47 protein-coding genes and 1 riboswitch (1 of these 48 only partly in view) are annotated in these 57,671 nt (G+C 74.0%); of the genes, 34 read left to right on the top strand and 13 right to left on the bottom strand.

What is annotated here, in order from left to right; genetic code table 11:
- Positions 1 to 9: 9 nt before the first annotated feature.
- Positions 10 to 642 carry a hypothetical protein gene (locus RND61_RS17205; RefSeq protein WP_315878850.1) on the top strand — a complete coding sequence of 211 codons (633 nt, stop codon included), beginning with the start codon at positions 10 to 12 and terminating at the stop codon, positions 640 to 642.
- A gap of 73 nt (positions 643 to 715) precedes the next feature.
- Here the strand turns inward: RND61_RS17205 and RND61_RS17200 are convergent, their stop codons facing one another.
- A complete protein-coding gene (locus RND61_RS17200; protein ID WP_315878849.1) occupies positions 716 to 1,345 on the bottom strand; it encodes a hypothetical protein in 630 nt (209 codons plus the stop codon).
- 783 nt (positions 1,346 to 2,128) lie between these two features.
- Between RND61_RS17200 and RND61_RS17195 the strand changes: the two genes are divergently transcribed.
- The 8 genes from RND61_RS17195 to RND61_RS17160 all read left to right on the top strand — a co-directional run bounded on the left by RND61_RS17195 (position 2,129) and on the right by RND61_RS17160 (position 15,644).
- Positions 2,129 to 4,288 carry a RecQ family ATP-dependent DNA helicase gene (locus RND61_RS17195; protein WP_315878869.1) on the top strand — a complete coding sequence of 720 codons (2,160 nt, stop codon included), beginning with the start codon at positions 2,129 to 2,131 and terminating at the stop codon, positions 4,286 to 4,288.
- Positions 4,289 to 4,892: 604 nt separating this feature from the next.
- A complete protein-coding gene (locus RND61_RS17190; protein ID WP_315878848.1) occupies positions 4,893 to 6,335 on the top strand; it encodes a DUF4192 domain-containing protein in 1,443 nt (480 codons plus the stop codon).
- Positions 6,336 to 6,450: 115 nt separating this feature from the next.
- The gene (locus RND61_RS17185; RefSeq protein WP_315878847.1) at positions 6,451 to 8,517 is read left to right on the top strand and encodes a glycogen debranching N-terminal domain-containing protein; all 2,067 of its coding nucleotides are present in this window, start codon (positions 6,451 to 6,453) and stop codon (positions 8,515 to 8,517) included.
- A gap of 133 nt (positions 8,518 to 8,650) precedes the next feature.
- The gene (locus RND61_RS17180) at positions 8,651 to 9,418 is read left to right on the top strand and encodes an NUDIX hydrolase (RefSeq protein WP_315878846.1); all 768 of its coding nucleotides are present in this window, start codon (positions 8,651 to 8,653) and stop codon (positions 9,416 to 9,418) included.
- Between the two features lie 134 nt (positions 9,419 to 9,552).
- Positions 9,553 to 11,505 (top strand): ATP-binding cassette domain-containing protein, encoded by a 1,953-nt coding sequence (locus RND61_RS17175; RefSeq protein WP_315878845.1) that lies wholly within the window; start codon positions 9,553 to 9,555, stop codon positions 11,503 to 11,505.
- 170 nt (positions 11,506 to 11,675) lie between these two features.
- On the top strand, positions 11,676 to 12,563 hold the full coding sequence (locus RND61_RS17170; protein ID WP_315878844.1) for a FadR/GntR family transcriptional regulator: 888 nt from the start codon (positions 11,676 to 11,678) through the stop codon (positions 12,561 to 12,563).
- A 546-nt stretch (positions 12,564 to 13,109) separates the two neighbouring features.
- Complete coding sequence (locus RND61_RS17165) at positions 13,110 to 14,663, top strand: RNA polymerase sigma factor (RefSeq protein WP_315878843.1); 1,554 nt, start codon at positions 13,110 to 13,112, stop codon at positions 14,661 to 14,663.
- Positions 14,664 to 14,813: 150 nt separating this feature from the next.
- The gene (locus RND61_RS17160; protein WP_315878842.1) at positions 14,814 to 15,644 is read left to right on the top strand and encodes a S1 family serine peptidase; all 831 of its coding nucleotides are present in this window, start codon (positions 14,814 to 14,816) and stop codon (positions 15,642 to 15,644) included.
- 245 nt (positions 15,645 to 15,889) lie between these two features.
- On the opposite strand, the gene RND61_RS17155 is transcribed toward RND61_RS17160, so the two are convergent.
- Entirely contained in the window at positions 15,890 to 16,120 is a 231-nt protein-coding gene (locus RND61_RS17155) for a DUF7455 domain-containing protein (protein ID WP_023586158.1), read from the bottom strand.
- 437 nt (positions 16,121 to 16,557) lie between these two features.
- Between RND61_RS17155 and RND61_RS17150 the strand changes: the two genes are divergently transcribed.
- Positions 16,558 to 18,675, top strand: coding sequence for a DNA gyrase/topoisomerase IV subunit B (locus tag RND61_RS17150; protein ID WP_315878841.1), 2,118 nt, complete (start codon positions 16,558 to 16,560; stop codon positions 18,673 to 18,675).
- 357 nt (positions 18,676 to 19,032) lie between these two features.
- On the opposite strand, the gene RND61_RS17145 is transcribed toward RND61_RS17150, so the two are convergent.
- Complete coding sequence (locus RND61_RS17145) at positions 19,033 to 20,649, bottom strand: sensor histidine kinase (RefSeq protein WP_315878868.1); 1,617 nt, start codon at positions 20,647 to 20,649, stop codon at positions 19,033 to 19,035.
- A 167-nt stretch (positions 20,650 to 20,816) separates the two neighbouring features.
- Here RND61_RS17145 and RND61_RS17140 point away from each other — a divergent pair, with 167 nt between their 5' ends.
- Positions 20,817 to 22,001 (top strand): CobW family GTP-binding protein, encoded by a 1,185-nt coding sequence (locus RND61_RS17140; RefSeq protein ID WP_315878840.1) that lies wholly within the window; start codon positions 20,817 to 20,819, stop codon positions 21,999 to 22,001.
- A 65-nt stretch (positions 22,002 to 22,066) separates the two neighbouring features.
- On the opposite strand, the gene RND61_RS17135 is transcribed toward RND61_RS17140, so the two are convergent.
- On the bottom strand, positions 22,067 to 24,520 hold the full coding sequence (locus RND61_RS17135) for a DNA gyrase/topoisomerase IV subunit A (protein ID WP_315878839.1): 2,454 nt from the start codon (positions 24,518 to 24,520) through the stop codon (positions 22,067 to 22,069).
- A gap of 187 nt (positions 24,521 to 24,707) precedes the next feature.
- On the opposite strand from RND61_RS17135, the gene RND61_RS17130 reads away from it, so the two are divergent.
- The 4 genes from RND61_RS17130 to RND61_RS17115 all read left to right on the top strand — a co-directional run bounded on the left by RND61_RS17130 (position 24,708) and on the right by RND61_RS17115 (position 29,501).
- Entirely contained in the window at positions 24,708 to 26,057 is a 1,350-nt protein-coding gene (locus tag RND61_RS17130) for a M16 family metallopeptidase (RefSeq protein WP_315878867.1), read from the top strand.
- A 26-nt stretch (positions 26,058 to 26,083) separates the two neighbouring features.
- On the top strand, positions 26,084 to 27,451 hold the full coding sequence (locus RND61_RS17125; protein ID WP_315878866.1) for a M16 family metallopeptidase: 1,368 nt from the start codon (positions 26,084 to 26,086) through the stop codon (positions 27,449 to 27,451).
- A 200-nt stretch (positions 27,452 to 27,651) separates the two neighbouring features.
- Positions 27,652 to 27,814, top strand: a riboswitch (cyclic di-AMP (ydaO/yuaA leader).
- A 13-nt stretch (positions 27,815 to 27,827) separates the two neighbouring features.
- On the top strand, positions 27,828 to 28,598 hold the full coding sequence (locus RND61_RS17120; protein ID WP_315878838.1) for a M23 family metallopeptidase: 771 nt from the start codon (positions 27,828 to 27,830) through the stop codon (positions 28,596 to 28,598).
- A 225-nt stretch (positions 28,599 to 28,823) separates the two neighbouring features.
- Complete coding sequence (locus RND61_RS17115; protein WP_315878837.1) at positions 28,824 to 29,501, top strand: GntR family transcriptional regulator; 678 nt, start codon at positions 28,824 to 28,826, stop codon at positions 29,499 to 29,501.
- A gap of 188 nt (positions 29,502 to 29,689) precedes the next feature.
- Here the strand turns inward: RND61_RS17115 and RND61_RS17110 are convergent, their stop codons facing one another.
- Positions 29,690 to 29,971 carry an HPr family phosphocarrier protein gene (locus tag RND61_RS17110; protein ID WP_315878836.1) on the bottom strand — a complete coding sequence of 94 codons (282 nt, stop codon included), beginning with the start codon at positions 29,969 to 29,971 and terminating at the stop codon, positions 29,690 to 29,692.
- 85 nt (positions 29,972 to 30,056) lie between these two features.
- Between RND61_RS17110 and RND61_RS17105 the strand changes: the two genes are divergently transcribed.
- From RND61_RS17105 to RND61_RS17090, 4 genes are all read left to right on the top strand, one after another.
- Complete coding sequence (locus RND61_RS17105; protein WP_315878835.1) at positions 30,057 to 33,014, top strand: bifunctional acetate--CoA ligase family protein/GNAT family N-acetyltransferase; 2,958 nt, start codon at positions 30,057 to 30,059, stop codon at positions 33,012 to 33,014.
- Between the two features lie 67 nt (positions 33,015 to 33,081).
- A complete protein-coding gene (locus RND61_RS17100; protein WP_315878834.1) occupies positions 33,082 to 33,666 on the top strand; it encodes a DUF5998 family protein in 585 nt (194 codons plus the stop codon).
- A complete protein-coding gene (locus RND61_RS17095) occupies positions 33,666 to 34,871 on the top strand; it encodes an alkaline phosphatase family protein (protein ID WP_315878833.1) in 1,206 nt (401 codons plus the stop codon). Before RND61_RS17100 ends, RND61_RS17095 begins: the two co-directional genes overlap by 1 nt.
- 74 nt (positions 34,872 to 34,945) lie before the next feature.
- A complete protein-coding gene (locus RND61_RS17090; protein ID WP_315878832.1) occupies positions 34,946 to 35,635 on the top strand; it encodes a thymidine kinase in 690 nt (229 codons plus the stop codon).
- Here RND61_RS17090 and RND61_RS17085 read toward each other — a convergent pair.
- Entirely contained in the window at positions 35,607 to 36,380 is a 774-nt protein-coding gene (locus RND61_RS17085; protein ID WP_315878831.1) for a VOC family protein, read from the bottom strand. The two genes, RND61_RS17090 and RND61_RS17085, sit on opposite strands and share 29 nt — an antisense overlap.
- Positions 36,381 to 36,616: 236 nt before the next feature.
- On the opposite strand from RND61_RS17085, the gene RND61_RS17080 reads away from it, so the two are divergent.
- Complete coding sequence (locus RND61_RS17080; protein ID WP_315878830.1) at positions 36,617 to 37,480, top strand: sulfurtransferase; 864 nt, start codon at positions 36,617 to 36,619, stop codon at positions 37,478 to 37,480.
- A gap of 85 nt (positions 37,481 to 37,565) precedes the next feature.
- On the opposite strand, the gene sepH is transcribed toward RND61_RS17080, so the two are convergent.
- The 3 genes from sepH to RND61_RS17065 form a co-directional block, all read right to left on the bottom strand.
- Positions 37,566 to 38,612, bottom strand: a complete 1,047-nt coding sequence (sepH, locus tag RND61_RS17075) for a septation protein SepH (protein WP_315878829.1) — start codon at positions 38,610 to 38,612, stop codon at positions 37,566 to 37,568.
- A gap of 425 nt (positions 38,613 to 39,037) precedes the next feature.
- Positions 39,038 to 40,372, bottom strand: coding sequence for a D-arabinono-1,4-lactone oxidase (locus tag RND61_RS17070; RefSeq protein WP_315878865.1), 1,335 nt, complete (start codon positions 40,370 to 40,372; stop codon positions 39,038 to 39,040).
- Positions 40,317 to 41,612, bottom strand: a complete 1,296-nt coding sequence (locus RND61_RS17065; protein WP_315878828.1) for an MFS transporter — start codon at positions 41,610 to 41,612, stop codon at positions 40,317 to 40,319. Before RND61_RS17065 ends, RND61_RS17070 begins: the two co-directional genes overlap by 56 nt.
- Before the next feature lie 162 nt (positions 41,613 to 41,774).
- On the opposite strand from RND61_RS17065, the gene RND61_RS17060 reads away from it, so the two are divergent.
- Together RND61_RS17060 and RND61_RS17055 are read left to right on the top strand one after the other, a co-directional pair.
- Entirely contained in the window at positions 41,775 to 42,902 is a 1,128-nt protein-coding gene (locus RND61_RS17060; RefSeq protein ID WP_315878864.1) for a ferrochelatase, read from the top strand.
- A gap of 9 nt (positions 42,903 to 42,911) precedes the next feature.
- Positions 42,912 to 43,739, top strand: coding sequence for an inositol monophosphatase family protein (locus RND61_RS17055; RefSeq protein ID WP_315878827.1), 828 nt, complete (start codon positions 42,912 to 42,914; stop codon positions 43,737 to 43,739).
- 143 nt (positions 43,740 to 43,882) lie between these two features.
- Here the strand turns inward: RND61_RS17055 and RND61_RS17050 are convergent, their stop codons facing one another.
- Complete coding sequence (locus RND61_RS17050) at positions 43,883 to 44,056, bottom strand: hypothetical protein (RefSeq protein ID WP_315878826.1); 174 nt, start codon at positions 44,054 to 44,056, stop codon at positions 43,883 to 43,885.
- Positions 44,057 to 44,391: 335 nt separating this feature from the next.
- On the opposite strand from RND61_RS17050, the gene RND61_RS17045 reads away from it, so the two are divergent.
- The 4 genes from RND61_RS17045 to RND61_RS17030 all read left to right on the top strand — a co-directional run bounded on the left by RND61_RS17045 (position 44,392) and on the right by RND61_RS17030 (position 47,903).
- The gene (locus RND61_RS17045) at positions 44,392 to 45,045 is read left to right on the top strand and encodes a response regulator transcription factor (RefSeq protein WP_315878825.1); all 654 of its coding nucleotides are present in this window, start codon (positions 44,392 to 44,394) and stop codon (positions 45,043 to 45,045) included.
- A gap of 3 nt (positions 45,046 to 45,048) precedes the next feature.
- Positions 45,049 to 46,287, top strand: a complete 1,239-nt coding sequence (locus tag RND61_RS17040) for a sensor histidine kinase (protein WP_315878824.1) — start codon at positions 45,049 to 45,051, stop codon at positions 46,285 to 46,287.
- Positions 46,288 to 46,681: 394 nt separating this feature from the next.
- Positions 46,682 to 46,978, top strand: coding sequence for a DUF4193 domain-containing protein (locus RND61_RS17035; protein WP_010471668.1), 297 nt, complete (start codon positions 46,682 to 46,684; stop codon positions 46,976 to 46,978).
- Between the two features lie 13 nt (positions 46,979 to 46,991).
- Positions 46,992 to 47,903, top strand: a complete 912-nt coding sequence (locus RND61_RS17030; RefSeq protein WP_315878823.1) for a hypothetical protein — start codon at positions 46,992 to 46,994, stop codon at positions 47,901 to 47,903.
- Here the strand turns inward: RND61_RS17030 and RND61_RS17025 are convergent.
- Complete coding sequence (locus RND61_RS17025; RefSeq protein ID WP_315878822.1) at positions 47,900 to 48,415, bottom strand: DUF3093 domain-containing protein; 516 nt, start codon at positions 48,413 to 48,415, stop codon at positions 47,900 to 47,902. The genes RND61_RS17030 and RND61_RS17025 overlap by 4 nt on opposite strands.
- A 58-nt stretch (positions 48,416 to 48,473) precedes the next feature.
- On the opposite strand from RND61_RS17025, the gene RND61_RS17020 reads away from it, so the two are divergent.
- The 7 genes from RND61_RS17020 to RND61_RS16990 all read left to right on the top strand — a co-directional run bounded on the left by RND61_RS17020 (position 48,474) and on the right by RND61_RS16990 (position 55,001).
- On the top strand, positions 48,474 to 49,049 hold the full coding sequence (locus RND61_RS17020) for a PaaI family thioesterase (protein WP_315878821.1): 576 nt from the start codon (positions 48,474 to 48,476) through the stop codon (positions 49,047 to 49,049).
- The gene (gene dut / locus RND61_RS17015) at positions 49,049 to 49,561 is read left to right on the top strand and encodes a dUTP diphosphatase (RefSeq protein ID WP_315878820.1); all 513 of its coding nucleotides are present in this window, start codon (positions 49,049 to 49,051) and stop codon (positions 49,559 to 49,561) included. Before RND61_RS17020 ends, dut begins: the two co-directional genes overlap by 1 nt.
- Before the next feature lies 1 nt (position 49,562).
- The gene (locus RND61_RS17010) at positions 49,563 to 50,333 is read left to right on the top strand and encodes a DUF3710 domain-containing protein (protein ID WP_315878819.1); all 771 of its coding nucleotides are present in this window, start codon (positions 49,563 to 49,565) and stop codon (positions 50,331 to 50,333) included.
- 145 nt (positions 50,334 to 50,478) lie between these two features.
- Positions 50,479 to 53,049, top strand: coding sequence for an ATP-binding protein (locus RND61_RS17005; RefSeq protein ID WP_315878818.1), 2,571 nt, complete (start codon positions 50,479 to 50,481; stop codon positions 53,047 to 53,049).
- Positions 53,046 to 53,732 carry a response regulator gene (locus RND61_RS17000; RefSeq protein WP_315878817.1) on the top strand — a complete coding sequence of 229 codons (687 nt, stop codon included), beginning with the start codon at positions 53,046 to 53,048 and terminating at the stop codon, positions 53,730 to 53,732. The genes RND61_RS17005 and RND61_RS17000 overlap by 4 nt, the downstream gene beginning before the upstream one ends.
- Positions 53,733 to 53,801: 69 nt before the next feature.
- Positions 53,802 to 54,200 (top strand): OB-fold nucleic acid binding domain-containing protein, encoded by a 399-nt coding sequence (locus RND61_RS16995; RefSeq protein WP_315878816.1) that lies wholly within the window; start codon positions 53,802 to 53,804, stop codon positions 54,198 to 54,200.
- Positions 54,201 to 54,203: 3 nt separating this feature from the next.
- On the top strand, positions 54,204 to 55,001 hold the full coding sequence (locus RND61_RS16990) for a DUF3159 domain-containing protein (RefSeq protein WP_315878815.1): 798 nt from the start codon (positions 54,204 to 54,206) through the stop codon (positions 54,999 to 55,001).
- Positions 55,002 to 55,117: 116 nt separating this feature from the next.
- Here the strand turns inward: RND61_RS16990 and RND61_RS16985 are convergent, their stop codons facing one another.
- Both RND61_RS16985 and RND61_RS16980 read right to left on the bottom strand, forming a co-directional pair.
- A complete protein-coding gene (locus RND61_RS16985) occupies positions 55,118 to 55,795 on the bottom strand; it encodes a potassium channel family protein (protein WP_315878814.1) in 678 nt (225 codons plus the stop codon).
- Positions 55,795 to 56,463: a potassium channel family protein gene (locus tag RND61_RS16980; RefSeq protein WP_315878813.1), complete on the bottom strand. Its 669-nt coding sequence runs from the start codon at positions 56,461 to 56,463 to the stop codon at positions 55,795 to 55,797. Before RND61_RS16980 ends, RND61_RS16985 begins: the two co-directional genes overlap by 1 nt.
- A gap of 209 nt (positions 56,464 to 56,672) precedes the next feature.
- Between RND61_RS16980 and RND61_RS16975 the strand changes: the two genes are divergently transcribed.
- Positions 56,673 to 57,671, top strand: the 5' portion of a protein-coding gene (locus RND61_RS16975) for an APC family permease (protein WP_315878812.1). 1,059 nt of this gene lie beyond the right edge of the window; 999 of the gene's 2,058 nt are visible here — the first part of the coding sequence; its start codon is at positions 56,673 to 56,675; its stop codon lies off the right edge, out of view.

Here is a 57,671-nt window from a genome sequence, read left to right as displayed (position 1 = left end):
CATCCGATTATGCCTCTCACCCCCGAGGAGCCTCAGATTCACGAGAGTGCCCAGGGTCCCCGCGCCACGCCGGCCGCAGGCCGCCCCGCGCCGACCCCCAGACCCGTACCCGGCCCGCGTACCGCGGCCTCACCCCGCCCCGGTCGTCCGGGTGCCGGACCGGTCAGGCCCACGCCGCCGGTGCCGCGCCCGCACACCGCGGGCGGACAGCCGGCCCGCCGGCCGGAGAATCGTTCCGGGGGGTCCCGGAACGAACCTCAGGTCCAGCTGATCCCGGCTCCGCCGGCCGGTGCCCTCGACGCCGCCGAGGAGGCGGTCGACCTCCTGCTGGAGAACGGCCGCGCCCCCGGCGACATCCTGGTGCTCACCACCGGTGAGAAGCACCCGTGGGCGGCGCACGAGCTGTCGTTCGGCGAGGCCTCCTACTGGGCCCAGCACGACGCCGGTGACGACGTGTTCTTCGCCGACGCCTCCGCCGTGGACCGCGCTTCGGCCCGGCCCGTGGTGGTCGTCGCGGTCAACGGCGGCGACGACGCCGCCACCGCCCGGGCCCTGCCCGCCGCGATGAACCGCGCCGGTGCGCTGCTCATCGTCTGCGGCGATCCGAAGCGGATCAACACCGTGCTCGGCACCGCCCTCTGACGGAGGCTCACTCCACGGCCGGACGGCACCGCCGTCCGGCCCGGTGAGCCCCCGTCCGGGTCGGTGTGGGAGGCTAGCGTGCCGCCGTCCGGCGCAGGGCCTCGGCGGCACCGCTCGCCCTGCGCGGCGCGGACGGCCCCTCGTCCGCGCCGGCGTCCGACAGGTCGGTCGGCGGCGACGCCGCGTGCGGGCTCCGGCCTCCGCGGCCCTCGCCCAGCACCTGCCAGCCGTCGCCGGTCAGGGTGATGTACGCGCCGCAGCGGAGCCCGTGGAGCGTGCAGGCGTCCCGCAGGCCCCACATCCACGCCCCGTCCTCCTCCGTCCAGCGCGCGTCGCCCTCCCGGCAGTAGAGCAGGACGGCCGTACGCACCGGGGTGCGGCGCCGCAGATCGTGCGGGATCACCCGGCGCAGGTGCGCGAGCAGCGCGTTGCGGAAGTCCCACCCGTCCGCCGGCAGCGGCCCCGGCGTGAACGAAGCGCTGGCGATGAGCCGTTCCTCGTGGTCGAGGACGGCGACCACGGCGCTCCCCGGCCGCGGCCGGTGACGGGCGTGCAGTCCCGTGACGACGTCACGGGGGTTGCGCAGCAAGGGAATCCCGGCCGCCGCCCACTCGGCGGGCTCGAGCATACGGGCGAGACGGCTGGCGGAACCGGCCGGCGAGGTCAGCGAACTGGCTGCGGACGGAGCGAATCCGAAGGTCACGGTCCTCCCTTCGCATACGCGCCCACAGAGCGGGCAGGGGTCGGGTGAGGGCCCGCCGCGGCACGGCCCTCCCGGACCGCGAACGGACCGTGCAGGGGCGGATCCCAATTCTCGCTGGCCGCACGGGTGGGCGGCAACGAGCAATTGCGGCGCCTGCCGGGTATGGGATGTTATGACCCACAATTCCCGGCCGTGACGCTCCTTCCCACCGTCACGGGTCGGCCCGTGACCGCGAGGACCAGCGGAAACACCTCCGCCGTTCCCGCCGGGCGGGGCGACCGCGCCGGCCACGGACGGTGTCCGGCCGCTGCCGGAGGAACCGTCGACCGGAGCAGCCGCGGGGCCCCCGGCGGCAGCCGACCGGCGGGTCCGGGCGGAACCACCGACGCCCCGCGCGCACCAGGGGCACGCCGCGCGCCGCCGACCCGGGAGGTCCCACCCCCCAGCCCCCCAGACCCTCCGTCCGTTCCGCCCCTCCGCATCGAGGGCCCCGCCCGCCGCCCCGGCCCGGACGTGCCGCCGCCCGACCGGAGGCTCCGGCGCGGGCGGCCCCCGGCCGTGGACGCCCCGGTCGCCCGGCCGCTCGGGCCGCACGACGGGAAAGGCGTACGCACTCCCCGCAGAAACAGACCCTGACCTGCGCGGACGTCATGATCGCGAGTGATCGCGGCCGGGCACTCCGCCCTGGTCGCGATCGGCGTGAGGCCAGGGCGCCCTTCCGCGATCCGACCGTCACACCGGGTGAAGTGGCCGTTCGTCCTCGCCATCGGGTTGCATGGGGGCATGGACAACCTGGAGCTCCGCACCGAAGCCGACGCCATCCTCGCCGAGCTCGTCGGTGATCCGGGGGGTTCGGCGCGGTTGCGGGAGGACCAGTGGCAGGCGGTGGCGGCCCTGGTGGAGGAGCGCCGGCGCGCGCTGGTGGTGCAGCGCACCGGGTGGGGCAAGTCGGCGGTGTACTTCGTCGCCACCGCCCTGCTGCGCCGGCGCGGCTCCGGCCCGACGGTGATCGTCTCGCCGCTGCTGGCGCTGATGCGCAACCAGGTCGAGTCGGCGGCGCGGGCCGGTATCCGGGCGCGCACCATCAACTCGGCCAACCCGGAGGAGTGGGACACGATCCACGAGGAGGTCGAGCGCGGCGAGACCGACGTCCTCCTCGTCAGTCCGGAGCGCCTCAACTCCGTGGACTTCCGCGAGCAGATGCTGCCCAAGCTCGCGGCCACGACCGGCCTGCTGGTGGTCGACGAGGCGCACTGCATCTCCGACTGGGGCCACGACTTCCGCCCCGACTACCGCCGGCTGCGGGCGATGCTCGCCGAGCTGGCGCCCGGCGTGCCGGTGCTGGCCACCACCGCGACCGCCAACGCGCGGGTCACCGCCGACGTGGCCGAGCAGTTGGGCACCGGCGCCGGCGAGGCCCTGGTGCTGCGCGGCCCGCTGGAGAGGGAGAGCCTGCGGCTGGGCGTGGTGCGGCTGCCGGACGCCGCGCACCGCCTGGCCTGGCTCGCCGAGCACCTGGACGAGCTGCCGGGCTCCGGGATCGTCTACGCCCTCACGGTCGCCGCCGCCGAGGAGGGCACCGCCTTCCTGCGGCAGCGCGGCTTCGCGGTGGCCTCCTACACGGGACGCACGGAGAACGCCGACCGGCTGCAGGCCGAGGCCGACCTGCTGGAGAACCGGGTCAAGGCGCTGGTGGCGACCTCGGCGCTCGGGATGGGCTTCGACAAGCCGGACCTGGGCTTCGTGGTGCACCTCGGCTCGCCGTCCTCGCCGATCGCCTACTACCAGCAGGTGGGACGTGCGGGGCGCGGGGTGGCCCACGCCGACGTGCTGCTGCTGCCGGGCAAGGAGGACGAGGCCATCTGGCGTTACTTCGCCGACACCGCCTTCCCTCCCGAGGCGCAGGTCCGCCAGACCCTCGCCGCCCTCGCCGACGCGGGACGGCCGCTGTCCGTACCGGCCCTGGAAGCGGCGGTCGACCTCCGGCGCACCCGCCTGGAGACCATGCTCAAGGTGCTCGACGTGGACGGCGCGGTCAAGCGGGTGAAGGGCGGCTGGATCTCCACCGGCGAACCGTGGGTCTACGACTCCGAGCGGTACGCCCGGGTCGCTCGGCAGCGGGCCGCCGAGCAGCAGGCCATGCGCGACTACGTGAGCACGGACCGGTGCCGGATGGAGTTCCTGCGCCGGCAGCTGGACGACGAGGAGGCGGCCCCGTGCGGCCGCTGCGACAACTGCGCGGGCGCCTGGGCCGACCCCTCCGTCTCGGCGGAGACGTTGACGGGCGCGGTGAAGGAGCTGGACCGCCCGGGGGTGGAGGTCGAGCCGCGCCGCATGTGGCCGACGGGGATGCCCGCGCTGGGCGTCGACCTCAAGGGGCGCATCCCGGCCAAGGAGCAGTGCTCCACCGGGCGCGCCCTGGGACGGCTCTCGGACATCGGCTGGGGCAACCGGCTGCGCCCGCTGCTGGCCGAGAACGCGCCCGACGGGCCGGTCCCCGACGACGTCCTGCGGGCCGCGGTGGCGGTCCTCGCCGACTGGGCCCGCTCCCCGGGCGGCTGGGCGCCGAACGTCCCGGACGCCTCCGCCCGGCCGGTCGGAGTCGTCGCCGTACCGTCCCTGACCCGCCCGCAGCTGGTCGGTACCCTCGCCCGGGGCATCGCGGAGGTCGGCCGCCTCCCCTACCTGGGCGCCCTGGCGTACACCGGGCCGGACGGCGCGCACGCGGCACGCCGCAGCAACTCCGCCCAGCGCCTCAGGGCGCTGTCCGGCGCCTTCGCCGTCCCCGAGGACCTGGCCGCCGCCCTGGCCCGCACTCCCGGCCCCGTCCTGCTCGTCGACGACCACACCGACTCCGGCTGGACCCTCGCGGTCGCCGCCCGCCTCCTCCGCCGGGCGGGCAGCGACCAGGTCCTCCCGCTGGTCCTCGCCACGACGGGCTGAACCCCTCCGCCCCCGCGTGCGACCGCTCGCCGTCCCGGCGGCGGCCTCGTGCGGCCCTCCCGCGGGCCCCGCCGCGGGGCGTTCCGTGCTCGGCTCAGCAGGGGCGCGGAACGGGCCGGACGGGCGCGCGCCGTCGCGCTCGGGGACGGCCGACGACGCTCAGGACCGTCCGGCGACGTCACGGGACGATCGGAGACGCTACGGGGCGAGCGGATCACGGCCCCCGGTTCGCGCCCCGAGCCCGCGTCCAGGACGGGTACCGCCCGCCACGCGCTCCGGCTTGCCGGGTCCTCGGGCGCGTGCGCGACGACGACGTGGCGGTGGGGTGCCATGACCAGCCACCTGTCGGGGAGGGCGGCCACGTAGGCCCGGTGCGCGGACCGGGGGACACGCCGTCGCCCCGAGGGGGTAGGCCACCAGCCGTGGAGGCTCCGGGTCCTCGGCCAGGAACACCGCCGCGGCCCGCGGGTCCCGGTCGTTCGTGTGCTTCATACCCCACAGGGAACAACAGGGCACCGACAACGGGCGAACGGGCCGCCGCACCTGTGGACAACGGTTATCCACAGGGGTCGACGGATCGGCGGGAGGGCGGGACCGTCGAGCCATGAACGCACACAACGACCCCACCGGTCCCCAGAGCGCCTCCGCGTCCGGCGGCGCGCTGCCCGTCAGCACCACGGGGTTCACCGACGAACCCCGGATCACCCTGCGCGGCCCCGCCGAACTGGCCGACGCGCTTCCCTACACACTCGGCTTCCATCCGACCGACTCCGTGGTCCTGCTCGCCCTGCACGGCGAGCGCGGCCGCTTCGGCGGGCGGCTCAGGCTGGGCATCCCGAGCTCGCCCCGCGAATGGGCGCCCGTCGCCGAGCAGCTCGCCGAGTGCCTCGTCGAGGGGTGCGAGCGACGCGGCGCCCGCCCGGACGGCGTCGTCGTCTTCCTCTGCCAGGACCCCGCCGAGGGCGAGAGCGGCAGAAGGGTGATGGAGCGGCTGCGGCCCTTCGCCCAGAAGCTGCGCACGGCGTGCGGAGCCCTCGACGTCCCCGTGTACGAGGCGCTGTGCCTCTCCGACGGCAGGTTCTGGTCGTACTGCTGCCCCGACAGCGACTGCTGCCCGCCCGACGGCACAGCCCTCGCCCCGCCCGGCACCTCGGTCATGGCGGCGGCCGCCGCCTACGCCGGCATCCACGTCCGCGGCTCGCTGCGCGACATGGAGGCCAGGCTCAGGCCCCGCACGGCCCGCGCCACCGTGGCCGAGCAGGAGCGCGCACTGGACACCGCCAGCGCCGCACTCGTCCGCCGCATCCTCGATACCGAGGCGCGCAAGGACGTACGGGACGACACGATCCGGCTGGCGCGGCGGCTCGTCGACCGGCTCGCCGAGCATCCGCCCCTCGCCGACCAGGACACCTCGGACACCAGGGACGACGCGCTGATCACCCACGAGGAGGCCGCCGAACTGATCGTCGGCCTGCAGGACCGCCGCACCCGGGACCGCGCCGCCGAGTGGATGGAAGGTTCCGAGGCGGACCACGCGCTCCGCCTCTGGCGCGCCCTGGCCCGCCGCTGCGTCGGCGTCTACGGCGAACACGCCGCCGCGCCCCTCACCCTCGCCGGATGGGTCTCCTGGTCGACCGCCGACGAGCCCGCCGCCCGTGTCGCGTTGGGCCTGGCGCTCGAAGCCGACCCCGAGTACGTCTTCGCCCGGCTGCTGCACCAGGCGTGCAACGAGCAACTGGACCCGGAGACGCTCCGCGAGTGCCTGCGCGGCGAGCGCGACGCCCGTACGAAGGCCGAGGCCCGGCGCGGGTCCGGTACGCGGCCGGCCGGGCGGGGAACGGGAGCGCGCGGGGTACGGCGCCGGCTGCGCGCCCGGGTCGGCAGGCCCCGGGGCACCGCTCAGGGCGCCCCGGCCACGGGCCCCGGCCCCGGCACCGGGACGCGCGCGGACCGGCGCACCGGCCTCCGAGAGCCGTGCGGCACGCGTGAGGGCGGCCCGTCCGGCGCCGCGGAAGCGGACGGGAGCGATCGGGGGAGTGCCCGATGACAGCCGTGACCCCCGCCCCGGTACGGCCGTTCACGAGGGTGGCGGAGTCGCCCGACCCGTGCCGCCGTACCTCCAGCGGCTGTCCGGAGCGCACAGAAGGCTCAGCAGACGACCCATGGACCCCACCGTCCCCACCCCGGCCTCCCACCAGGCCGCGTCCGCACCCGGCCGGGCCCCCCGGGAGCGGACTCGGCACCCCTCCGCCGCCGGCCACGTCCCCCCGCCCGGCGGACGCCCCGGCGAACTGCCGCCCGTGCACCACGCCCTCGTCTGCGTCGCCCTCCCCGGACTGGCCGTCTCGGCCGGACACGGCCAGCTCACCGGGCAGGGCCTGGAAGGCGTCTACCAGTCCGGGCGCCGTCTGCTCTCCCGCTGCCGGCTACGGGTCTTCGGCCACGACCCGCTCACGGTCCAGGGCCGGCTCGCCTCGGCCGGCCGGGCCCGGTTCGTCGCCGTCGTCCGCACCCCGGCCGACCCCGGCCCCGACCCGGGTGTCGCCGTCGAACGCTCACGGGACGCCGACGGCTCCGAACGGATCACGCTGCGCAACACGACGGCCCACCCGCTCCGCCTCCCCGTGGAGCTGTCCCTCGGCACGGACCTCGCCGCGCTCGGCGCCGTCGTCTCCGGCCGGCCCGGGCCCGAGCTCCCGGCCACCGTCCACGGCTCGGGACTCCACTGGACGGCACCCGACGGCACCCGGGCCGCCGTCACGGCCGACCCCCCGCCCCAGGACGCCCTCGCGTCGGCCGGACTCCTGCGCTGGGAGCTGGACGTCGCCCCCGGCGCCGCCCGCACCATCGCCCTGTCCGTCCGCGGGGGACGCCCCCTCAGGCCGGCGGGCCGCGCCGGTGGCCCGCACCTCCCGGACGCCCGCGCCGAAGCCGACGACCCGCGGGTCGGAAAGTTCCTCAAGACCGCCCTCGACGACCTGCGCGGCCTGCTCGTCCGCGACCCCGCACACCCGTCCGACCTCCACCTGGCGGCGGGCGTGCCGTGGCGGACGGGTCCCGCACCGGCCGAGGCCCTCTGGGCCGCCCGTATGCTCCTCCCCCTCGGGACCCGGCTCGCCGCCGACACCCTGCGCGGTGTCGCCCGCTCGCTGGAGGCCGGACCCGGAGCGGCCGGGCACGTCCCCGGGCCGCTCCGCGACGCGGGCCCCCACCTGCCGCCCGCCTGCACCGGTGTGGAGGCCACCCTCGCCTTTCCGGCCGTACTCGCCGAGGCCCGCCTCTGGGGGCTTCCCGAGCAGGACCTCGCGGCGCTGCTGCCCACCGCCGAGCGCTGCCTTGACTGGCTGCGCACCGCCGTGGACGACGAGGGGCTGGTGGCCGAACCCGGCCCCGACGGCCCCGTCCGGCGCGCCGAGACGCAGGCCCACGGCCACCGGGCCGCCCTGCTCGGTGCCGAGCTCCTGGAGGCGTGCGACCGGCCCGGCGCCGACGAGTGGCGCGACCGGGCGCGGGCCATGCGACGCCGGTTCCGGCAGGACTTCTGGCTGGACGACCCCGCGGGCGGCCGGCCCGCGGCCGCCCTCACCGCGGACGGCCGACGCCTGCCGCACCTGGGCGGTGCCATGGCATACCTGCTCGACACCGGTCTGCTCGGAGCCGGCCGCCACGCCGACGGGCTGCTCGACGAGGTGCGGGCCGAGCAGGTGGCCAGACTGCTCGGCAGCCCGGCGCTGGACACCGGCTGGGGCCTGCGCAGCCTCGGCGCCAAGGAGCCCGGGCACAATCCGTTCGGGCACCGGGCCGGGGCGGTACGCGTCCACGAGACGGCCGTCGCCGTGTCGGGGCTCGCCGCCATCGGGCGGGAGAAGGAGGCGTCCGGGCTGCTGCGCGGTCTGCTGGACGCCGCGGACGCCTTCGCGTACCGACTGCCCGAGATGTACGCGGGGGTACAGCGGACCGAGGACGGCGTTCCGGTGCCGCACCCCTCGGCGTGCCGCCCCGCCGCCGTGGCCGCGGCCGCCGCCGTCCACGTCCTCACCGCTCTCGTGGGCATCCGCCCCGACGCCCCGGCCCGCACGGTCGCGCTGCACCCGGTACGCTGCGCCCCCTTGGGGGCGGTCCGGCTCTCCGGGCTCAGCGTCGCGGGGCAGCCGTTCGCGGCGCGCGTGAGCAGGCTGGGCCTCGGCATGGTCGAGGAGGCCGCCGACGGACTTCAGTTGGGGGTGTGACCACATGCGGACCGCTGCCGGGAAGCGGGCGGAGGGACGAGCGGACGGGCGGACGGGCGGAAACGCGCCGGACGCCGAGGCCGGGGGTCGCGGCGAGCGTGTTTATCGTCAGGAAGACGACTATGATCGCGGCATGTCCCCCTACGACCCCTCGGCCTATCCGCCCTTCGCCGTGACCGTCGACCTGGTCGTCCTCACCGTGCGCCGCCACGCCCTGTGCGCACTGGTCGTCCGGCGTGGAGAGCCGCCGTTCCAGGGCCGCTGGGCGCTGCCCGGGGGATTCGTACGGGCCGACGAGGACCTCGGCGCCGCCGCGGCGCGGGAGCTGGCCGAGGAGACCGGGCTGTGCGCGCACGACCCGGGGGACCCGGCGCCCGCGCCCGGTGCCGGCGCCCATCTGGAGCAGCTCGCCACCTACGGCGACCCGGAGCGGGACCCCCGCATGCGGGTCGTCAGCGTCGCGCACCTCGCCCTCGCGCCCGACCTGCCCGCGCCCCGGCCGGGCGGCGACGCCAACAGCGTCCGCTGGGCGCCCGTCGAGGAACTGCTCAGCCCCGAGGCGGGCTTCGGCGGCGACGAGCCGCCCGTGCCGCTCGCGTTCGACCACGCGCGGATCCTCGCGGACGGCGTCGAGCGCGCCCGCTCCAAGATCGAGTACTCCTCGTTGGCCACGGCCTTCTGTCCGCCGGAGTTCACGGTCGGCGAGTTGCGGCGGGTGTACGAGGCGGTGTGGGGCGTGGCGCTCGACCCGCGCAACTTCCACCGGAAGGTGACCGGGACGCCGGGTTTCCTGGTGCCCGCAGGCGGCACCACCACCCGCCAGGGCGGCCGTCCGGCGCAGCTGTTCCGTGCGGGCGGTGCCACGCTGCTCAATCCGCCGATGCTCCGCCCCGAAGTCTGAGGCACCTCCCGCGGGCGGCACCGGGATCCGGCGCCCCGCGGCCCCCACCCTGCACGGAAAGTCCGAAATGCCGGGTTATCGTGCTGCGGTACCCGCCCTGCCGCCGAGCGGTCTCACCTACCGCGAGAGAAGCGATGCTCCAGGCAATCGGACTCACCAGTACGCCGCGCCGGAACCGCCCACCCGCCGTGGACGACCTCACCTTCGAGGCGAGGCCCGGACAGGTCACCGCCCTCCTCGGCCCCGCCGGAGCGGGCAAGACCACCGCCCTGCGCCTGATGCTCGGCCTCGAACGGGGCCGGGGCGTCACCTACTTCCGCGGCCGGCCCCTCCGCCGCGTCGCCCACCCGCCGCGCGAGGTCGGCGCCCTCCTCGGCGACGTGCCCGGGCACCCCGCGCGCACCGTGCGCGGCCAGCTCAGGATGGTCTGCGCCGTCGCGGGCGTCCCCGCATCCCGCGCCGACGACCTGATCCATACCGTCGGCCTCGAAGAGTTCGCCGACCAGCGGCTCGGCACCCTCTCCCGCGGCGTGGACCGCCGACTCGGCATCGCCGCGGCCCTGTTGGGCGACCCGCACGCGCTGGTCCTGGACGAGCCGACCGCCGGGCTCCCGCCCCACGAGGCCGCCTGGCTGTACGGCGTGCTGCGCGCCCATGCCGCCCGGGGCGGCACCGTCCTGTACACCACCGCCGACCCCAAGGCGGCCGCCCGCACCGCCGACCGCGTCGTCGCCATCCGGGCCGGGCGCCTCGTCGCCGACCAGGACGCCGCCGTCTTCGCCCGTACGCGGCTCCGCCCCCGCGTCGCCGTCCGCACCCCGCACGCCGCCCGCCTCGCCGCGCAGCTCACCCGCGAGGCCCGGGCCGCCCGCCGCTCCGTCGAGGCCGTCACCGAGCGGGGCAACCGGCTGTACGTGTACGGCAGCGACTGCGCCGAAGTCGGCGAGACCGCCTTCCGCCACGGCATCCTCCTCCACCGCCTCGCCGAGGAGACCGGCCCCGGCCCCGAGCCGGAACCCGCCACCGACCTCCAGCCCGCCGACCTCCAGCCCGCCGACCTCCAGCCCATCGGCCTCCAGCCCACTGAGCCGCACCACTCCGGGCTCCAGCCTTCCGAGTTCTGGTCCACCGGACCGCAGCTCTTCGACTCCCAGTCCACCGGACCGCAGTCCACCGGGCCCCAGCTCCCCGAACCCCGGCCCACCGAACCGCAGGCGGCCGGCGCCGGGCTCCGGGCCGCCGTCCGCGCCACCCCGGGCCACCCCACCCCCGCCCCCGCCCCCCGCGCGGCGCGGCGGCGCGGCGGGAGACGGCGCCGGGGGCCGCTGCGGCCCTTCCGCTACGAGCTGCGGCGCCTCACGGGAGTGCCCTCGACGGCGATCGCGCTCGGCGGCGCCGTCGCCTGCTCCGCCGTGCTCGCCGTCCTGCTGGGACGCCACGCCGCCACGCCGCCGCCCGTCGCCGTCGCCGCCTGGCCGGAGCTGCTGCCACTGCCGCCCGCCGCGCTCGGGGCCGGACTCGTCGGTGCCTTCTCGTTCGGCGACGAGTACCGCCATCCCGTGCTCCCCGCCTCCCCGGGTGCCACCCCCCGCCAGCTCGGCCTGGTGCTGGCCAAGCTCGTCGTCACGGCCGCCACCGCGCTGCTGCTCGCCGTCGCCGTGGCCGTCGTCGACCTGGAGGCGCTGCGGCTCGTCTACGGTGGTTCGTTGATCCCCGTTCCGGGCAACTGGCCGACTCTGTGCGTCAGTTGGATCGCCCTCGTCGTCGGATGCGCCTGGGCCGGTCTGCTGGCGGCCGGGGTGTTCCGGGCCGCCGCCGCGGGGATCGCCGCCGTCCTCGCCGTACCCGTGGTCATCGCGCCGGTCGTCGAGGACGCGCTCCTCGGCCCGGCCGTCCGCACCGTCGCCGGGCTGCCCGCCCGCCTGCGCGAAATGGCCTGGCCCCGCTGGCCCCGCGAGGCGGACCGCTGGCTCGACGGCGCCTTGCGCGTCGTGGCCCAACCCGTCGGTGTGGCGCTGGCCTTGTCCCTGGCCGTGCTCCTCTGCGCGTTTCTGTTCATGGGACTACGGCACGACACTCGCTGGTGACTGGTTGTCAACCGTGGGGCGGTGGTTGTGCGTCAATCGGTCACAAGCCCTTGGAATTTGCCCGCTTCCTTCCGATAAGGCGTCAATTGCGGTGTGGGCGCCGATCACCCTTTCGTGTGCTTTTCACCAAAGACCTCAAGAGGTTCGGAAACGGCGCCGACAAAGGATGCGTGAGTACCCTTGCGCACACCATGATGACCGCCGCCCGCGCCGCCGAGGCCGGCCTCCCCGCCCCGGGCGGTCTCGACCGCTACCCGTACGGGGAGGCCCCCACGGCCGATCGCGTCGGCCCCCCTGCCTGGGACGCCGGTGAAACGGAGTTGGGCCGGATGGGCCGCCGGTCGACGAGCAACCGCGGCCGTGGACTCCACGGCCAACTCGTCCAGCAACTCGGCCAGATGATCGTCTCCGGCGACCTCGGCGCCGACCGCCCGCTCGTCCCCGAGGAGATCGGCCAGCGCTTCGAGGTCTCCCGCACCGTCGTGCGCGAGTCCCTCCGCGTCCTGGAGGCCAAGGGCCTCGTCAGCGCGCGCCCCAACGTCGGCACGCGGGTCCGCCCGGTCAGCGACTGGAACCTCCTGGATCCCGACATCATCGAATGGCGCGCCTTCGGGCCGCAGCGCGACGACCAGCGCCGCGAGCTCGCCGAGCTCCGCTGGACCATCGAGCCCCTCGCCGCCCGCCTCGCCGCCGGCCACGGGCGCGAGGACGCCCAGCAGCGCCTCGCCGACATGGTCGAGATCATGGGCCACGCCCTGGCCCAGGGTGACGCCCTCACCTTCTCCCGCGCCGACACCGAGTTCCACTCCCTCCTCATCCAGCTCGCCGGCAACCGCATGCTGGAGCACCTCTCCGGCATCGTCTCCGCCGCGCTCCAGGTCTCCGGCGCCCCGGCGATCAGCTGTGACCGCCCCGGCGATTCCTGCCTCGCCCACCACGCCCACATCGTCGAGGCCCTCGCCACCGGCGACGGCCCCGCCGCCGAGGCCGCCATGCGGCAGCTCCTCACCATCCAGCCCGATGTGGAACGGGTCGTCCCCGCTCCGCGCGAGCACTGACCGCGGACCGTGCCCGAAGGCCGCGCGCCGTGGAGCACGGAATCCGAGGCCGTACGGAACGCGGAGGCGCCGCACCCCACCGGCGTACCCAGACCGGGGCACCCGGACCCACCGGGGCGCCCGGGCCACCGGGGCGTCCGGATCCGGTCCGGCCCCGGGACCCGGCGGCACGGCCCGACCGGCGCCGCTCAGCGATACGGTCCGGCGGCGCCGCCCGGCGGTGCGGCCCGGCGGTGCGGTCCGGGCGGCGGGGCGACGGCGGACGCGGTGGCGCGGACGCGCTTGAGATGGGAAAGTCCACCTTTGCCCCTGTTCTCACCGCTTTGAGGTGTGACCCGGGCCACGTGGATTGGGCGTAACGCTCCTCGAAGCACGGCGATGACCTAAGAGGTGACAGCCGAAGAGGGAATACAGCCGCCGTCCACGGCGCTGTGCACCTCCGAGGTTCAGCCCGCGTCGTCGGCTCATTCCCCGCCGGCGGTCGTCGGCTCCGGTCCGATCATGGGCGGGGCCGGAAGCCGTTTCCATCGTTCCGAGAGGTTGTTCGTGTCGGCCAGCACATCCCGTACGCTCCCGCCGGAGATCGCCGAGTCCGAGTCTGTGATGGCGCTCATCGAGCGGGGAAAGGCTGATGGGCAGATCGCGGGCGATGACGTGCGTCGGGCCTTCGAGGCTGACCAGATCCCGCCAACCCAGTGGAAGAATGTTCTGCGCAGCCTCAATCAGATCCTCGAGGAAGAGGGTGTGACGCTGATGGTCAGTGCAGCGGAGTCGCCGAAGCGCGCCCGCAAGAGCGTCGCAGCGAAGAGCCCGGCAAAGCGCACCGCCACCAAGACCGTCACCGCCAGGACGACCGCGACGAAGACGGCCGCGGCTTCCCCGGCGGTCCCGGCGGCCCAGAGCGCGGACGCTCCGGCCGACGAGGCCGGCGCCCCCGCCAAGAAGACCGCCGCGAAGAAGACGGCCGCGGTGAAGAAGACGGCCGCGAAGAAGACCGCGGCCAAGAAGACCACGGCCAAGAAGACGACCACCAAGAAGGACGCCGACGAGCTCCTCGAGGGCGAGGAACTGCTCGACGACGTCGCGGTCGTCAAGGGCGAGGAGGAAGAGGCCGAGGGCGAGGCCAAGGGCTTCGTCCTGTCCGACGAGGACGAGGACGACGCGCCGGCCCAGCAGGTCGCCGTCGCCGGTGCCACCGCCGACCCGGTCAAGGACTACCTGAAGCAGATCGGCAAGGTTCCCCTGCTCAACGCCGAGCAGGAGGTCGAGCTCGCCAAGCGCATCGAGGCCGGCCTGTTCGCAGAGGACAAGCTGGCGAACGCCGACAAGCTGGCCCCCAAGCTCAAGCGCGAGCTGGAGATCATCGCCGAGGACGGCCGCCGCGCCAAGAACCACCTGCTGGAGGCCAACCTCCGCCTGGTCGTCTCCCTCGCCAAGCGCTACACCGGCCGCGGCATGCTGTTCCTGGACCTGATCCAGGAGGGCAACCTCGGTCTGATCCGCGCCGTCGAGAAGTTCGACTACACCAAGGGCTACAAGTTCTCCACGTACGCCACGTGGTGGATCCGCCAGGCGATCACCCGCGCCATGGCCGACCAGGCCCGCACCATCCGCATCCCGGTGCACATGGTCGAGGTCATCAACAAGCTCGCGCGCGTCCAGCGCCAGATGCTCCAGGACCTGGGCCGCGAGCCCACCCCGGAGGAGCTGGCCAAGGAGCTCGACATGACCCCCGAGAAGGTCATCGAGGTCCAGAAGTACGGCCGCGAGCCGATCTCGCTGCACACCCCGCTCGGCGAGGACGGCGACAGCGAGTTCGGCGACCTGATCGAGGACTCCGAGGCGGTCGTGCCGGCCGACGCGGTGAGCTTCACGCTCCTGCAGGAGCAGCTGCACTCCGTCCTCGACACGCTCTCCGAGCGCGAGGCGGGCGTCGTCTCCATGCGCTTCGGCCTCACCGACGGCCAGCCGAAGACGCTGGACGAGATCGGCAAGGTCTACGGCGTGACCCGTGAGCGGATCCGCCAGATCGAGTCCAAGACCATGTCGAAGCTGCGCCACCCCTCGCGCTCGCAGGTCCTTCGGGACTACCTCGACTGAGTGAAGCTCGAACGCATTTGCCCGTATACAGCACCCCGGAGGGCCCGGTTCCATCAAAGGAGCCGGGCCCTCCGGCGTTGCGGAGATGCGGCCGATCCCCGCGTGATTGACGCTGAGTAAGCGATATGCACCCCTGAGTCAGGAGGCCGAATGCGCGGTACGCGTCATCCCATCAGCAGGAAGCGGGCGGCCCTCGTGGCCCTGGCCGCCGCGGCGGCTGTCGCGCCACTCGTCGCGCCCGCTCCGGCGGCGGCCGACAGCGGGGTCGTCGGAGGGCGGACGGCGAACGCGCCCGACACCCCGTGGGTCGTGGCGCTCTCCAGCCGTGACCGGTTCGGACGTATGCGGTCGGGCCAGTTCTGCGGGGGCGTCGCCATCGCCCCGACGAAGGTGGCGACCGCCGCGCACTGCCTGCGGGAGGACGTGCTGGGCGTACGGCCCGAGGAACTGCGGGACCTCAAGGTCATCGCCGGTCGCAGCGACCTCGGCGGGAGCGGCGGGCACGAGGTCGCCGTCAAGGAGATGTGGATCAATCCCGCGTACGACGCGGGGACCAACGCGGGCGACGCCGCCGTACTGACGCTGGCCCGGCCGCTGCCGCGCGGTTACGCGATCCCGGTGGCGCCCGCCGGCGACTCCGCGTACGCCCCGGGTACGAACGCGACCGTGTACGGGTGGGGGGACACCACGGGCATGGGGACGTACGCGGACGTGCTGCACGCCGCCGATGTGTCCGTCCTGCCCGACGAGGACTGCGCCCGCGCCTATCCGGCGGGGCTGGGCAAGCCCCGCTACCTCCCCGCCACGATGCTGTGCGCCGGCACGCGGGAAGGCGGCCGGGACGCCTGCCAGGGCGACAGCGGCGGCCCGCTGATCGCGCGGGGCAAGCTCATCGGCCTGGTGTCCTGGGGCAGCGGCTGCGGGCTGGCGGGAAGCCCCGGCGTCTACACCCGGGTCTCGGCGGTGCTTCCCCGGTCGTGACCACCACGTCGCCGCCCGTGCGCACTCCCGCCCGGCGCGGGCCCGGCCGGTGCGGTGGAGGGCGGCCGTACGACACGGGAGGCGGCCGTACGACGGAGGGCGGCACCCCGCCGTCACACGGGGTGCCGCCCTCCGTCGTACGGCTGCGCGTACGGGAAACGGCGGGCGGCCGGGACCCCGCGGTGACGGGGGCGGCCGCCCGATGGCCGGTCCTGGACCGGTTCGCTCGTCGTGGATTGCGCGTGTCAGCGGTCCTCGTCGGCTGCTCCGGCCGGCACCGTGGTGAGCCGGTCCGTCTCATCCTGTATCTCCGCGGCGATCTTCTTCAGTTCCGGCTCGAACTTGCGGCCGTGGTGGGCGCAGAAGAGCAGTTCGCCACCGCTGGTCAGCACGACGCGCAGATATGCCTGGGCGCCGCAGCGATCGCAGCGGTCGGCGGCCGTCAGCGGGCTCGCGGGGGTCAGAACAGTAGTCACGTCGCCTCTTCTCTAGCTCGACGAGCTGTCGTACCAGGGTCAACATCCAACCAGGCCGAAAACGTTCCCGCTCGCGGCTTTTCCTCGAAACTTTTTCCAAGTGGCTGTCTGCTGCCGGTTGGCGGCGAATGAGCCGTATTGCTGTGTAGCTGTGCGTTACGGGTTTCGCGTTGCTTGTGTCGTATGTCCCCCCGGCTGGGTTGCCGGTTGTTCAGGAGGACGTGCCCGGAGCCTAAATGGTTCATGCCTGGAAGGGAACGTGATGTCCACGTCACCCGGCGGAGTGATCGAACATCTATGCGACGCTGGACTAGCATGGCTCTTCCCGAGGGTGGCGTTACAACCGCTCTACCTGGGCTCTGTACGCTCGGACCGGCACAGAAGCCGACCCCTCACCCCCATGGGCAAGATCTCAAATTCAGCGAGGAGCGAACCGCGTGACCGCCGAGACGTCCGTTCCGTCCAGTGCGCTGCTGACCGCAGACCGTGACGGTTCCAACTACACCGCGCGGCACCTGCTCGTACTCGAGGGGCTCGAAGCGGTTCGGAAGCGCCCCGGCATGTACATCGGGTCCACCGACAGCCGTGGCCTGATGCACTGCCTCTGGGAGATCATCGACAACTCGGTCGACGAGGCCCTCGGCGGCTACTGCGACCACATCGAGGTCGTCCTCCACGACGACGGCTCCGTGGAGGTCCAGGACAACGGCCGCGGCATCCCCGTCGACGTCGAGCCCAAGACCGGCCTGTCCGGCGTCGAGGTCGTCATGACCAAGCTCCACGCCGGCGGCAAGTTCGGCGGCGGCTCGTACGCGGCCTCCGGCGGCCTCCACGGCGTGGGCGCCTCCGTGGTGAACGCGCTGTCGGCCCGCCTGGACGTGGAGGTCGACCGGAACGGCGCCACGCACGCGATCAGCTTCCGCCGCGGCGTCCCCGGCGTCTTCACCGAGTCCGGGCCCGACGCCCCCTTCGACCCGGCCAACGGCCTGCGCAAGGCCAAGCGCGTCCCGAAGACCCGCACGGGCACGCGGGTGCGGTACTGGGCGGACCGGCAGATCTTCCTCAAGGACGCCAAGCTCTCCCTGGAGACGCTGCACCAGCGCGCCCGCCAGACCGCGTTCCTCGTCCCCGGCCTGACCATCGTCGTCCGCGACGACCGCGACCTGGACGGCGTCGGCAAGAGCCAGGAGATCTTCCGCTTCGACGGCGGCATCAGCGAGTTCTGCGAGTTCCTCGCCCCGGACAAGCCGGTCTGCGACGTGCTCCGCCTCACCGGCCAGGGCACGTTCAAGGAGACCGTCCCGGTCCTCGACGAACGCGGCCACATGACGCCCACCGAGGTCACCCGCGAACTCGGCGTCGACGTGGCGCTGCGCTGGGGCACGGGGTACGACGCGACGGTCAAGTCGTTCGTCAACATCATCGCCACGCCCAAGGGCGGCACCCACGTCACCGGCTTCGAGCGCGCGGTCACCAAGACCGTCAACGAGGCCCTGCGCGCCGCGAAGCTGCTGCGCGTCGCCGAGGACGACATCGTCAAGGACGACGCCCTGGAGGGCCTCACCGCCGTCGTGACCGTCCGGCTGGCCGAGCCGCAGTTCGAGGGCCAGACCAAGGAGGTCCTCGGCACGTCCGCCGCGAACCGGATCGTCGCCAACGTCGTCGCCAAGGAGCTGAAGGCGTTCCTGACGTCCACCAAGCGCGACGCCAAGGCCCAGGCCCGCGCCGTACTGGAGAAGGCCGTCGCCGCCGCCCGTACGCGCGTCGCGGCCCGGCAGCACAAGGAGGCCCAGCGGCGCAAGACCGCCCTGGAGACCTCGTCCCTGCCGGCCAAGCTCGCCGACTGCCGCAGCGACGACGTCGAGCGCAGCGAGCTGTTCATCGTCGAGGGCGACTCCGCGCTCGGTACGGCGAAGCTCGCCCGGAACAGCGAGTTCCAGGCGCTCCTGCCGATTCGCGGCAAGATCCTCAACGTCCAGAAGTCGTCCGTGTCGGACATGCTGAAGAACGCCGAGTGCGGCGCGATCATCCAGGTCATAGGGGCCGGGTCCGGCCGGACCTTCGACATCGACGCCGCCCGGTACGGCAAGATCGTCCTCCTCGTCGACGCCGACGTGGACGGCGCGCACATCCGCTGCCTGCTGCTCACCCTGTTCCAGCGGTACATGCGCCCCATGGTCGAGGCCGGCCGCGTCTTCGCCGCGGTGCCGCCGCTGCACCGCATCGAGCTCGTCCAGCCGAAGCGGGGCCAGGACAAGTACGTGTACACGTACTCGGACAACGAGCTGCGGCAGACGCTGCTGGAGTTCCAGCGCAAGGGCATCCGGTACAAGGACTCCATCCAGCGCTACAAGGGCCTCGGCGAGATGGACGCCGACCAGCTGGCGGAGACCACCATGGACCCGCGCCACCGCACGCTGCGCCGGATCAACATCGGCGACCTGGATGCGGCGGAGCAGGTCTTCGACCTGCTGATGGGCAACGACGTGGCGCCCCGCAAGGAGTTCATCACCAGCTCGGCGGCGACGCTGGACCGCTCGCGCATCGACGCCTGAGCCCCGCGCCCCCGCGTGGGGCACGCGCGCCCGGGCCCCGGCCGGAACGTGTTCCGGCCGGGGCCCTCGGCCGCGGGGCCGCCCGGCGGGGGTGAGGCCCCCGGTGAAGGGGCCTTCGCCCGCGCCGGCGCCACGGTCCCGCCGAGGGGGCCCCACCGGGGCCCTCCACCGGGGGGATGTCCCCGCCCGTGGAGAACGGCTCCGCTCCCGGCGACCACCTGCTCGCCCTGCCCGCCGCCCCCTCGCCCTCCTCCGCGTCCGGGGCTGATTGCGCAGAGGCTGCGACGGCCCGCCGTGCGCGGAGGCGGAGGTACGAGCCCGACCGGCCCGCCGCGCACCCCCGGTGCGCGCCCGCGCTCAGTGCCGGGCGCCGCCCGGGCCCATCGGGTCCCCGTCGGGCGCGGGGACCGGCGGCGGCTCCGTCAGGGCCTCCGGGAGGACCACCGTGAACTCGGCGCCGCCGTTCGCCGCCGTGCCCACCTCGACCCGGCCGCCGTGCCGCTCCGCGAGGCGGCGGACCAGGGGCAGGCCCAGGCCGCGTCCCGCACCGTGGGACGGGCGGCGCTTGGTCGTCCAACCCTCGGTGAACACCGCCTCCCGCTGCTCCGCCGGTACGCCGGGCCCGCTGTCCGCGACCCGCAGCACCGCCGTACGGCCCCGCACGCCCAGCTCCACCTCGACGGCGGCGTCCCGCGAGCCGGCCGCCGCGTCCACGGCGTTGTCGACCAGGTTGCCCACCACCGTGACCAGCTCGCTCGGCGCGACCAGCCGGTCCGGCAGCAGCGAACCGGGCGCGATCCGCAGGGCCACGCCCCGCTCCGCGGCCACCGTCGCCTTCCCCACCAGCAACGCCGCCACCAGCGGGTCGTGCACCTTCTCCGTGACCTGCTCGGCGGTCGTGCGGTGCACCCCCACGACCTCGGTGAGGTACTCCACCGCCTCCTCGTGCAGCTCCAGCTGGAGCAGCCCCAGGAGGGTGTGCATCCGGTTGGCGTGCTCGTGGTCCTGCGCCCGCAGCGCGTCGATCAGCCCGCGCGTCGCGTCCAGTTCGCGCCCGAGCCGTTCCAGCTCCGTACGGTCCCGCAGGGTCACCACCGCACCGCCGTCGTGCGTCGGCATCCGGTTGGCGACCAGCACGCGTCGGCCGTGCACGGTCACCAGGTCCGCGCCCCTGACCCGCCCGGCCAGCACGTCCGCCGTCCGCCCGCCGCCCAGCACCTCGTCCAGCGGCCGTCCCGTGACCCGGGGCCCAAGCTCCAGTAGCCGCTGCGCCTCGTCGTTGACCAGCCGGACGCGCCCCGCCCCGTCCAGCGCCACGACGCCCTCGCGGATGCCGTGCAGCATCGCCTCCCGCTCCGCCAGCAGGGCCGCGATGTCGGAGAACGCGAGGTCGCGCGTCTGCCGCTGGATGCGCCGGGAGATCAGCCACGCGGCCAGCGCGCCCGCCGCCAGTGCCCCGCCCGCGTACGCGAGCAGCCCGGGGATCGCCGCCAGGAACCAGGCGCGCACGCTGTCGTACGCGATGCCGACGGACACCGCGCCGACGATCCTCCCGTCGCCGTCGCGCAGCGGCACCTTGCCGCGCGCCGACCGCCCCAGCGTGCCGTTGTCGATCTCCAGCACGTCCCGGCCCGCGAGCGCTCCGCTCGGGTCGGTCGACACCACCCCGCCGATCCTGGCCGGGTTCGGGTGTGACCAGCGCACCCCGCGCACGTCCATCACGACGACGTACTCGGAGCCCGTCGCCCGCCGGATGCGCTCCGCCTCCGCCTGTACGGGGCCGTCCGGTGCCGGGCGGGAGGCCAGCAGGTCGCCCGCCAGCCGGGACGACGCCGTGGTCTGTGCGACGGCCAGGGCCCGCCGCATCGCCTGGTCGTCCAGCTGCCCGCTCAGCGGCGCCAGGAACAGACCCGTGACCAGCACCGTCACCCCGGCCGCCACCGCCACTTGGATCAGCAGCAACTGCGAGAACATCCGCCTCGGCCACCCCAGGGACGGCCACGGCCGCCGGCCGGTCGTACGGCCACCGGGGGCGGAAGCGGTGGAAGGGGCGGAAACCGGTCTCATGGCCGGAAACGGTAGACGCCCCCGCCTATCCTGAGGAACCCCGACCGTCGGCCGCCCCACGAGAAAGGTGCCTCTTGAGCGCGCAGCAGATTCCCGTCGTCGTCCTCGCGGGTTTCCTCGGTTCCGGCAAGACCACCCTGCTCAACCACCTCCTGCGCACCGCCCGGGGCACCCGCGTCGGCGTGCTGGTCAACGACTTCGGGTCCATCGAGATCGACGCCATGACGGTCGCCGGCCAGGTCGGCTCGACGGTCTCCCTCGGGAACGGCTGCCTGTGCTGCGCCGTCGACGCCAGCGAGCTCGACACCTACCTGGAGGACCTCACCCGCCCCGCGGCCCGGCTCGACGTCATCGTCATCGAGGCCAGCGGCCTGGCCGAGCCGCAGGAACTGGTGCGGATGGTCCTCGCCAGCGACAACGAGCGGATCGTGTACGGCGGGCTCGTCGAGGTCGTCGACGCCGCCGAGTTCGACGCGACGCGCGCCCGCCACCCCGAGACGGACCGGCACCTCGGCATCGCCGACCTCGTCGTCGTCAACAAGGCCGACCGCGTACCGGAGGACGAACTGCGGCGCGTGCGGGACGCCGTCACGGGGCTCGCGGGCCGCGCCGCGGTGGTCACGGCGGCGTACGGGCGCGTCGACCCGGAACTGCTCTTCGACCGGGCCGCCCGCGCCGACGACACGGCCGGCGCCCGGCAGCTGTCCTTCGAGGACCTGTACGCCGACGCGTACGAGCGCGACCACCACGACCACCCGCACGCCGCCTACGAGACCGTGTCGTTCACGGCCGGGGAGCCGCTGCACCCGCGCCGCCTCATGGACTTCCTCGACTCACGGCCCGAAGGGCTGTACCGGATCAAGGGGTTCGTCGACTTCGGCGCCGCCGACCCGGACAACCGGTACGCCGTGCACGCCGTCGGCCGCTTCCTGCGGTTCTATCCGGAGCCCTGGCCGCCCGGCGGGCAGCGGCTCACCCAGCTCGTCCTCATCGGCTCCGGCACGGACGGGGAGGCCCTGCTCCGGGCGCTCGACGGCTGCCGGGTGGCGGGCCCGCACGACACGCCGGAGGACCACGCCCTGTGGGGCGTCCTGCGGTACGTCCCCGACCCGCGCGAGGAGGCCGAACCGGAACCCGACCCGTACGGCACCGCCGCGTACGACGCCGACCCGGACGACACCGCCGCGTACGGCACCGACCCGTACGACGCCGACCCGTACGACGCCGCCGCGTACGGTGAGGCGGCCGACCGCGCCTGACGGGCCGCGGGGGCGCGGGGCGCGCCCACCACCCGGCGGGCGCGCCCCGCGCGCGTCGCGTCCCGCTACGCCGGCGGGCCCGCCAGCACCGCCACCGGCTTGACCAGCGGCGTACCCGACCCGTCCCGGCGCGGATCCGGGTCCGGCAGCTCCACGGGCGCGCCGTTCTTCTGGGCCGCCATGGCCGGCGCACCGCCCGCCCAGGCCAGCACCAGTACGTCCTCGCCCTTCAGGAACCGGTGGCAGCGCACACCGCCCGTGGCCCGGCCCTTGCGGGGGAACTGGTCGAACGGCGTCAGCTTCGCCGACGTACCGACGGAGGCGTCCAACTGGCCCGTGGCGCCCGCGACCGTGAACACGACCGCGTCGGACGCCGGGTCGACGGCGGTGAACGAGATCACCTCGGCGCCCGCCGACAGCTTGACGCCCGCCACACCGCCCGCCGGGCGGCCCTGCGGGCGCACCTGGGACGCCGGGTAGCGCAGCAGCTGCGCGTCGGACGTGATGAAGACCAGGTCCTCCTCGCCCGTCCGCAGCTCCGCCGCGCCGACGATCCGGTCGCCCTCCTTGAGCGTGATGACTTCCAGCTCGTCCTTGTTCGCCGGATAGTCGGGCACCACCCGCTTCACGACGCCCTGCAGCGTGCCCAGCGCGAGGCCCGGCGACGACTCGTCGAGCGTCGTCAGGCAGACGACCTCCTCGTCCTTCTCCAGCGTCAGGAACTCCGACAGCGGCGCCCCGCCCGACAGGTTCGGCGCCGCCGCCGTGTCCGGCAGCTGCGGCAGGTCGATCACCGAGATGCGCAGCAGCCGCCCCGCGGACGTCACCGCGCCGACCGTGCCGCGCTGCGTCGCCGCGACCGCCGACACGACCACGTCGTGCTTGGCGCGCTTCCCGCCGCTCTCCGGCAGCGGGTCGCCGCTCGCCGTACGGGCCAGCAGCCCCGTCGAGGACAGCAGCACCCGGCACGGGTCGTCGGCGACCTCCAGCGGCACCGCGGCGGCCGGGGAACCGGCCGACTCCAGCAGCACCGTGCGCCGCTCGGTGCCGAACTTCTTCGCCACCGTGGCCAGCTCGGACGACACGAGCTTGCGCAGCTCGGCGTCCGACTCCAGGATCTTCGTCAGCTCCTCGATCTCGCTGTTCAGCCGGTCCCGCTCGCCCTCCAGCTCCAGCCGGTCGAACTTGGTGAGCCGCCGCAGCGGCGTGTCCAGGATGTACTGGGTCTGGATGTCGCTCAGGGAGAACCGCTCGATCAGCCGCTCCTTGGCCTGCGCCGAGTTCTCACTCGACCGGATCAGCCGGATCACCTCGTCGATGTCGACGAGGGCCACCAGCAGGCCCTCCACCAGGTGGAGCCGGTCCCGCTTCTTGCCGCGCCGGAACTCGCTGCGCCGCCGCACCACCTCGAAGCGGTGGTCGAGGTAGACCTCCAGCAGCTCCTTCAGGCCCAGCGTGACCGGCTGGCCGTCCACCAGCGCCACGTTGTTGATGCCGAAGGACTCCTCCATCGGCGTCAGCTTGTACAGCTGCTCCAGCACCGCCTCGGGCACGAAGCCGTTCTTGACCTCGATGACCAGGCGCAGGCCGTGCTCCCGGTCCGTGAGGTCCTTGACGTCCGCGATGCCCTGGAGCTTCTTCGCGCCGACCAGGTCCTTGATCTTGGCGATGACCTTCTCGGGGCCGACCGCGAACGGCAGCTCCGTGACGACCAGGCCCTTGCGGCGCGCCGTCACGTTCTCCACCGTCACCGTCGCGCGGATCTTGAACGTGCCGCGGCCGGACTCGTACGCGTCCCTGATGCCGGACAGGCCGACGATCCGGCCGCCGGTCGGCAGGTCCGGGCCGGGGACGAACCGCATGAGCGTCTCGAGGTCGGCGCCCGGGTGCCTGATCAGGTGCCGGGCGGCCGCGACGACCTCGCCCAGGTTGTGCGGGGGCATGTTGGTGGCCATACCGACCGCGATGCCCGACGCGCCGTTGACCAGCAGGTTCGGGAAGGCGGCCGGGAGGGCGGCCGGCTCGCGCTCCTGCCCGTCGTAGTTCGGCACGAAGTCGACGGTGTCCTCGTCGATCGACTCCGTCATCAGGGACGTCGCGTCGGCCATCCGGCACTCCGTGTACCGCATGGCGGCCGGCGGGTCGTCGTTGCCCAGCGAGCCGAAGTTGCCGTGGCCGTCGACCAGCGGCAGGCGCATCGAGAAGGGCTGCGCCATGCGCACCAGCGCGTCGTAGATCGACGCGTCGCCGTGCGGGTGGAGCTTGCCCATCACCTCGCCGACGACGCGGGCGCACTTCACGAACCCGCGCTCGGGGCGCAGGCCCATCTCGTTCATCTGGTACACGATCCGGCGGTGCACCGGTTTCATGCCGTCCCGCGCGTCGGGCAGGGCTCGGGAGTAGATCACCGAGTACGCGTACTCGAGGAAGGAGCCCTGCATCTCGTCGACGACGTCGATGTCGAGGATCCGCTCCTCGAAGTCGTCGGGCGGCGGGGTCTTCGTGCTGCGGCGGGCCATCGCTGCTGCGGCTCCTTCACCAACAAGGTTGATCTGACGCCGACCATTGTGGACCGTCCCACTGACAGGACCGACCGCGACCCGGAAGAGGGACGCCGCAGCTTGCCGGGAACTTCGCAGGGCGCCGGTGCGCTTGCATACAGTGGCAGGACTTTTCCATGACGCGATCGAAGGGACGTACATGCCCATGGGTCACACGGCCACAGCCCAGGCCGGCTCCGGCGGCCTGACAGCGACCGAGCACCGGCTGGCCAACGGCCTGCGCGTGGTGCTCTCGGAGGACCACCTGACCCCGGTCGCCGCGGTGTGCCTCTGGTACGACGTCGGCTCCCGCCACGAGGTCAAGGGCCGCACCGGCCTCGCCCACCTCTTCGAGCACCTGATGTTCCAGGGCTCCCAGCAGGTCCGGGGCAACGGCCACTTCGAGCTGGTGCAGGGTGCCGGCGGCTCCCTCAACGGCACCACGAGCTTCGAGCGCACCAACTACTTCGAGACCATGCCCGCCCACCAGCTGGAGCTCGCCCTCTGGCTGGAGGCCGACCGCATGGGATCCCTCCTCGCCGCCCTCGACGACGAGTCGATGGAGAACCAGCGGGACGTCGTCAAGAACGAGCGCCGCCAGCGCTACGACAACGTGCCGTACGGCACGGCGTTCGAGAAGCTGACCGCCCTCGTCTTCCCGGACGGGCACCCCTACCACCACACGCCGATCGGTTCCATGGCGGACCTGGACGCGGCCACGCTGGAGGACGCCCGGGACTTCTTCCGCACGTACTACGCGCCGAACAACGCCGTCCTGTCCGTCGTCGGCGACATCGACCCCGAGCAGACGCTCGCCTGGGTCGAGAAGTACTTCGGCTCCATCCCGTCCCACGACGGCAAGCCCGCGCCGCGCGACGGGACGCTCCCGGACGTCATCGGCGAGCAGCTCCGCGAGGTCGTCGAGGAGGACGTCCCGGCCCGCGCCCTGATGGCCGCCTACCGCCTCCCGGCCGACGGCACGCGCGCGTGCGACGCCGCCGACATCGCCCTCACCGTCCTCGGCGGCGGCGAGTCGTCCCGGCTGCACAACCGGCTGGTCCGGCGCGACCGCACCGCCGTGGCCGCCGGCTTCGGGATGCTGCGGCTGGCCGGCGCGCCCTCGATGGGGTGGCTGGACGTGAAGACCTCCGCCGGGGTCGAGGTGCCGGACATCGAGGCCGCCGTCGACGAGGAGCTGGCCCGGTTCGCCGCCGAGGGGCCCACCGCCGAGGAGATGGAGCGCGCCCAGGCCCAACTGGAGCGCGAGTGGCTGGACCGGCTGGGCACGGTCGCGGGCCGCGCCGACGAGCTGTGCCGGTTCGCCGTCCTGTTCGGCGACCCGCAGCTCGCCCTCACGGCCGTCCAGCGGGTCCTGGACGTCACCGCCGACGAGGTGCGCGAGGTCGCGGCAGAGCGGCTGCGCCCGGACAACCGCGCGGTCCTCGTCTACGAACCCACCAAGGCCGACGACGGCGACCGGACCGACAGCGACGAGGAAGAGGGGGCGGACCAGTGAGCGACGCTGCCGTGTCTCTGACGACCATGGAGTTCCACCCGCGGCCGAAGCCGGGCACGCCCCGCGTGTGGGCCTTCCCCGCGCCCGAGCGGGGCGAGCTGGGCAACGGCCTGACGGTGCTGCGCTGCCACCGCCCCGGCCAGCAGGTCGTCGCCGTCGAGATCGTCCTCGACGCCCCGCTGGACGCCGAGCCGGAGGGCCTCGACGGCGTCGCCACCATCATGGCGCGCGCCCTGTCGGAGGGCACGGACAAACACACCGCCGAGGAGTTCGCCGCCGAGCTGGAGCGGTGCGGCGCCACCCTGGACGCGCACGCGGACCACCCCGCCGTGCGGGTCTCCCTGGAGGTGCCGGCCTCCCGGCTGCACAAGGCCCTCGGGCTCCTCTCCGACGCGCTGCGGGCGCCGGCCTTCGCGGACGACGAGATCGACCGCCTCGTCCGCAACCGCCTCGACGAGATCCCGCACGAGACGGCCAACCCCGCCCGCCGCGCCGCCAAGCAGCTCTCCGCCGAGCTGTTCCCGGCCTCCTCGCGCATGTCCCGGCCCCGCCAGGGCACGGAGGAGACCGTCGCCCGGATCGACTCCGCGGCCGTACGGGCCTTCTACGAGGCCCACGTCCGCCCCGCGTCGGCCACCGCGGTCGTCGTCGGCGACCTGACCGGCATCGACCTGGACGCGCTCCTCGACGACACGCTCGGCGCGTGGACGGGCGGCGCGCCCCGCCCGCGCACGGCGTCGCCCGTCACCGCCGACGACACCGGCCGCGTCGTCATCGTGGACCGGCCGGGCGCCGTGCAGACGCAGCTCCTCATCGGCCGCGTCGGCCCCGACCGGCACGACAGCGTGTGGCCCGCGCAGGTCGTCGGCACGTACTGCCTGGGCGGCACGCTCACCTCCCGCCTGGACCGCGTCCTGCGCGAGGAGAAGGGCTACACGTACGGCGTGCGGGCCTTCGGGCAGGTCCTGCGGTCCCTGCCGGACGGCACGGGCGCGGCGATGCTCGCCATCAGCGGCTCCGTCGACACGCCCAACACCGGCCCGGCGCTGGACGACCTGTGGAAGGTGCTGCGCACCCTCGCGGCGGAGGGGCTCACCGACGCCGAGCGCGACGCCGCCGTGCACAACCTGGTGGGCGTGGCCCCGCTCAAGTACGAGACGGCGGCGTCCGTCGCCGGCACCCTCGCCGACCAGGTCGAGCAGCACCTGCCGGACGACTTCCAGGCACGGCTGTACCGGCTCCTGGACGCGACGGGCACGGTGGAGGCGACGGCGGCCGTCGTCAGCGCCTTCCCGCCGGACCGCCTCGTCACCGTCCTCGTCGGGGACGCGGCGCAGATCAAGGCGCCGGTGGAGGCGCTGGGCATCGGCGAAGTGACCGTCGTCACCGGCTGATTGACGGGGCGGAACCCCGTCGTCCACCCGGACGGCGGGGTTCCGTTCTTGCTCGGACTTATGTCCGTTTTGTTGGAGAGGTTGGGTGTCTGTTCTGTGGCGTGCGCTACAAAAAAGCGTGTCTGTTTGGTGATTGAAAGATCAGCCGCATAGCGTCTTAGGCGCTGTCCGCCCCCCGTACCCGCCGCACCCGCGGCACCGGGCAGCGATCGCCGAATCCCCGTCGGGCGTGAGCCCGGGGAGCCGGGGACCCATGTCCCCTGGGGTGAATCGGACGCCTTCGCCACCGCGTGGAGGGGCCCGTAGGAGACCTTCCTGCTCCGAACCCGTCAGCTAACCCGGTAGGCGAGAGGGAAGGAAAGGACACGTTCCCTTCATGGCGTTCACCCGTTCCACCGGGAAGCACCGTGCCCCGAGCCGAGTGAGCCGCAGGAGCGCCCACGTCGCCGGCGCCGCCGCCCTCGCCACCTCCGGCGTCATCGGAACCCTCGCCTCCCCGGCGTTCGCCGCGGACGCGGAGCGCGCCTCCCTGGAGGACACCGGCCTCAACCAGGCCATCGCCGGCTACGAGCTGGCCGACGAGGTCGAGGACCAGGCCGCCGCCCAGGAGCTGGCCGCCGAGGTGGCCGAGCGCCAGGCGCAGGCCGAAGCGGCGGCCGAACGCCAGGCCGAGGCCCGGGTCCAGGCCGCCCGCGAGGCCCAGGAGCGCGCCTCCCGCGAGGCCGAGCGCAAGCGCCTCAACTCCTTCCAGCTCCCCGTGGCCGGCTCGTACGTCTCCACCCCCTACCGGGCGGGCGGCTCGCTGTGGTCCTCCGGCAGCCACTCGGGCGTCGACTTCCACGCCCCGTACGGCTCCGCCGTCGTCTCCGTGGGCCTCGGCACGGTCGTCGAGGCCGGCTGGGGCGGCGCGTACGGCAACAACGTGGTGATCCGGATGCACGACGGCACCTACACGCAGTACGGCCACCTCGCCTCGATCGGCGTCGCGGTCGGCCAGACGGTCATGCCGGGCCAGCAGATCGGCATCTCCGGCTCGACCGGCAACTCCACGGGCCCCCACCTCCACTTCGAGGCCCGCACCTCCGCCGAGTACGGCTCCGACGTCGACCCGGTCTCCTACCTCCGGGCGCGCGGCGTCGACGTCTGACCCGCCCCGCTCCGCGAAGGCCCCGGCTCGGTCACCGAGCCGGGGCCTTCGCGTCGCCCCTCCGCCTTCCCGCCGCCCGCAGTCCACCGCCCCGGCCAAAAATTCACCATGGATTACGGCCCGGGATCGGAAAATGCCCTTCGTTGCAATAGAGTCACCGAACAGCGTCGAACTATTGGGTGTCGCGCGGATTAAACGGTGGGCGGAGCGATTCGGAGGTTCGGTATGCGCATTCCCGCGCACTCGGTGTGTACGGCGATCCGGGCGGACATCGTCTCCGGGGTGCTGCCGCGCGGCAGCCGCCTCGCCGAGGAGCAGCTCGCCCGCCGCTACGGCGTCTCCCGCGTCCCCGTCCGCGAGGCGCTGCGGACCCTGGAGTCGGAGGGCTTCGTCGTCTCGCGCCGCCACGTCGGCGCCTGCGTGGCGGAGCCGACCGAGCAGGACGCCGCCGACCTGCTGGAGATGCGCACGCTGCTGGAGCCGCTGGGCGCCGCCCGCGCCGCCCAGCGCCGCACCGAGGCCCACCTCAAGGTGCTGCGCGGCCTCGTCCGCCTGGGTCGGGAGGGGGCCCGCCGCGGCCAGGGGGAGGACCTGCGCCCGCTGGGCGACTGGTTCCACGAGACGCTCGCCCAGGCGTCGGCCAGCCCCGGCCTGACCTCGCTGCTCACCCAGCTGCGCCACAAGACCGCCTGGATGTACGCGGTCGAGGAGCCGGCCAGGCCGGCCGAGGCGTGGGCGGAGCGCGGCGCGATCGTCGACGCCGTCGCCCGGAGCGACGCGGAGCGGGCCCGGATGCTCACCGCCCAGCACGTCGAGCGGTGGCGCGGCACCCACCGGCTGCGCCGCACGGGCCGCGTGAGGGGTTCGCAACCTCCCGTAAACACCGCCGGAGCGCGGAATTAACAGCGGGGCCGTATACAAAGGAAGGGAGAAATGACGGGGTCCTTTTCGGCTGCCCGCGAAAAGCGCTGTCCGGGAAATCGGGGAATCCGCGGGACCGGCGGGAACCGGAAATCCGGCGCGTCCCGGAAGAAGGAGAGCCGCACCCCCGAATTCCGGGCGGTGCGGCTCCGTGGTGCTGCCGGTCGTCGTCAGACGGTCTCGGGAAGCTCCTCAAGACCCTCGGCGACCAGCTTCGCCAGACGGTCCAGCGCCGCGTCCGCGCCCTCGGCGTCGGAGGCGAGGACGATCTCCTCGCCGCCCTGCGCGCCCAGGCCGAGCACCGCGAGCATCGACGCGGCGTTGACCGGGGTGCCGCCGGCCTTGGCGATGGTCACGGGGACGCCGGAGGCCGTGGCGGCACGGACGAAGATGGAGGCGGGGCGGGCGTGCAGGCCCTCGGCCCAACCCACGTTGACGCGGCGCTCAGCCATGGTGTTGCCCTTCAAGTGCTAGTGGTTGTCTAGACCAGTCTCTCATGTCCGGCGGAGTGCCGGAACGGCGCCGTACCCTTGGCCCATGCTGAACCCGTCCGATCAGTCGGCGCACGCGTACCCCGACCACTGGGAGGCCGACGTGGTGCTGCGCGACGGCGGCACCGCGCGGATCAGACCGATCACCGCGGACGACGCCGAGCGCCTGGTCAGCTTCTACGAGCAGGTCTCGGATGAGTCGAAGTACTACCGGTTCTTCGCACCTTACCCCCGGCTCTCCGCCAAGGACGTGCACCACTTCACCCACCACGACTACGTGGACCGGGTGGGCCTGGCCGCGACCGTCGGCGGCGAGTTCATCGCGACGGTCCGCTACGACCGGATCGACGCCGCGGGCCGCCCCGCCGCCGCCCCCGCCGACGAGGCCGAGGTCGCCTTCCTCGTCCAGGACGCCCACCAGGGCCGCGGCGTCGCCTCCGCCCTGCTGGAGCACATCGCCGCCGTCGCCCGCGAACGCGGCATCAGGCGGTTCGCCGCGGAGGTGCTGCCCGCCAACACCAAGATGATCAAGGTGTTCACGGACGCCGGGTACACCCAGAAGCGCAGCTTCGAGGACGGCGCCGTCCGCCTCCACCTCGACCTGGAGCCCACCGACCGCTCCCTCGCCGTCCAGCGCGCCCGCGAGCAGCGCGCCGAGGCACGGTCCGTGCAGCGCCTCCTCGCCCCCGGCTCCGTCGCCGTCGTCGGCGCGGGCCGCGCCCCCGGCGGCGTCGGCCGCACCGTCCTGCGCAACCTCGTCGACGCCGGGTTCACCGGCCCCGTGTACGCCGTGAACCGCGCGCTCCCCGCAGGGCCGGCCGCCCTGGACGGCGTCCCCGCCCACCGCTCCGTCGGCGAGATCGGCGAGCCCGTCGACCTGGCCGTCGTCGCCGTGCCCGCCGAACACGTCCCGGACGCCGTCGCGGACTGCGGCGAGCACGGCGTGCGCGGGCTCGTCGTCCTGACCGCCGGCTACGCCGAGAGCGGCCCGGCCGGGCGGGAGCGCCAGCGGGCCCTGGTGCGGCAGGCCCGCTCGTACGGGATGCGCGTCATCGGCCCCAACGCCTTCGGCGTGATCAACACCGCGGACGGCGCCCGGCTCAACGCCTCCCTCGCCCCGCAACTGCCCGCCGCCGGGCGCATCGGCCTGTTCACCCAGTCCGGCGCGATCGGCATCGCCCTGCTCTCCGGGCTGCACCGGCGGGGCGCGGGCGTGTCGTCGTTCGTCTCGGCCGGCAACCGGGCCGACGTCTCCGGCAACGACATCCTCCAGTACTGGTACGAGGACCCCGACACCGACGTGGTCCTGCTGTACCTGGAGTCCATCGGCAACCCCCGCAAGTTCACCCGGCTCGCCCGCCGCACCGCCGCGGTCAAGCCGGTCGTCGTCGTCAAGGGCGCCCGGCACAGCGGCAGCGCGCCCCCCGGCCACGCGGTGCCCGCCACCCGCATCCCGCACGCCACGGTGTCCGCGCTGCTCCGCCAGGCCGGAGTCATCCGCGTCGACACGGTCACCGAGCTCGTCGACGCGGGCCTGCTGCTCGCCGGGCAGCCCCTGCCCGAGGGGCCGCGCGTCGCCATCCTCGGCAACTCCGAGTCGCTGGGCCTCCTCACGTACGACGCCTGCCTCACCGAGGGCCTGCGACCACTGCCGCCCCGCGACCTGACCACCGCCGCCACCCCCGAGGACTTCCGGGCGGCGCTCGCCGGGGCCCTGCACGACGACGCGTGCGACGCGGTGGTCGTCACCGCGATCCCGCGGGTCGGCCTGCGGGGGACGGCGGAACCGACCGGCGAGGGCGAGGTGCTGGCGACCGCCCTGCGCGAGGCGTGCGCCACCTCCCCGGCGAAGCCGGTCGTGGTCGTCCACGTCGAACTGGGCGCCCTGGCGGACGCCCTGGCGGCCGCGACCAGCACGGCCCCCGCCCCGGAGCACCCGGCCCCGGCCGGCCGGGCGGAACCCGCGGGCGCCGCGCCGACGCCGGGCGCGGCGGCGGACCGGACGCCGTACGGGGGGACCGCGACCGCCCCCCGTCCGCCCGGCGCGCCGCCGGAGCCCGGGCGCGCCCCCGCCGACGGTCCCGTGCCGCCCGGCGCCCCCGCCGGGAACATCCCCGCCTACCCCGCCGCCGAGCGGGCCGTGCGGGCGCTGGCCGCGGCCGTCACGTACGCCGAGTGGCGGCGCAAGGCCGCCGAGCCGGGCCGGGTGCCCGAGTACGAGGGCGTCGACGAGAAGGGAGCCGCCGCACGGATCGGACGGCTCCTCGGCACGGGCGGTACGGGCGGTGCGAGCGGTACGGGCGGCGTGGGGGAGCGCGGCATCACCCTCGCGCCGGACGACACCCGCGAGCTGCTCGCCTGCTACGGCATCGCCGTACGGCCCGTCCTCCCCGCGCCCGACCCCGACACCGCCGTACGCGCCGCCGCCCGCCTCGGCTACCCGGTCGCCCTCAAGACCACCGCGCCGCACCTGCGCCACCGCCCCGACCTCGGCGGCGTACGGCTCGACCTGGCGACCGAGGAGCAGTTGCGCACCGCGTACGCCGAGCTCACCGAGGCCCTCGGCGGGCCCGCCGAGCTCCAGCCGGTGGTCCAGGCCATGGTGCCGCGCGGCGTCGACACCGTCGTCCGCGCCGCGATCGACCCGGCGGTCGGTGCCGTCCTGTCCTTCGGCCTCACCGGCGCCCCGTCCGAGCTGCTCGGCGACATGGCGCACCGCCTCGTTCCGGCCACCGACCGCGACGTCGCCGAGCAGGTCCGCTCCATCCGGACGGCCCCCCTCCTCTTCGGCTGGCGGGGCTCCGCCCCCGTCGACACGGCCGCCCTGGAGGAGCTGCTGCTGCGCGTGTCGCGGCTGGTCGACGACCACCCGGAGGTCGTCGCCGTCGCGCTGGAACCGGTCGTCGTCGCCCCGCGGGGCCTCGCCGTCCTGGGCGCGACCGTACGGCTCGCCCCGCCCCCCGCCCGCACCGACCTCGGCCCCCGCCGCCTGCCCAGCTACTGAGCGGGGCGGCCCGGGGCGGTTTCCACAGCCGTCACCGGGGCTCCGGGCGCCCCGTAGGATGGAGTCCATGGCGAAGACCGGTACGACGACCCAGGGGCTGCGCGCGGCGATCGAGCGCAGCGGCTACTACCCGGCCCTCGTGGCCGAGGCGGTGGAGGCCGCCGTCGGCGGAGAGCCGATCGCGTCGTACCTCGTCCACCAGGAGACCACGTTCGACGCCAACGAGGTCCGGCGCCACGTCACGGTCCTCGTGCTCACGGCGACGCGCTTCATCGTCAGCCACACCGACGAGCAGAACGCCGACACGACCTCCCCGACCCCGTACGCGACCACGTCCACCGAGTCCGTGAAGCTCGGCCGGATCTCGTCGGTCGTCGTCAGCCGCGTCGTCGCCAACCCGGAGTCGTACGAGCCCGGCGCGCTCCCGCGCGAGATCGTCCTCACGGTCGGCTGGGGCGCCGTCTCCCGGATCGACCTGGAGCCCGCCGCCTGCGGCGACCCGAACTGCGACGCCGACCACGGTTACACGGGCAGCTCCACCGCCGACGACCTGAGCCTGCGCGTCAGCGAGGCCGGCGACGGCCCGGAGACGGTCCGCCAGGCCCTCCACTTCGCCCAGGCCCTCTCCGAAGCCACCGCGGCCACGCGCTGATGGTCCAGCCGACGACCACGGCCTCCGCCTGGCCCGACGACCCGGTGCCGCTGTCCCTCGACACGGCGCCCATACCGGCGTACGGCTCCGGTTCCCTCGCCGATCTGCTGCCGACGCTGGCGGCGGGGCTGGGCGTGCCGGGCTTCGAGCCCCGCATCGCCGAGCTGGCACCGGCCGACCGGGTCTGCGTCTTCCTGATCGACGGGCTCGGCTGGGAGCAGGTCAAGGCGCACCCGGCGGAGGCCCCCTTCCTCGCCTCGCTCCTCGGCTCCTCGCGCGGCGGCACGGGCCGCCCCCTCACGTCCGGTTTCCCCGCCACGACCGCGACCTCGCTCGCCTCGGTCGGCACGGGCCTGCCCCCCGGCGCCCACGGCCTCGCCGGGTACACGGTGCGCGACCCGGACGCGGGCGAGCTGATGAACCAACTGCGCTGGCGCCCCTGGACCCCGCCGAGCGTCTGGCAGCCGTACCCGACGGTCTTCCAGCTGGCCGACGCCGCGGGCGTCCACACGGCCCAGGTCTCGTCCCCGGCCTTCCAGGACACCCCGCTCACGAAGGTCGCGCTCAGCGGCGGCACGTTCCACGGGCGGCTCTCCGGCGAGGACCGCATGGACTTCGCCGCCGACCAGATGGCGGGCGCCGACCGCGCGCTCGTCTACACGTACTACAGCGAGGTCGACGGCGCCGGCCACCGCTTCGGCGTGGACTCCGACGCCTGGCGCGGCCAGCTCATGCACGCCGACCAGCTCGTCCAGCGCCTCGCCGAGCAGCTCCCGGCGCGCTCCGCGCTGTACGTCACGGCGGACCACGGCATGGTGGACATCCCGTTCGACGAGGAGTCCCGCATCGACTTCGACGAGGACTGGGAGCTGCGCGCCGGTGTCGCCCTGCTGGGCGGCGAGGGCCGCGCGCGCCACGTGTACGCCGTGCCGGGCGCCGAGGCGGACGTGCTGGCGTGCTGGCGCGAGGTGCTCGGCGACCGCTTCTGGGTCGCGGGGCGCGACGAGGCGATCGCCGCGGGCTGGTTCGGCCCGCACGTCGACGAGCGGGTACTCGGCCGGATCGGCGACGTGGTCGCCGCCGCGCACGACGACGTGGCCCTGACGGCGTCCCTCGCCGAGCCGCACGAGTCGGCGATGGCGGGGATGCACGGCTCGATGACCGCCGCCGAACAGCTCGTCCCGCTGCTGGAAGTCCGCACGTAGCGCACGCCCCGCACCGCATCGCCCGCCCCCACGCCCCGGCCCGCGCCGCAGACCCGAAAGGTCGTCACTTCCCCATGCCCGAGCTCGTGTTCTTCTCCGGAACGATGGACTGCGGAAAGAGCACCCTCGCTCTGCAGATCGAGCACAACCGGTCCGCGCGCGGCCTCCAGGGCATGATCTTCACCCGCAACGACCGGGCGGGCGCGGGCAAGCTCTCCTCCCGCCTCGGGCTGGTCACCGAGGCCGTCGAGGCGGCCGAGGAGTTCGACTTCTACGCGTACCTCGTCGATCACCTCTCGCGCGGCGGCCGCTGCGACTACGTGATCGCGGACGAGGCGCAGTTCCTCGCCCCGGAGCAGATCGACCAGCTCGCGCGGGTCGTCGACGACCTGGAGCTGGACGTGTTCGCGTTCGGCATCACCACCGACTTCCGCTCCAAGCTGTTCCCGGGCTCCCAGCGGCTGGTGGAGCTGGCGGACCGCGTGGAGGTGCTCCAGGTGGAGGCGCTGTGCTGGTGCGGCGCGAGGGCGACGCACAACGCGCGCACGGTCGGCGGCGTGATGGTCGTCGAGGGGGCCCAGGTCGTCGTCGGGGACGTCGACAGCGGTGACGAGGTCGGGTACGAAGTGCTGTGCAGACGCCACCACCGGCGCAGGATGACGGCCGCCACCGCCCGCGCGGCCGCGCTGTCGCCGGACGTCCTGCCCGTCGAACCGGCCGCGGTCGAGCCGCCCGTCAGCGCCCGGACGACCGTACGATCGTGAAGACGGCGCCCTCCGGGTCCGCGACCGTCGCCGTCCGCCCCTCCACGCCGTCCCGCGGCGCGCGCAGCACCTTCCCGCCCAGCTCCTCGACCCGCCGCGCGGCCGCGTCCGGGTCGGCCACCTCGAACCACGTCGTCCAGTGCGCGCCCCGGTCCCGCGGCAGGTCGGCGCCGACCCCGCGCACCGACGCCGCGGGCCGCCCCTTCGCGAGGAGGGTCACGCGGTCCTGGTCGTCCGGGCCCAGCGGGTCGGGCTCGTAGCCGAAGACCGTGCGGTAGAACTTCACGACGGGCTCGCACTCGTGCGTCAGCAGCTCGTTCCACACCGGCGTGCCCGGGGCGCCCGCCACCGCGGTCCCCTGGAACGCGGCCGCCTGCCACACCCCGAAGACCGCGCCCGCCGGGTCGGAGCAGATCAGGAGCCGCCCGGCGTCGCCCGAGTCCAGCGGCCCCACGGCGACCGTCCCGCCGCCGCAGCGGACCGACTCGGCCGTGCCGTCGGCGTCGTCGGAGGCCAGGTACGCCGTCCAGGCGCCCGGCAGGTCGCGGTCGGCGGGCAGCCGGCCGATCCCCGCGACCTCCCGGCCGTCGAGCAGCGCCCGCACGTACGGGCCGAGCTGCGACGGGCCCGGCTGGAACTCCCAGCCGAACAGCTCCCCGTAGAACTCCTCCGCCGCGTCAAGGCCGCGCACCATCAAGCTCACCCAGCAGGGTGTACCCGGCTCGCGCCGGGTCGCCTCGGTCATCGTCACATTCTCCTTGGACCATCGTCGCGGCCGTGCGGGGGGACCGGGCGCGGACCGCGCCGGTGCAGCGGTTTCACGCCTCGTCAGATGCTGGCACCGCGGGCCGGGCGGTGCGCCCGGGCCGCGCCGGGGTTTGGCGCGATCCGGCAGGAGGATGCCCGAAATTCCGACTCCCATCCGCGCTTTCCACCGTCAGTCCTCCCGGCAGGGCCCGTATCTGCGCGAGGATGGCACGTATGAACCGCAACGCAAGCACCGACTCGCACCCCCTGGTCTCCGCCGCGGACCTCGCGGCGGAGATGGCGTCCCCGGCGCCCGGTGGACCCCGCCCCGTCCTGCTGGACGTCCGCTGGGAGTTGGGCGGCCCGCCCGGCCGCCCCGCGTACGAGGCGGGGCACATCCCCGGCGCCGTGTACGTGGACCTCGACGCCGAGCTGGCCGGCGCGCCCGGCGCCGGGGGCCGCCATCCGCTGCCGGACCTCGGCGTGTTCGGCGCGGCGATGCGCGCGGCCGGGGTGTCGTCGGGGTCGCGGGTGGTCGTGTACGACGGCGGCCGGGGCTGGGGGGCGGCGCGGGCCTGGTGGCTGCTGCGCTGGGCGGGCCACGGCGACGTGCGGGTCCTGGACGGCGGGCTCGCCGCGTGGCGGGGCGGGCTGTCGACGGCGGTGCCGGAGCCGGTGCCGGGCGACTTCGTCCCCGTACCGGGAGGACTGCCGCTGCTGGACGCGGACGGGGCGGCGGCGCTGGCCCGTGCCGGGCTGCTGCTGGACGCGCGGGCGGGGGAGCGGTACCGGGGCGAGGTGGAGCCGATCGACCCGGTCGCCGGGCACATCCCGGGCGCCGTGTCGGCCCCGACGACGGAGAACGCCGCCGAGGACGGCCGCTTCCTGCCGCCGGAGGCACTGGCGGCGCGGTTCGAGGAACTGGGCGCCCTGGACGCCCCCGAGGTGGGCGTCTACTGCGGCTCCGGTGTCTCGGCGGCCCACGAGGCCCTGGCCCTGGAGGCGGCGGGCGTCCGGGCGGCGCTCTACGTCGGATCCTGGTCCGAGTGGAGCCGGGACCCGAACCGCCCCGTGGCCACGGGCCCCGACCGGGGCTGAGCCTCCCCGCGCGCACCGGATCCACCCCGGTACGGGTCCCGCCGCGGGGGGCCCGCGCGGGTCCGGTGCGCGGGGCGGGCCCCGGCTACTCCTGCTTCTTGCGGCGCGTGCCGAAGACGATCTCGTCCCAGCTCGGGACCGCCGCCCGGCGGCCCGGGCGGACGCCGTCGGCCTCCGCCTGGCGGTCCGTCGTGCCGATCAGGCGGTCGCGGTGGCCGCTCACCGAGCGGGGCATCAGGACGTCCGCGTACGCCGAGCCGGCGCCGGCCGACGCGGCGGGGGCCGGGGGCTCCTCGGCGTCCGGCTCGCTGTCGGGCTCGGCCGCCGCCCCGTCCGTCCCGGTCGGCAGGTCGGGGACGACCATGTCGCCGCGGAAGTTGGGCACCGCCTCCAGGAGGCTGGTCAGCGAGTCCCGCTCGGACTCCTCCGCGGGCTCGGCGCTCGGGGCGGGCGGCGCGGACCGCTCGCGCGGCAGCCGCGCGATGCGCGGGACGAACGGGAAGCTCGGCTCCGGCACGGCCACCGCGTCGTCGGTCTCGCCGATCAGCGCGCGGGCCTCGGCGTCCACGGCCTGGACGAGCCGCCGCGGCGGGTCGTACGTCCAGCTCGCCGTGTGGACCTCGCCGGCGACCCGGTAGACGAGCAGCACCTCCCACGTGCCGTCGTCGCGGCGCCAGGAGTCCCACGCCACGGTGTCCTTCTCGGCGCCGCGCAGCAGCAGCCGCTCCTGCACCGCCTCGCCGAGCTGCGGACCCGCGTTCTCGCCGGGGCGGCGGACGGGGGTCTTCCGGGCCCGCTCCGCCATGAAGGCGCGCTCCGCGAGCACGGGTCCCTCGAAGCGGCGGACGCGCTCGACGGGGATGCCCGCGAGCTGGGCGACCTCCTCGGCGGAGGCACCGGCTCGTATCCGCGCCTGGATGTCCCGGGGCCGCAGGTGGCTCTCCACCTCGATCTCGATCTGGCCGAGTCGGGGACGGTCGTTGCGGACGGCGGCGCGCAGCCGCTCGTCAATCGGAAGCGTGTACTCCGTGTTGTCCGCAGCCTTCAGCACCAGTCGTGTGCCGTCGTTGGAGACGGCCACGACACGCAGTTCGGGCATGGGGACCTCCCGGGTGGTGCCTGCCGACGTCACGTGCGTCGCTGCTTCCGCTAGTCGAGTGTGGCCTGCCCGGGTGCAGCCTGCCACAACCTTGCCGAGTTGACCGGCGTGTCGGGCGTGGGCCCTGGAACGCCGTCATGGCACGGTAACCCATTCCGCAACTCGACGTGACCGAACCGTCACGCTCCGTCGCGGGCTCCCGTGCGGTATGGCGGCGCCGCCGGATCGAGTGCCATTTTCGGCCCCTCCCGTCGATCCTGGGCATCCGTGAGGGACCGATGCCCAGGGTTCGCCACAGTACTCCATTCGGGCCATGTCGGTGGACCGGCGCGCCGCCGAAGTTCTCGCGGTGTCCGGCGATCGACCCTCCGACAGGGTCTCGCCGACGAGGGCGTGACGGGAGGAAACGGTCGAAAGGGAGCTAGGTGCGGCTCCCTCGGGCGGTGCCGTGCGCGGTGTCAGTCACCCAGCACCCGCCGCAGATAGGGGTTGCCGAAGAGACGGTCGGGATCCAGCCGGTCGCGCAGCGCCACGAACTCCCCGAACCGGGGGTACGCCTCCGCCAGGTACGCCGCGTCGCGCGTGTGCACCTTGCCCCAGTGCGGCCGGCCCCCGTGCGCCGTCATGATCCGCTCCGCCGCCGTGAAGTACGCCCGATAGGGGGTGCCCCGGTACATGTGGACCGCGATGTACGCGGTGTCCCGTCCCGACGCCGTCGACAGCGTGATGTCGTCGGCCGGCGCCGTCCGCACCTCCACCGGGAAACTCACCCGCAGCGGCGAGCGGTCCACCACCGCCTTCAGCTCCCGCAGGGCGGCCACCGCCGCCTCCCGCGGAACGGCGTACTCCATCTCCACGAACCGCACCCGGCGCGGACTGGTGAAGACCTTGTACGGGATGTCCGTGTACGTCCGCGCCGACAGCGCCCGGCTGGACAGCCGCGCGATCGCCGGGACCGCCGCGGGCAGGGCCCGCCCGAAGGAGTTGGCCACCTGGAACACGCCGTTGGACAGGAACTCGTCCTCGAACCAGCCGCTCACCGCGCCCGGCGGGTCCGCGGGGCCCAGGCTGCGGTTGTTCCGCTTGGTGTTGCAGTTGCCCGTGTGGGGGAACCAGTAGAACTCGAAGTGCTCGTTCTCCGCGTACAACTGCTCGAACTCGGCCGTGACCCGGTCGAAGCCCATCGGCTCCTCGCGCGCGGTGAGCAGGAACATCGGCTCCACCGCGAAGGTGACCGCCGAGACGACGCCCAGCGCGCCCAGGCCGACCCGGGCGGCGGCAAAGACCTCCGGCTCCACCTCCTCGGAGCAGGCCGTCACCCGCCCGTCCGCCGTCACCAGCTCCAGCTCCCGGACCTGCGCGGCGAGCGACGCCGAGTCCCGGCCCGTCCCGTGGGTCCCGGTGCTGATCGCGCCCGCGACCGTCTGCTCCATGATGTCGCCCATGTTGGCGAGCGACAGGCCCTCCCGGGCCAGCGCCGCGTTCAGCCGCTTCAGCGGCGTACCCGACTCCACGGTCACGGTCATCGAGGCGCGGTCGATCCGCCGGATCCCGGTGAGCAGGTCGGGGCGGATCAGCAGCCCGTCCGTCGCGGCTATCGACGTGAACGAGTGGCCCGTCCCCACCGTCTTGACCCGCAGGCCGTCGTCGGCGGCGCTCCGCACCGCGTCCGCCAGCTCCCCCACGGACGCCGGCCGCGCCTCCCGCGCGGGCCGGACGGAGACGTTCCCCGCCCAGTTACGCCAGGTGCCGCTCGCCCTGCTCCGGCCGCCCCTCCTGCCGAGACCGCCCAGGTTGCTCAGACTGCTCAGGGTCCTGCTGCGCACGCTGCCCCTCCCGCGTCGGCACCGGCCTGTTCAGCCGGCGGTACCCCAGGAACGCCACCGCGGCCGCCAGCACCCCCGCCAGACCGGGCACCGCGTACCCCGCGTCCGCTCCGTGCACGGCGACCACCCATCCCGAGATCGACGTGCCGAGCGCCACACCGACCGCGAGCCCGGTTCCGGTCCAGGTCATGCCCTCGGTGAGCTTGCCGCGCGGTACGTGCGCCTCCACCAGGGCCATGGTGGTCACCATCGTCGGCGCGATGGCGAGGCCCGCGGCGAAGAGCGCCACGGCCAGCAACGGAAGGTTCCCGGCCAGTTGGAGGGGGATCATACTCACGGCCATCGCGAGCACACCCACGACCCAGCGGCGGGCGGGGGCGCCCTTCAGCCGCAGCATCCCGAACACGGCGCCCGCCAGGCACGAACCGCCCGCGTACACCGCGAGCACCAGGCTCGACGCCGTCTTGTGGCCCTGCTCCTCGGCGAACGCCACCGTCACCACGTCGACCGCGCCGAAGATCGCGCCGGTCGCGACGAACGCCACCACCAGCACCTGCAGACCGGGGGAGCGCAGCGCGCTCGTCCGCGCCGCCCCGTGCTTCTCGACCGGGTGGGGCGCCGGCTCGGTGGCCCGCTGCGCGGTCAGCCACCACGCGCCGACCAGCAGGAACATCCCGGCCAGCAGCGGGCCCGCCGCCGGGAACCAGATCGTCGACAGGCCGATCGAGAGGGGTGGGCCCAGGATGAAGCACACCTCGTCGACGATGGACTCCAGCGAGTACGCCGTGTGCAACTCCTGCGGCCTGCCCCGGTAGATCTCCGCCCACCGCGCGCGGGTCATGGCACCGATGCTCGGCACGCAGCCCGCGGCCAGCGCGCACACGAACAGCGTCCAGTCCGGCAGCTCCCCCTGCGCGCAGAGCACCAGCGCGCCGATGGCCACCACGGACACCAGCGTCGCCGGCCGCAGCACGCGGCGCTGCCCGTACCGGTCGACGAACCGGGACACCTGCGGGCCCAGCACCGCCGCCGACAGCGCCAGCGTGCCGGTCAGCAGGCCGGCGAGCCCGTACCGGCCCGACAGCTCCGTGACCATCGTCAGGACGCCCACGCCCGTCATGGCGAGCGGCATCCGGCCGATGAGGCCGGCGGCGGAGAACCCCAGGGTGCCGGGGGCGGCGAAGATCGCACGATAGGGACTGGGCAAGGGGCACTCCGGAGCGGGGGTGGGGCACGGCCGGCGGGGGCGACCGGCGAGGTAAGGCGCATGGACAGCCTTGACAGGTTACGGCCGAATGGAGGAGCGCGCACGGCGGTTTCCCCGCCGTCAGTGCCGGGTGGCAGGATCGGAGCCATGTCCGATCAGCGTGTGCCCGACCAGCGTGACCCCGCCCCGTACGACGCCCTGCTGCTGCTCTCCTTCGGCGGCCCGGAGGGACCCGAGGACGTGGTCCCGTTCCTGGAGAACGTGACGAGGGGCCGGGGCATCCCCAAGGAGCGCCTCAAGGAGGTCGGACAGCACTACTTCCTGTTCGGCGGCGTCAGTCCCATCAACGACCAGTGCCGGGCGCTGCTCGCCGCCCTCCGCGAGGACTTCGCCGCCGCCGGCCTCGACCTGCCGGTCTACTGGGGCAACCGCAACTGGGCGCCGTACCTGACGGACACGCTCCGCGAGATGGTCCGCGACGGGCGGCGCCGCATCGCCGTCCTCGCCACCAGCGCCTACGCCTCGTACTCCGGCTGCCGGCAGTACCGGGAGAACCTCGCCGACGCGCTCGCCGCGCTGGAGGCGGAGGGCCTGCCGCTGCCGAAGGTCGACAAGCTGCGGCACTACTTCAACCACCCCGGCTTCGTCGAGCCCATGGTCGAGGGCGTCCTGAGCTCCCTCGCCGAGTTGGACGAACCGGTCCGCGCCGGCGCCCACCTCGCCTTCACCACGCACTCGATCCCCGACTCCGCCGCCGACACGTCCGGCCCGGTCGGGGAACACGGCGAGGGCGGCGCGTACGTCAGGCAGCACCTCGACGTGGCCCGCCTCATCGCCGGGGCCGTACGGGAGCGCACCGGCGTCGACCACCCCTGGAAGCTCGTGTACCAGTCCCGCAGCGGCGCCCCGCACGTCCCGTGGCTGGAGCCGGACATCTGCGACCACCTGGAGGAGCTGCACGAGGCGGGCGCCCCGGCCGCCGTGATGGTGCCCATCGGCTTCGTCTCGGACCACATGGAGGTCCTGTACGACCTGGACACGGAGGCCACCGCGAAGGCCGCCGAGCTGGGCCTGCCCGTGCGCCGCTCGGCCACCGTGGGCGCCGACCCGCGCTTCGCCGCCGCCGTCCGGGACCTGCTCCTGGAGCGGGCCGCCACCGAACGCGGCGCCGCCGTCGAGCGGTGCGCCCTGGGCGCGCTGGGACCCTCGCACGACCTGTGCCCCGTCGGCTGCTGCCCCGCCCGCGCCAAGCGGCCCGCCGCGGCCGGCGCCGACAGCCCGTACGCCTGAGGAGGCCCCGTGACCGATCCGCTGCCGCACGATCCGGCCGACGACCCGCTGCTGGACGAGCTCCTGGCCGTCGCCCTGGAGGCCGCGCGCCGCGCGGGCGCGCTGCTGCGCGACGGGCGCCCGGCCGACCTGGGCGTCGCCGCGACCAAGTCGAGCCCCATCGACGTGGTCACCGAGATGGACATCGCCGCCGAGAAGCTGATCACCGACCACCTCGCGGAGCACCGCCCGCACGACGGTCTGCTCGGCGAGGAGGGCGGCGCCGCGGAGGGCACCAGCGGCATCCGCTGGGTCGTCGACCCGCTGGACGGCACGGTGAACTACCTCTACGGCCTGCCGACGTGGGCGGTGTCCATCGCCGCCGAGCGGGACGGCGAGGCGCTCGTCGGCGTCGTGGAGGTCCCGATGCGGGGGGAGACGTTCCGGGCCGTACGGGGCCGGGGCGCCCGTCTGGGGGAGCGGCGGCTGCGCTGCCGGCCGGCCCCGCCCCTGGACCAGGCCCTCGTGTCGACCGGGTTCAACTACGTCACGACGGTCCGCGCCCACCAGGCGGAGGTGGCCCACCGGCTGGTCCCCCTCGTGCGGGACATCCGCCGCAGCGGCTCGGCCGCCGTCGACCTGGCCGACGTGGCCGCCGGTCGGCTGGACGGCTACTACGAGCGGGGGCTCCGCCCCTGGGACCGGGCGGCGGGGGCGCTCATCGCGCGCGAGGCGGGCGCCCTGACCGGCGGTCGCCCCGGCGGGCCGGAGACCGACGACCTCACGGTGGCGGCGGTACCGGGCGTCTTCGAGCCGCTCCAGGCCCTCCTGGAGGACTTCGGCGCCTGGCACGACTGACGGGGCCCGGGCCCGCGCCCGGTCGCCGCGCCCGACCCGCCGCCGGGCCCGGCGCCCCCGATCCGCCGCCGGGCCGCACCGGTCCGTACGCGCGCGAAGGCCCCGGGTCCCAGGGGGACGCCGGGGCCTTCGCGGTCGGGTCGTCAGGCGGAGACCACGGAGACCTCCACTCCGTGTTCCGCCGCCAGGCGGCGGAGGTCGTCCAGCTCCGCCTGCTCGACGTCGGCCAGGAAGTCGTCTCCGGTCTCCCGCGCCCGCGTCAGGTCGGTTTCCGTCGCCCTTATGCGCTGCAGCAGTCCTGCGGTGAAAGCGTCCATGATGCGCCCCCTCGTCATGGGTCGGTTGGCACGGGGTGTGCCGAGGGTGGGTTCGGATCACGCACAGCGCCTCTGGGGGACAGAGCGGCTCGTGGCGTGCCACATACAGGGCGTGATCTCGGGTGTGCAGTCGTCCTCCCCAAGGGCGGCCCCGCGGAAACCTCGCAAACCCGGGAGTGTCGCGAACGCGTCGGGCCGCACCCGTCCCGCGGGCCCGGCCACCGGCCGACTTACAGCCGGTTTACGCGTGTAAGGGGGAGGATGGCCAGGACACCGGCGATCCCGCCGGTGTCCAAGACCTGCCCGGATCCGGGCTCGGAGGAAGGAACAGCGCCGTGCGCGTACTCGTCGTCGAGGACGAGCAACTGCTCGCCGATGCGGTGGCCACCGGACTGCGCCGGGAGGCCATGGCCGTCGACGTCGTGTACGACGGGGCCGCCGCCCTGGAGCGCGTCGGCGTCAACGACTACGACGTCGTCGTCCTCGACCGCGACCTGCCCCTCGTCCACGGGGACGACGTCTGCCGCAAGATCGTCGAGCTGGGCATGCCGACCCGCGTGCTGATGCTCACCGCGTCCGGTGACGTCAGCGACCGGGTCGAGGGCCTGGAGCTGGGCGCCGACGACTACCTGCCCAAGCCGTTCGCGTTCAGCGAGCTGATCGCCCGCGTCCGCGCGCTGGGCCGGCGCACGACCGTGCCGCTGCCGCCCGTCCTGGAGCGGGCCGGGATCAAGCTCGACCCGAACCGTCGCGAGGTGTTCCGCGACGGCCGGGAGGTCCAGCTGGCCCCGAAGGAGTTCGCCGTGCTGGAGGTGCTGATGCGCAGCGAGGGTGCCGTCGTCTCCGCCGAGCAGCTCCTGGAGAAGGCGTGGGACGAGAACACCGACCCCTTCACCAACGTCGTCCGCGTCACGGTCATGACCCTCCGCCGCAAGCTCGGCGAACCGCCGGTCATCATCACCGTGCCCGGCTCCGGCTACCGGATCTGACCCGTGACAGGCACGCCCACACCACGCGCGGCACCCCCCAAACCGACCTGGGACCCCCGGATCCCGGCCCGCCCCCTGCTGCGGCCGACGATCCGGATACGGCTCACCCTGCTCTACGGCGGCATGTTCCTGATCGCCGGGGTCCTGCTGCTGTCGATCATCTACCTGCTCACCCGGCAGGCCCTCTACATCAGCACCGACGACCTGCCCTTCAGGCTGCTGACCGGCCAGGTCGACGCGAACTTCGACTGGTGCCGGCTGCCCGCGGAAGGGGTGACGGCCGACCAGTTCAACGACGCCATGGCCGCCTGCCTCCAGCACCAGCGCGACCTGGCCCTCGACGACCTGCTGCGGCGCTCGCTGTTCGCCCTGCTGGGCCTCAGCATCATCGCGTTCGCCTTCGGGTACGCCATGGCGGGCCGGGTGCTGTCCCCGCTGGGCCGGATCACCCGCACCGCCCGCCAGGTCGCCGGCTCGGACCTGAGCCGCCGCATCAAGCTGGCCGGTCCGGACGACGAGCTGAAGGAGCTGGCGGACACCTTCGACGAGATGCTGGACCGGCTGGAGCGGGCCTTCACCGCCCAGCAGCGGTTCGTCGCCAACGCCTCCCACGAGCTGCGCACCCCGTTGGCGATCAACCGCACCCTCCTGGAGGTGCACCTGTCCGACCCCGCCGCCCCCGTGGAGATGCGGGAGCTCGGCAAGGCGCTGCTGGCCACCAACGAGCGCAGCGAGCAGCTCGTGGAGGGGCTGCTGCTGCTGGCCCGCAGTGAGAACCAGATCGTGGAGCGCAAGCCCGTCGACATCGCGGAGGTGGCGTCCCGCGCCATCGACCAGGTGCGCGGGGAGGCCGAGGCGAAGGGCGTGGAGTTCCGCGGCGAGCGCGTCCCGGCCGTCGTCCAGGGCAACGGCGTGCTCCTGGAGCGCATCGCCCTGAACCTCGTCCAGAACGCCGTCCGCTACAACGTCCCCGAGGACGGCTGGGTGGAGGTCACGACGGCCGTCGAGGGCGGCCAGGCGGTACTGGTGGTCTCGAACACGGGGCCGGTCGTCCCGGCGTACGAGATCGACAACCTCTTCGAGCCCTTCCGGCGACTGCGGGAGGAGCGGACGGGCAGTGACCGGGGCGTCGGGCTCGGTCTGTCGATCGTCCGGTCGGTGGCGCGCGCCCACGGCGGGCGGATCACCGCGGTCCCCCGTGAGGGCGGCGGGCTCGTGATGCGCGTCACGCTGCCGCGCTGACCCACCGCTCGGTGCATCTCCGGTGTTCGCTGTACGCGGAATTTCCCGAAGGGGGCGAACGCGGCGCGCTGTGTGATCGATCACAAGGGCTTACTTCCGGACCCTCACCCTGTGTGAGGAATTTTAGCCCCCTAAAACCATGAAAAGTCCGGGTTTCCAGGCGGCCGGATTACGGGAAGTACACGGGGTGGTGCCTGTGAAGCGCACGATGGCGACCGTGTACGGTCCCGTTCGCCACCCAAACCCGATCACTCAAGAGGGGTCCGGTTGGGTGTCGATTGAGTAACAGACCTTGATGTGAGGCAAAATCTCCGCCTCAGGTCGGGCACAAGTCCGGCCTCTCACGCGTTACGTGCGCTGGAGACACCGCAAACACCCAGAGGGGGAGAGTGACATGGCTACGGACTACGACACCCCACGCAAGACCGATGACGACGTCGACCAGGACAGTCTCGAAGAGCTGAAGGCCCGGCGGAACGACAAGTCGACCTCCGCGGTCGACGTCGACGAGTTCGAGGCCGCCGAGGGCCTGGAGCTCCCGGGCGCCGACCTTTCCAACGAGGAGCTGGCCGTCCGCGTCCTGCCGAAGCAGGCGGACGAGTTCACGTGCATGAGCTGCTTCCTCGTGCACCACCGCAGCCAGCTGGCTCGGGAGAAGAACGGCCAGCCGATCTGCCGAGACTGCGACTGAGGAGCGGTCGGTCGTGGCAGGCGAGACCCCGTTCAGGAAGAGGCTCGGCTTCCGCGGGAAGCCGGAGACCTCCCAGGGCGGCCCGGGGCCGGCGGACGGCGCCCACGGGGCGCCCGCCGAGCCCTCCGCCCCCCTGCCCTCCCCCGACGCGCGTGACGGCGGGCGGGGTCCCGCGGCCTCGCTCGAACCCGCCGGCGACGGCGCCCGGCCCCGCCGGTCCCTGTCCGCCACCGGCTCGCGCGGCGTGGACCTCGTCCGGCGCGGCGTGCGCAAGGGCGGCGCGGGAGCCCGGGCCGGCCTCGCGTACCTGGCCGACCGGATCATCGAGAACGCCCCGCGCGTTCCCGTACGGGACCTGGCCACCCTCCGCGGGCAGTTCCCGGGCCTCGGGCCCGAGCAGCTCGCCGACAAGCTGGTCGCGGGCGCCGCGGCGGCCTCGGCCACGGTGGGCGCCGGAGTCGGCGCGGCCGCCGCGCTGCCCGTACCCCCGGCGATGCCCGCCGAACTGGCCGCCGAGGTCACCGGCATCGCCGCCATCGAGCTGAAGCTCATCGCCGAGCTCCACGAGGTCTACGGCCAGCGGCCGCCCGGCAACCTCAAGGAGCGCTCCACGGCCTACCTGACGGCCTGGACGGAGGAGCGCGGCATCGACGTCACCAAACCCACCACCGTGAACGCGGCCCTGGGCGGCCGGATGAAGCGCGAACTGCGCCAGCAGATCATGAAGCGCACCGTGCGGAACCTGCCGAACCTGCTCCCGTTCATGATCGGCGCCACCGTCGGCGCCGTGATGAACCGCCGCGACACGAAGAAGCTCGCCGAGCGGATCCGCAACGACCTGCGCACCCGCCAGGTCCCCTGGGACGCCCTCCCCGCCCTGCCCCCGCTGGAGCAGCCGGAGAACCCCAAGGAGCTCGGCCACTAGACCCGCCGGAGCCCCGGGCCCGCCGGCCGCTGGCGGCCGACCACCGCCTCCTGCGCCTGCCGGATCGCCGCCGCCAGGCCCTCGGGGTCGCGGGTCGACAGGTACACGTACGGCGTGGGGTCGGCCGGGTCGGTCACCTCGACGCGCACCGCGCCCGGGATGTAGCCGCGCAGCACCATGAACGCCCGCGGGTCCGCCTTGTACGTGCGCCAGGCCCGCGCTTCCTCGGCGTCCAGGGCCTCCGGCTCGCCCAGCGCCTCCACCGGGATCCGCGCGTCCCCCGCGACCAGGGAACCGGCCACCACGCGCACGCGCGCGGAGCCGTACGAGCTGACGCAGATCGCCGCGAGCGCCCCCGCGACGATGATCCCGCCGAGCATCGGCACCGCGCCCAGCGGCATGGCCACCAGGCCCCCGGACAACCCCAGCAGGGCGGCGATCAGCCACCACGGACCGGGGGCGGTGAGTCGTTCGTCGTACTGCGGGGCCGAAGGGCGGTCGGAAGGCTGCATACACCCAAGCTTGGCACGGGGCGACCGCCGCGCCGCCGCGCGGGTAAGGTCTGCGGCTGTGAGCACTGCACTGACGCCCCCGGACGGGGCCCGGCCGCCGGTACGGCACCCCGACGCGCCCGCCCCGGGCGAGCTCCTCGGGGCCCACTACGCGTACTGCTTCGGCTGCGGCGACGGCCAGCCCCACGGACTGCACCTGGAGGCCAGGGCCGGCGAGGGCGTGTCCGTCACCGCCGAGTTCACCGTCACCCCCGACCACCAGGGCGCCCCCGGACTCGCCCACGGCGGCGTCCTCGCGACCGCGCTCGACGAGACGCTGGGCTCCCTCAACTGGCTGCTGCGGGTGATCGCCGTGACCGGCCGGCTGGAGACCGACTTCGCCCTCCCCGTGCCCGTCGGCACCGTCCTCCACCTGGAGGCCGAGGTCACCGCGGTCCACGGCCGGAAGATCTACTCCACGGCCACCGGCCGGATCGGCGGTCCCGAAGGACCCGTCGCCGTCCGCGCCGACGCCCTCTTCGTCGAAGTCAAGGTCGACCACTTCATCGACAACGGCCGCCCGGAGGAGATCCGGGCGGCGATGGACGACCCCGACCAGGTCCGGCGCGCCCGCGCCTTCGAGGTGAACCCCTGATGCGCAACCCTGTCGACGTGCTGATCCGCCGCCTGGACCCCGAGGTCCCCCTCCCGTCGTACGGGCACCCCGGCGACGCCGGCGCCGACCTCGTCACCACCGAGGCCGTCGACCTCGCCCCCGGCGAGCGCGCGGTCCTCCCCACCGGGGTGTCGATCGCCCTCCCGGACGGGTACGCGGCCTTCGTACACCCGCGCTCCGGGCTGGCCGCCCGGCTGGGCGTCGGGATGGTGAATGCCCCGGGGACCGTCGATGCCGGGTACCGTGGAGAGATCAAGGTGATCGTGGTCAACCTGGATCCGCGCGAGAGCGTCCGGTTCGAACGGTTCGACCGGATCGCCCAACTGGTCGTTCAGCAGGTCGAGAAGGTCCGCTTCCACGAGGTGGCGGAGCTTCCCGGCTCGGCACGGGGCGAGGGGGGCTTCGGATCCACGGGCGGGCACGCCGCCGTGGGTGGCTGGACGGGTGGGAATCCATACGCAGCGGTCGTAACCGACCGGGAAGGACAGTGACGTGTTCGGACGTCGCAAGAAGGCCAGTGCCGCCGAGAACGCGGCGAGCGAGGCCGAGCAGGTCGTCGACGCGGTCGACACCGACGAGGCGGCGGAGGAGGGCGGCCCCCGCCGGGTGAACCTTCCGCCGGCGCCCCGGCCGGACGGGCCGTGGGACGTCTCCGAGGTCTCCAAGCCCGAGGAGGGGCGCGTCGACCTGGGCGGCCTCTTCGTCCCCGGCGTCGAGGGCATGGAGCTGCGCGTCGAGGTCGCGGGGGACGCGATCGTCGCGGCGACGGTCGTCCTGCGGGACAGCGCGATCCAGCTGCAGGCGTTCGCCGCCCCCAAGAACGAGGGCATCTGGGGCGAGGTCCGCGAGGAGATCGCCTCCGGCATCACCCAGCAGGGCGGCGTCATCGACGAGGTCGAGGGCCCCCTCGGCTGGGAGCTGCGCGCCCGGGTCCCGGTGCAGCTGCCGGACGGCACGGGCGGCGTCCAACTGGTGCGGTTCGTCGGCGTCGACGGCCCCCGCTGGTTCCTGCGCGGGGTCATCTCCGGACAGGGCGCCGTCCAGCCGGAGGCCGCCGGACTGCTGGAGCAGATCTTCCGGGACACGGTCGTCGTACGCGGTGAGGGCCCGATGGCCCCGCGCGACCCGATCGTCCTGAAGCTGCCGAGCGACGCGCAGATGGTCCCCGAGGGCGTCCAGACCGAGGGCCAGCCCGCCGGCTCCCGCTTCTCCGGCGACATGGGACAGCTCCAGCGCGGCCCGGAGATCACCGAGATCCGCTGACCGCGTCGCGAGGGGGCGGGCCACCGGGCACAGGGCGTCAGAATCCCGGCAGGACCTCCCGGACACCGCCCCCGTCCGGTTTCGCCTCACCGCCGGCCGTAAGGTCGACGCTGCGCGGGCGCGGTGCCCGGAAGAGGATGAGGCGATGGGACGCGGCAAGCTACGGATCTACCTCGGCGCGGCGCCGGGGGTCGGCAAGACGTACGCGATGCTGTCCGAGGCCCACCGCCGCGCCGGACGCGGCACCGACTGCGTCGTCGCCTTCGTCGCGCACCACTCCCGGCCCCGCACCGAGGCGCTGCTGACCGGCCTGGAGCAGGTCCCCCGCCGGACCGTCGAGCACCGGGGCGCGGTCCTCGCCGAGATGGACGTCGACGCCGTCCTGGCCCGGCGCCCCGCCGTCGCCCTCGTCGACGAGCTGGCCCACACCAACGCCCCCGGCTCCCGCAACACCAAGCGCTGGCAGGACGTCGAGGACCTGCTCGCCGCCGGGATCGACGTCGTCTCGACCGTCAACATCCAGCACCTGGAGTCCCTCGGCGACGTCGTCGAGGCCATCACCGGCGTACGGCAGCAGGAGACCGTCCCCGACGAGGTCGTCCGCCGCGCCGACCAGATCGAACTGGTCGACATGTCGCCCGAGGCGCTGCGCCGCCGCATGGCCCACGGCAACATCTACGCCCCGGACAAGGTCGACGCCGCCCTCGCCGACTACTTCCGCCCCGGCAACCTCACCGCCCTGCGCGAACTGGCCCTGCTGTGGACCGCCGACCGCGTCGACGAGTACCTCCAGCAGTACCGCAGGGACCACAGCGTCTCGACGATCTGGGGCTCCCGCGAACGCATCGTCGTCGGCCTGACCGGCGGCGGCGAGGGCCGCACCCTCATCCGCCGCGCCGCCCGGCTCGCGGAGAAGGGCGCCGGCGGCGAGGTCCTCGCCGTGTACGTGGCCCGCGGCGACGGGCTGACCTCCGCCTCCCCGAAGGAACTGGCCCTCCAGCGGACCCTCGTCGAGGACCTCGGCGGCACCTTCCACCACGTCATCGGCGACGACATACCCGCCGCGCTGCTGGAGTTCGCCCGCGCCCACAACGCCACGCAGATAGTCCTCGGCGCCAGCCGCCGCAAGAGCTGGCAGTACGTGTTCGGGCCCGGCGTCGGCGGAACCGTCGCCCGCGACTCCGGACCCGACCTCGACGTCCACATCGTCACCCACGGCGCCGCCGGCCGCGGACGCGGCCTGCCCGCCGCCCGCCGGAGCCGCCTCAGCCGCGTCCGCAGCGCCTGGGGCTGGAGCGTCGGCGTCCTCGGCCCGTGCCTCCTCACCTGGGTGCTCTCGGTCCTCGAAGCGGGCGCCGACACCGGGCCCGGCCTCGCCAACGACATGCTGCTGTTCCTGGCGCTCACCGTCGCGGCGGCCCTCCTCGGCGGCCTGCTCCCCGCCCTGGCCTCCGCCGCGGCGGGCTCCCTCCTCCTCAACTGGTACTTCACCCCGCCCACCCGCACCTGGACCGTCGACGACCCGGAGAACATGGTGGCCATCGCCGTGTTCTTCGCGGTCGCCGCGTCCGTCGCCTCCGTCGTGGACACCGCCGCCCGCCGCACCCAGCAGGCGGCGCGGCTGCGCGCCGAGTCGGAGATCCTCTCCTTCCTCGCCGGGAGCGTCCTGCGCGGCGACACCACCCTCGACGGGCTCCTCCAAGGGGTCCGCGAGACCTTCGCCATGGAGTCCGTGGCGCTCCTGGAACGCCCCGACGACCGCGCCCCGTGGACCTGTGCCGCCCACGCCGGCCCCGGCCGGCCGCCGGCCCGACCCGAGGACGCCGACGTCGACATGCCCGTCGGCGACCACCTCGCGCTCGCCCTGACCGGCCGCGTCCTGCCCGCCGAGGACCGCCGCGTCCTCGGCGCCTTCGCCGCGCAGGCCGCCGTCGTCCTCGACCGGCAGCGGCTCGTCGGCCAGGCCGAGGAGGCCCGCGGGCTCGCGGAGGGCAACAAGATCCGTACGGCGCTGCTGGCCGCCGTCTCCCACGACCTGCGCACCCCGCTCGCCGCGATCAAGGCCGCCGTCTCCTCCCTCCGCTCCGACGACGTCGAGTGGTCCGACGAGGACCGCGCCGACCTCCTCGAAGGCATCGAGGACGGCGCCGACCGCCTCGACCACCTCGTCGGCAACCTCCTCGACATGTCCCGCCTCCAGACCGGCACCGTCACCCCGCTGCTGCGCGTCACCGACCTCGACGAGGTCGTCCCGATGGCGCTCGGCGGCGTCCCCGAGGGCAGCGTCGACCTCGACGTCCCCGAGTCGCTGCCCATGGTCACCGTCGACCGCGGCCTGCTCGAACGGGCCGTCGCCAACCTCGTCGAGAACGCCGTGAAGTACGCCCCCGACCACAGCCGCGTCCTCGTCTCCGCCAGCGCCCACGCCGACCGCGTCGAGCTGCGCGTCATCGACCGCGGCCCCGGCGTCCCCGACGAGGCGAAGGAACGGATCTTCGCCCCCTTCCAGCGGTACGGCGACGCCCCGCGCGGCGCCGGAGTGGGCCTCGGCCTCGCCGTCGCCCGCGGCTTCGCCGAGGCCATGCACGGCACCCTGACCGCGGAGGACACCCCCGGCGGCGGGCTCACCATGGTCCTCACCCTCCGCGCCGCGCGGGCCCGTACCGCGGACGGCCGTGCCGATCCCCGCCCCCTACAGAAAGCAGGCCCCTCATGACGCGGGTGCTCGTGGTCGACGACGAGCCGCAGATCGTACGCGCCCTCGTGATCAACCTGAAGGCACGCAGGTACGAGGTCGACTCCGCATCCGACGGGGCGACCGCCCTCACCCTCGCCGCCCACCGCCACCCCGACGTGGTCGTCCTCGACCTCGGGCTGCCCGACATGGACGGCGTCGACGTCATCAAGGGCCTGCGCGGCTGGTCCCGCGTGCCCATCCTCGTGCTCTCCGCCCGCCACACCTCCGACGAGAAGGTCGAGGCTCTCGACGCGGGCGCCGACGACTACGTCACCAAGCCGTTCGGCATGGACGAGCTGCTGGCCCGGCTGCGGGCCGCCGTGCGCCGCGCCGAGCCGGTCGGCGGCGGGGACGGGGACGTGGCCGTCGTGGAGACCGCGGGCTTCACCGTCGACCTCGCCGCGAAGAAGGTCAACCGGGGCGGCAAGGACGTCCGGCTCACCCCGACCGAGTGGCACCTGCTGGAGGTCCTGGTCCGCAACGCCGGACGGCTCGTCGGCCAGAAGCAGCTCCTCCAGGAGGTCTGGGGCCCCTCGTACGGCACCGAGACGAACTACCTGCGCGTCTACATGGCGCAGTTGCGGCGCAAGCTGGAGGCCGACCCGTCGCACCCGAGGCACTTCGTCACCGAGCCCGGCATGGGCTACCGGTTCGAGCGCTGACCTGCGGCGCACCGCGCGGCGGGGCGGCGGAACCGGGTCGCCGGAACAACGCCCCGGTAGGCTTTCCGTATGAGTGCTGCACCGCGTACAGAGAGGCCCGGCGGCCGCTTCCGCCGCATGCTGGACCGCCTGTCCAGCTCGCAGGGCGAACTCGAGTCCGAGGAGCTCCAGGAGGACGCGGAGGCGACGGGCTGCACCCGCATCTCGGACTGCGGTGACCGCCAGATCGTGAAGGTGACTGGTACCTTGCGGACGGTCACCCTGCGCCCGCGGGCCGGAGTGCCGGCCCTGGAGGCGGAACTCTTCGACGGCACCGCCCCGCTGGACGTGGTGTGGCTGGGCCGGCGGTCCATCCTGGGCATCGAGCCGGGCCGCAGGCTCATAGCCTCGGGCCGGATCTCCATGAGCCAGGGGCGCAGGGTCCTCTTCAATCCGAAATACGAGCTCCGACCGCTCGGACAGGAGTAGCCGGTGACGTCACTCGACAAGCCGACCACCGACGAAGGCGGCCCCTGGGGGCCCGACGGCCACGGCACCGCCCCGGACGGACCGGACGGCCCCCGCGCCCAGGACGCCGCCGAGGCGCGGGCCGGCCGGGACGACGCCAAGGCCGTGACCGAGGCCGCGCTGTTCGACGCGTTCGGCGGGGTCCGCGGCATGGTGGAGACCGTCGTGCCCGGCCTCCTCTTCGTCACGATCTTCACCGTCAACAAGGACCTGCACGCCTCCGCCCTCGCGGCGCTCGCGGTGTCCCTGCTGCTCGTCGTCGTCCGGCTGGTCCGCCGCGACACCGTCAAGCACGCCTTCAGCGGCGTCTTCGGCGTCGCCTTCGGCGTCGTCTTCGCGATGATGACGGGCAACGCCAAGGACTTCTACCTGCCCGGCATGCTGTACACGCTGGGCCTGGGCCTCGCGTACGTCGTCACGACGCTGGCCGGTGTCCCGCTGATCGGGCTGATCCTCGGCCCGGTCTTCAAGGAGAACCTCTCCTGGCGCACCCGCAACCCCGGCCGCAAGAAGGCGTACGCCAAGGCCAGCTACGCCTGGGGCTTCATCCTGCTGGGCAAGTGCGCGATCCTCTTCCCCCTGTACTGGTGGGCCGACACGACCCAGCTCGGCTGGGTCCTCATCGCGCTGAAGATCCCGCCCTTCCTGCTCGCCGTCTACCTGACGTGGGTGTTCCTCGCGAAGGCGCCGCCGCCGATCGACGTCTTCGCGGAGATGGAGGAGGCCGAGCGCGCCGAGAAGGAGCGCGAAGCCAGGGCCTGACACCGGCAACGCGCACGAGGAGGGCCGGGGACCGATCGCGGTCCCCGGCCCTCCTCGTACGGAGTTGCGGACTGCCGGAACGGGGCGCCCGCGCGCCCGTGCCGGAGCGGCCCGGATCAGCCCGCGGCGTCCTCGCGGCGGACCGACAGCAGGTCCTCCAACTGCTCCTCGCGCGCCTGCGCGGCCACGAACAGCAGCTCGTCACCGGCCTCCAGCGTCTCCTCCGCACCCGGCGTGAGGACCCGCGAACCACGGATGATCGTCACCAGCGACGTGTCCTGCGGCCACGCCACGTCCCCGACGCGCGTACCGGCGATCGCCGACTCCGGCGGCAGGGTCAGCTCGACCAGGTTCGCGTCGCCGTGGCTGAAGCGCAGCAGCCGGACCAGGTCGCCGACGCTCACCGCCTCCTCCACCAGCGCCGACATCAGACGCGGCGTCGACACGGCGACGTCCACGCCCCACGCCTCGGTGAACAGCCACTCGTTCTTCGGGTTGTTGACCCGCGCGACGACCCGGGGAACCCCGTACTCGGTCTTCGCGAGCAGCGACACGACGAGGTTCACCTTGTCGTCACCCGTCGCCGCGATCACGACGTGGCACCGCTGCAGCGCCGCCTCGTCCAGGGACGTGATCTCACAGGCGTCGGCCAGCAGCCACTCCGCCTGCGGCACCCGCTCCACCGAGATGGCGGTCGGCGCCTTGTCGACGAGCAGCACCTCGTGCCCGTTCTCCAGCAGCTCGCCCGCGATGGAACGACCCACCGCGCCCGCGCCGGCGATGGCGACCCGCATCAGTGACCGCTCCCCTCGGGGCCGTGGGCGAAGGCCGCCTCGACCTGCTCGACCTCGTCCGTCCGCATCATCACGTGCACCAGATCGCCGTCCTGCAGCACCGTCTGCGACGTCGGCAGGATCGCCTCGCCCAGCCGCGTCAGGAACGCCACGCGGACCCCCGTCTCCTCCTGGATCGTGCTCACCTTGTGGCCGATCCACGCGGGGGAGATGTACACCTCCGCGAGCTGCACCCCGCCGCTCGGGTCCCGCCACAGCTCCTCGGCGCCGGACGGCAGCAGCCGCCGCAGCATCTGGTCGGCGGTCCACCGCACCGTGGCGACCGTGGGGATGCCGAGCCGCTGGTACACCTCGGCGCGCCGGGGGTCGTAGATCCGGGCGGCGACGTTCTCGACGCCGAACATCTCGCGCGCCACCCGCGCCGCGATGATGTTGGAATTGTCACCGCTGCTGACCGCGGCGAACGCCCCGGCCTCCTCGATGCCCGCCTCGCGCAGGGTGTCCTGGTCGAACCCGACGCCGGTGACACGCCGTCCACCGAAGCCGGAACCGAGGCGCCGGAAGGCCGTGGGGTCCTGGTCGACGACGGCGACCGTGTGACCCTGCCGCTCCAAGGTCTGCGCCAGTTCGGCGCCGACACGGCCGCAGCCCATGATCACAATATGCACGTTCGACTACCCCGCGCTCCTGGTCACCTTGCTGACCTGCGAAAACACCCTGCTCACTCTTCTCTCTCAGCCTGCGTGCGGTGCTGTCTCGGAATGAGCTTATGCCCCGATCAGGCGGTTGCCCTCATCCGCGTCCGGGAGCCGACGACGCGTCGAACACGCCACCCACGGGTGAGCGGCACCCATTTCGAACGCTTACGATCCTCTGCGTGTCCAAACTGACCGACGTGCCCAAACGGATCCTGATCGGCCGGGCCCTGCGCAGCGACAGGCTGGGGGAGACGCTCCTCTCCAAGCGCATCGCGCTCCCCGTCTTCGCCTCCGACCCGCTCTCCTCGGTGGCGTACGCACCGGGCGAGGTCCTGCTGGTCCTGTCCATCGCGGGTGCCTCGGCGTACGCGTTCAGCCCGTGGATCGCGGCCGCCGTCGTGATCCTCATGTTCACGGTCGTCGCCTCGTACCGGCAGAACGTCCACGCCTACCCCAGCGGCGGCGGCGACTACGAGGTCGCCCAGACCAACCTCGGTCCGCGCGCCGGACTCGGCGTCGCCAGCGCGCTCCTCGTCGACTACGTGCTCACCGTCGCCGTGTCGATCTCCTCCGGCGTGGAGAACCTCGGCTCCGCCATCCCGTTCGTCGTCGAGCACAAGACGGCGTCCGCCGTCGCGATCATCGTGCTCCTCACCCTGATGAACCTCCGCGGCGTCAAGGAGTCCGGCCGCCTCTTCGCCATCCCCACGTACGTCTTCGTCACCGGCGTCTTCGCCCTCATCGTCTGGGGCGCCTTCCGCGGCCTGGTCCTCGGCGACACGATGGAGGCGCCCACCGCCGACCTGGAGATCCAGGCCGAACACCAGGGCCTCGCCGGGTTCGCCCTCTTCTTCCTGCTGCTGCGCGCCTTCTCGTCCGGCTGCGCCGCGCTCACCGGCGTCGAGGCGATCAGCAACGGCGTGCCCGCCTTCCGCAAGCCCAAGAGCCGCAACGCCGCCACCACCCTCGCGCTCATGGGCGGCTTCGCCGTCACCATGTTCTGCGGCATCATCGGCCTCGCCCTCGCCACCGACGTCAAGATGGCCGAGAACCCGGCCCACGACCTGCTCCGCGACGGCGCCCCGGTCGGCCCCGAGTACACCCAGGAACCGGTGATCTCCCAGGTCGCCGCCGCCGTCTTCGGTGACGGCAGCTTCCTCTTCGTCGTCCTCGCCGCC

The organism is Streptomyces tamarix, from assembly GCF_032423885.1.
Lineage (GTDB): Bacteria > Actinomycetota > Actinomycetes > Streptomycetales > Streptomycetaceae > Streptomyces > Streptomyces tamarix.
This window is presented reverse-complemented; position numbering and strand designations above follow the sequence as displayed.

Coding starts and splice junctions, on each gene's coding strand:
- RND61_RS17205 (WP_315878850.1), top strand. CDS start 10: ATGCCTCTCACCCCCGAGGAGCCTCAGATTCACGAGAGTGCCCAGGGT.
- RND61_RS17195 (WP_315878869.1), top strand. CDS start 2,129: ATGGACAACCTGGAGCTCCGCACCGAAGCCGACGCCATCCTCGCCGAG.
- RND61_RS17190 (WP_315878848.1), top strand. CDS start 4,893: ATGAACGCACACAACGACCCCACCGGTCCCCAGAGCGCCTCCGCGTCC.
- RND61_RS17185 (WP_315878847.1), top strand. CDS start 6,451: ATGGACCCCACCGTCCCCACCCCGGCCTCCCACCAGGCCGCGTCCGCA.
- RND61_RS17180 (WP_315878846.1), top strand. CDS start 8,651: ATGTCCCCCTACGACCCCTCGGCCTATCCGCCCTTCGCCGTGACCGTC.
- RND61_RS17175 (WP_315878845.1), top strand. CDS start 9,553: ATGCTCCAGGCAATCGGACTCACCAGTACGCCGCGCCGGAACCGCCCA.
- RND61_RS17160 (WP_315878842.1), top strand. CDS start 14,814: ATGCGCGGTACGCGTCATCCCATCAGCAGGAAGCGGGCGGCCCTCGTG.
- RND61_RS17145 (WP_315878868.1), bottom strand. CDS start 20,649: ATGTTCTCGCAGTTGCTGCTGATCCAAGTGGCGGTGGCGGCCGGGGTG.
- RND61_RS17135 (WP_315878839.1), bottom strand. CDS start 24,520: ATGGCCCGCCGCAGCACGAAGACCCCGCCGCCCGACGACTTCGAGGAG.
- RND61_RS17130 (WP_315878867.1), top strand. CDS start 24,708: ATGGGTCACACGGCCACAGCCCAGGCCGGCTCCGGCGGCCTGACAGCG.
- RND61_RS17125 (WP_315878866.1), top strand. CDS start 26,084: ATGGAGTTCCACCCGCGGCCGAAGCCGGGCACGCCCCGCGTGTGGGCC.
- RND61_RS17120 (WP_315878838.1), top strand. CDS start 27,828: ATGGCGTTCACCCGTTCCACCGGGAAGCACCGTGCCCCGAGCCGAGTG.
- RND61_RS17115 (WP_315878837.1), top strand. CDS start 28,824: ATGCGCATTCCCGCGCACTCGGTGTGTACGGCGATCCGGGCGGACATC.
- RND61_RS17110 (WP_315878836.1), bottom strand. CDS start 29,971: ATGGCTGAGCGCCGCGTCAACGTGGGTTGGGCCGAGGGCCTGCACGCC.
- RND61_RS17105 (WP_315878835.1), top strand. CDS start 30,057: ATGCTGAACCCGTCCGATCAGTCGGCGCACGCGTACCCCGACCACTGG.
- RND61_RS17100 (WP_315878834.1), top strand. CDS start 33,082: ATGGCGAAGACCGGTACGACGACCCAGGGGCTGCGCGCGGCGATCGAG.
- RND61_RS17095 (WP_315878833.1), top strand. CDS start 33,666: ATGGTCCAGCCGACGACCACGGCCTCCGCCTGGCCCGACGACCCGGTG.
- RND61_RS17090 (WP_315878832.1), top strand. CDS start 34,946: ATGCCCGAGCTCGTGTTCTTCTCCGGAACGATGGACTGCGGAAAGAGC.
- RND61_RS17085 (WP_315878831.1), bottom strand. CDS start 36,380: ATGACCGAGGCGACCCGGCGCGAGCCGGGTACACCCTGCTGGGTGAGC.
- RND61_RS17080 (WP_315878830.1), top strand. CDS start 36,617: ATGAACCGCAACGCAAGCACCGACTCGCACCCCCTGGTCTCCGCCGCG.
- RND61_RS17050 (WP_315878826.1), bottom strand. CDS start 44,056: ATGGACGCTTTCACCGCAGGACTGCTGCAGCGCATAAGGGCGACGGAA.
- RND61_RS17035 (WP_010471668.1), top strand. CDS start 46,682: ATGGCTACGGACTACGACACCCCACGCAAGACCGATGACGACGTCGAC.
- RND61_RS17025 (WP_315878822.1), bottom strand. CDS start 48,415: ATGCAGCCTTCCGACCGCCCTTCGGCCCCGCAGTACGACGAACGACTC.
- dut (WP_315878820.1), top strand. CDS start 49,049: ATGCGCAACCCTGTCGACGTGCTGATCCGCCGCCTGGACCCCGAGGTC.
- RND61_RS17005 (WP_315878818.1), top strand. CDS start 50,479: ATGGGACGCGGCAAGCTACGGATCTACCTCGGCGCGGCGCCGGGGGTC.
- RND61_RS17000 (WP_315878817.1), top strand. CDS start 53,046: ATGACGCGGGTGCTCGTGGTCGACGACGAGCCGCAGATCGTACGCGCC.
- RND61_RS16995 (WP_315878816.1), top strand. CDS start 53,802: ATGAGTGCTGCACCGCGTACAGAGAGGCCCGGCGGCCGCTTCCGCCGC.
- RND61_RS16985 (WP_315878814.1), bottom strand. CDS start 55,795: ATGCGGGTCGCCATCGCCGGCGCGGGCGCGGTGGGTCGTTCCATCGCG.